The 55065-nt window shown below is 71.6% G+C and carries 47 protein-coding genes, 3 pseudogenes and 1 riboswitch (1 of these 51 only partly in view); of the genes and pseudogenes, 18 read left to right on the top strand and 32 right to left on the bottom strand.

Annotated features, from left to right (window positions below; translation table 11 throughout):
* The 7 genes from egtD to VJ693_RS21745 form a co-directional block, all read right to left on the bottom strand.
* Window positions 1-445: the start of an L-histidine N(alpha)-methyltransferase gene (gene egtD, locus VJ693_RS21775; RefSeq protein WP_324157667.1), read on the bottom strand. The gene continues 500 nt to the left of window position 1, outside the view; only the first 445 of its 945 coding nucleotides appear in the window; its start codon is at window positions 443-445; its stop codon lies beyond the left edge, outside the window.
* Window positions 446-454: 9 nt separating this feature from the next.
* Entirely contained in the window at window positions 455-1744 is a 1290-nt protein-coding gene (egtB, locus tag VJ693_RS21770; RefSeq protein WP_324157665.1) for an ergothioneine biosynthesis protein EgtB, read from the bottom strand.
* A gap of 119 nt (window positions 1745-1863) precedes the next feature.
* Complete coding sequence (locus VJ693_RS21765; protein WP_324157663.1) at window positions 1864-2586, bottom strand: alanyl-tRNA editing protein; 723 nt, start codon at window positions 2584-2586, stop codon at window positions 1864-1866.
* Between the two features lie 13 nt (window positions 2587-2599).
* On the bottom strand, window positions 2600-3184 hold the full coding sequence (locus tag VJ693_RS21760; protein ID WP_324157661.1) for a superoxide dismutase family protein: 585 nt from the start codon (window positions 3182-3184) through the stop codon (window positions 2600-2602).
* Window positions 3185-3263: 79 nt separating this feature from the next.
* Window positions 3264-4109, bottom strand: a complete 846-nt coding sequence (locus tag VJ693_RS21755) for a PhzF family phenazine biosynthesis protein (protein WP_324157659.1) — start codon at window positions 4107-4109, stop codon at window positions 3264-3266.
* Window positions 4109-5344, bottom strand: coding sequence for a PLP-dependent aminotransferase family protein (locus VJ693_RS21750; RefSeq protein WP_324157658.1), 1236 nt, complete (start codon window positions 5342-5344; stop codon window positions 4109-4111). Before VJ693_RS21750 ends, VJ693_RS21755 begins: the two co-directional genes overlap by 1 nt.
* Window positions 5341-6303, bottom strand: coding sequence for a DMT family transporter (locus VJ693_RS21745; protein ID WP_324157656.1), 963 nt, complete (start codon window positions 6301-6303; stop codon window positions 5341-5343). The genes VJ693_RS21750 and VJ693_RS21745 overlap by 4 nt, the downstream gene beginning before the upstream one ends.
* A gap of 91 nt (window positions 6304-6394) precedes the next feature.
* Here VJ693_RS21745 and VJ693_RS21740 point away from each other — a divergent pair, with 91 nt between their 5' ends.
* Entirely contained in the window at window positions 6395-7822 is a 1428-nt protein-coding gene (locus tag VJ693_RS21740; protein ID WP_324157654.1) for a PLP-dependent aminotransferase family protein, read from the top strand.
* Window positions 7823-7910: 88 nt separating this feature from the next.
* Window positions 7911-8702: a hypothetical protein gene (locus VJ693_RS21735; RefSeq protein ID WP_324157652.1), complete on the top strand. Its 792-nt coding sequence runs from the start codon at window positions 7911-7913 to the stop codon at window positions 8700-8702.
* Between the two features lie 15 nt (window positions 8703-8717).
* Here the strand turns inward: VJ693_RS21735 and VJ693_RS21730 are convergent, their stop codons facing one another.
* Window positions 8718-10679, bottom strand: coding sequence for an aminotransferase class I/II-fold pyridoxal phosphate-dependent enzyme (locus tag VJ693_RS21730; protein WP_324157650.1), 1962 nt, complete (start codon window positions 10677-10679; stop codon window positions 8718-8720).
* 121 nt (window positions 10680-10800) lie between these two features.
* Window positions 10801-11964: a benzoate/H(+) symporter BenE family transporter gene (locus VJ693_RS21725; RefSeq protein ID WP_324157648.1), complete on the bottom strand. Its 1164-nt coding sequence runs from the start codon at window positions 11962-11964 to the stop codon at window positions 10801-10803.
* 63 nt (window positions 11965-12027) lie between these two features.
* Here VJ693_RS21725 and VJ693_RS21720 point away from each other — a divergent pair, with 63 nt between their 5' ends.
* On the top strand, window positions 12028-13296 hold the full coding sequence (locus tag VJ693_RS21720) for a pitrilysin family protein (protein WP_324157647.1): 1269 nt from the start codon (window positions 12028-12030) through the stop codon (window positions 13294-13296).
* On the opposite strand, the gene VJ693_RS21715 is transcribed toward VJ693_RS21720, so the two are convergent.
* Window positions 13293-15149, bottom strand: coding sequence for a potassium transporter Kup (locus VJ693_RS21715; protein ID WP_324157645.1), 1857 nt, complete (start codon window positions 15147-15149; stop codon window positions 13293-13295). The genes VJ693_RS21720 and VJ693_RS21715 overlap by 4 nt on opposite strands.
* A 176-nt stretch (window positions 15150-15325) precedes the next feature.
* Here VJ693_RS21715 and VJ693_RS21710 point away from each other — a divergent pair, with 176 nt between their 5' ends.
* Window positions 15326-19036, top strand: coding sequence for a glycosyltransferase (locus VJ693_RS21710; protein WP_324157643.1), 3711 nt, complete (start codon window positions 15326-15328; stop codon window positions 19034-19036).
* Here VJ693_RS21710 and glmU read toward each other — a convergent pair.
* The 6 genes and pseudogenes from glmU to VJ693_RS21680 form a co-directional block, all read right to left on the bottom strand.
* Entirely contained in the window at window positions 18993-20390 is a 1398-nt protein-coding gene (gene glmU, locus VJ693_RS21705) for a bifunctional UDP-N-acetylglucosamine diphosphorylase/glucosamine-1-phosphate N-acetyltransferase GlmU (RefSeq protein WP_324157641.1), read from the bottom strand. The two genes, VJ693_RS21710 and glmU, sit on opposite strands and share 44 nt — an antisense overlap.
* 62 nt (window positions 20391-20452) lie before the next feature.
* On the bottom strand, window positions 20453-21952 hold the full coding sequence (locus VJ693_RS21700) for a cytochrome ubiquinol oxidase subunit I (protein WP_324157639.1): 1500 nt from the start codon (window positions 21950-21952) through the stop codon (window positions 20453-20455).
* Window positions 21953-22110: 158 nt separating this feature from the next.
* Window positions 22111-22752 (bottom strand): DUF4136 domain-containing protein, encoded by a 642-nt coding sequence (locus VJ693_RS21695; RefSeq protein WP_324157637.1) that lies wholly within the window; start codon window positions 22750-22752, stop codon window positions 22111-22113.
* A gap of 4 nt (window positions 22753-22756) precedes the next feature.
* The gene (ttcA, locus tag VJ693_RS21690; protein ID WP_324157635.1) at window positions 22757-23725 is read right to left on the bottom strand and encodes a tRNA 2-thiocytidine(32) synthetase TtcA; all 969 of its coding nucleotides are present in this window, start codon (window positions 23723-23725) and stop codon (window positions 22757-22759) included.
* 26 nt (window positions 23726-23751) lie between these two features.
* Complete coding sequence (locus VJ693_RS21685; protein WP_324157754.1) at window positions 23752-24114, bottom strand: dihydroneopterin aldolase; 363 nt, start codon at window positions 24112-24114, stop codon at window positions 23752-23754.
* A gap of 435 nt (window positions 24115-24549) precedes the next feature.
* Window positions 24550-25086, bottom strand: a pseudogene (locus tag VJ693_RS21680) (FAD-dependent oxidoreductase); the annotation flags it as partial.
* Window positions 25087-25136: 50 nt separating this feature from the next.
* Here VJ693_RS21680 and VJ693_RS21675 point away from each other — a divergent pair.
* Window positions 25137-26267 (top strand): class I SAM-dependent methyltransferase, encoded by a 1131-nt coding sequence (locus tag VJ693_RS21675; RefSeq protein ID WP_324157633.1) that lies wholly within the window; start codon window positions 25137-25139, stop codon window positions 26265-26267.
* 19 nt (window positions 26268-26286) lie between these two features.
* Here the strand turns inward: VJ693_RS21675 and VJ693_RS21670 are convergent, their stop codons facing one another.
* The 5 genes from VJ693_RS21670 to VJ693_RS21650 form a co-directional block, all read right to left on the bottom strand.
* Window positions 26287-27525: a multifunctional CCA addition/repair protein gene (locus VJ693_RS21670; RefSeq protein ID WP_324157631.1), complete on the bottom strand. Its 1239-nt coding sequence runs from the start codon at window positions 27523-27525 to the stop codon at window positions 26287-26289.
* Complete coding sequence (locus tag VJ693_RS21665) at window positions 27522-28523, bottom strand: complex I NDUFA9 subunit family protein (RefSeq protein ID WP_324157630.1); 1002 nt, start codon at window positions 28521-28523, stop codon at window positions 27522-27524. The genes VJ693_RS21670 and VJ693_RS21665 overlap by 4 nt, the downstream gene beginning before the upstream one ends.
* 19 nt (window positions 28524-28542) lie before the next feature.
* Window positions 28543-30630, bottom strand: coding sequence for a lytic transglycosylase domain-containing protein (locus VJ693_RS21660; RefSeq protein ID WP_324157628.1), 2088 nt, complete (start codon window positions 30628-30630; stop codon window positions 28543-28545).
* Window positions 30631-30643: 13 nt separating this feature from the next.
* Entirely contained in the window at window positions 30644-31330 is a 687-nt protein-coding gene (locus tag VJ693_RS21655; RefSeq protein ID WP_324157626.1) for a glutathione S-transferase family protein, read from the bottom strand.
* A gap of 94 nt (window positions 31331-31424) precedes the next feature.
* Entirely contained in the window at window positions 31425-32402 is a 978-nt protein-coding gene (locus VJ693_RS21650; protein WP_324157625.1) for a LysR family transcriptional regulator, read from the bottom strand.
* A 105-nt stretch (window positions 32403-32507) separates the two neighbouring features.
* Here VJ693_RS21650 and VJ693_RS21645 point away from each other — a divergent pair.
* Window positions 32508-32726, top strand: a pseudogene (locus VJ693_RS21645) (DUF2917 domain-containing protein); the annotation flags it as partial.
* A gap of 53 nt (window positions 32727-32779) precedes the next feature.
* Here VJ693_RS21645 and VJ693_RS21640 read toward each other — a convergent pair.
* Both VJ693_RS21640 and VJ693_RS21635 read right to left on the bottom strand, forming a co-directional pair.
* Entirely contained in the window at window positions 32780-33130 is a 351-nt protein-coding gene (locus VJ693_RS21640) for a TfoX/Sxy family protein (protein WP_324157752.1), read from the bottom strand.
* A 202-nt stretch (window positions 33131-33332) separates the two neighbouring features.
* Window positions 33333-34298 carry a porin gene (locus VJ693_RS21635; protein WP_324157623.1) on the bottom strand — a complete coding sequence of 322 codons (966 nt, stop codon included), beginning with the start codon at window positions 34296-34298 and terminating at the stop codon, window positions 33333-33335.
* Between the two features lie 232 nt (window positions 34299-34530).
* On the opposite strand from VJ693_RS21635, the gene VJ693_RS21630 reads away from it, so the two are divergent.
* From VJ693_RS21630 to VJ693_RS21605, 6 genes are all read left to right on the top strand, one after another.
* Window positions 34531-35124: a 5-formyltetrahydrofolate cyclo-ligase gene (locus VJ693_RS21630; protein WP_324157621.1), complete on the top strand. Its 594-nt coding sequence runs from the start codon at window positions 34531-34533 to the stop codon at window positions 35122-35124.
* 117 nt (window positions 35125-35241) lie between these two features.
* A complete protein-coding gene (gene dgoD, locus VJ693_RS21625) occupies window positions 35242-36390 on the top strand; it encodes a galactonate dehydratase (protein WP_324157619.1) in 1149 nt (382 codons plus the stop codon).
* A complete protein-coding gene (locus tag VJ693_RS21620; protein ID WP_324157617.1) occupies window positions 36390-37331 on the top strand; it encodes a 2-dehydro-3-deoxygalactonokinase in 942 nt (313 codons plus the stop codon). The genes dgoD and VJ693_RS21620 overlap by 1 nt, the downstream gene beginning before the upstream one ends.
* 19 nt (window positions 37332-37350) lie before the next feature.
* Window positions 37351-38007: a 2-dehydro-3-deoxy-6-phosphogalactonate aldolase gene (locus VJ693_RS21615; RefSeq protein WP_324157616.1), complete on the top strand. Its 657-nt coding sequence runs from the start codon at window positions 37351-37353 to the stop codon at window positions 38005-38007.
* Between the two features lie 61 nt (window positions 38008-38068).
* Window positions 38069-38971 (top strand): SMP-30/gluconolactonase/LRE family protein, encoded by a 903-nt coding sequence (locus tag VJ693_RS21610; RefSeq protein WP_324157614.1) that lies wholly within the window; start codon window positions 38069-38071, stop codon window positions 38969-38971.
* A 93-nt stretch (window positions 38972-39064) separates the two neighbouring features.
* Complete coding sequence (locus VJ693_RS21605) at window positions 39065-40009, top strand: LysR substrate-binding domain-containing protein (protein ID WP_324157612.1); 945 nt, start codon at window positions 39065-39067, stop codon at window positions 40007-40009.
* 105 nt (window positions 40010-40114) lie between these two features.
* On the opposite strand, the gene VJ693_RS21600 is transcribed toward VJ693_RS21605, so the two are convergent.
* The 5 genes from VJ693_RS21600 to VJ693_RS21580 form a co-directional block, all read right to left on the bottom strand.
* Window positions 40115-40720 carry an OmpW/AlkL family protein gene (locus VJ693_RS21600; RefSeq protein WP_324157610.1) on the bottom strand — a complete coding sequence of 202 codons (606 nt, stop codon included), beginning with the start codon at window positions 40718-40720 and terminating at the stop codon, window positions 40115-40117.
* Window positions 40721-40950: 230 nt separating this feature from the next.
* Window positions 40951-41805: a methylenetetrahydrofolate reductase [NAD(P)H] gene (metF, locus tag VJ693_RS21595; protein ID WP_324157608.1), complete on the bottom strand. Its 855-nt coding sequence runs from the start codon at window positions 41803-41805 to the stop codon at window positions 40951-40953.
* Window positions 41802-42590 carry a TlyA family RNA methyltransferase gene (locus VJ693_RS21590; protein ID WP_324157606.1) on the bottom strand — a complete coding sequence of 263 codons (789 nt, stop codon included), beginning with the start codon at window positions 42588-42590 and terminating at the stop codon, window positions 41802-41804. Before VJ693_RS21590 ends, metF begins: the two co-directional genes overlap by 4 nt.
* Window positions 42591-42600: 10 nt before the next feature.
* Window positions 42601-44031 carry an adenosylhomocysteinase gene (ahcY, locus tag VJ693_RS21585; protein WP_324157604.1) on the bottom strand — a complete coding sequence of 477 codons (1431 nt, stop codon included), beginning with the start codon at window positions 44029-44031 and terminating at the stop codon, window positions 42601-42603.
* Window positions 44032-44126: 95 nt separating this feature from the next.
* Window positions 44127-44204, bottom strand: a riboswitch (S-adenosyl-L-homocysteine riboswitch).
* An 11-nt stretch (window positions 44205-44215) separates the two neighbouring features.
* Complete coding sequence (locus VJ693_RS21580) at window positions 44216-45442, bottom strand: aminotransferase class V-fold PLP-dependent enzyme (RefSeq protein ID WP_324157602.1); 1227 nt, start codon at window positions 45440-45442, stop codon at window positions 44216-44218.
* Between the two features lie 34 nt (window positions 45443-45476).
* On the opposite strand from VJ693_RS21580, the gene VJ693_RS21575 reads away from it, so the two are divergent.
* Window positions 45477-46298: an HAD-IIB family hydrolase gene (locus VJ693_RS21575; RefSeq protein ID WP_324157600.1), complete on the top strand. Its 822-nt coding sequence runs from the start codon at window positions 45477-45479 to the stop codon at window positions 46296-46298.
* A gap of 7 nt (window positions 46299-46305) precedes the next feature.
* Here VJ693_RS21575 and VJ693_RS21570 read toward each other — a convergent pair whose 3' ends face one another.
* Together VJ693_RS21570 and VJ693_RS21565 are read right to left on the bottom strand one after the other, a co-directional pair.
* Window positions 46306-47418 carry a DNA glycosylase AlkZ-like family protein gene (locus VJ693_RS21570; RefSeq protein ID WP_324157598.1) on the bottom strand — a complete coding sequence of 371 codons (1113 nt, stop codon included), beginning with the start codon at window positions 47416-47418 and terminating at the stop codon, window positions 46306-46308.
* Window positions 47419-47526: 108 nt separating this feature from the next.
* A complete protein-coding gene (locus tag VJ693_RS21565) occupies window positions 47527-47922 on the bottom strand; it encodes a hypothetical protein (RefSeq protein WP_324157596.1) in 396 nt (131 codons plus the stop codon).
* Between the two features lie 214 nt (window positions 47923-48136).
* Between VJ693_RS21565 and purT the strand changes: the two genes are divergently transcribed.
* On the top strand, window positions 48137-49354 hold the full coding sequence (gene purT / locus VJ693_RS21560; RefSeq protein WP_324157594.1) for a formate-dependent phosphoribosylglycinamide formyltransferase: 1218 nt from the start codon (window positions 48137-48139) through the stop codon (window positions 49352-49354).
* Window positions 49355-49387: 33 nt separating this feature from the next.
* On the opposite strand, the gene VJ693_RS21555 is transcribed toward purT, so the two are convergent.
* Complete coding sequence (locus tag VJ693_RS21555; RefSeq protein WP_324157592.1) at window positions 49388-49936, bottom strand: c-type cytochrome; 549 nt, start codon at window positions 49934-49936, stop codon at window positions 49388-49390.
* A 354-nt stretch (window positions 49937-50290) separates the two neighbouring features.
* Here VJ693_RS21555 and VJ693_RS21550 point away from each other — a divergent pair, with 354 nt between their 5' ends.
* The gene (locus tag VJ693_RS21550) at window positions 50291-51574 is read left to right on the top strand and encodes a hypothetical protein (protein ID WP_324157590.1); all 1284 of its coding nucleotides are present in this window, start codon (window positions 50291-50293) and stop codon (window positions 51572-51574) included.
* Window positions 51575-51580: 6 nt separating this feature from the next.
* On the opposite strand, the gene metK is transcribed toward VJ693_RS21550, so the two are convergent.
* Window positions 51581-52759 (bottom strand): methionine adenosyltransferase, encoded by a 1179-nt coding sequence (gene metK, locus VJ693_RS21545; protein WP_324157588.1) that lies wholly within the window; start codon window positions 52757-52759, stop codon window positions 51581-51583.
* A 224-nt stretch (window positions 52760-52983) separates the two neighbouring features.
* Between metK and VJ693_RS21540 the strand changes: the two genes are divergently transcribed.
* The 3 genes and pseudogenes from VJ693_RS21540 to VJ693_RS21530 form a co-directional block, all read left to right on the top strand.
* A complete protein-coding gene (locus VJ693_RS21540; RefSeq protein ID WP_324157586.1) occupies window positions 52984-53829 on the top strand; it encodes a lysophospholipid acyltransferase family protein in 846 nt (281 codons plus the stop codon).
* A gap of 18 nt (window positions 53830-53847) precedes the next feature.
* Window positions 53848-54744, top strand: a complete 897-nt coding sequence (locus VJ693_RS21535; protein ID WP_324157584.1) for a lipid A biosynthesis acyltransferase — start codon at window positions 53848-53850, stop codon at window positions 54742-54744.
* 213 nt (window positions 54745-54957) lie between these two features.
* A pseudogene (locus tag VJ693_RS21530) lies at window positions 54958-55065 on the top strand (diaminopimelate epimerase); the annotation flags it as partial.

The raw sequence follows: 55065 nt of genomic DNA, 5'->3' as shown, positions 1-55065 counted from the left end.
CGACACGCGGCCCGTGGGCCGGCGGCAGCACGAACTCGCGCGTGAAGTCGACCGCCAGCGGGTGCACCGCGAGCCCCGGCCGCTCACGCCGCAACTCGGCCGCGCTGGCCCACAGGTGCTCGGCCGAGATGTCGATCGGCAGCAGGCTCGCCGGCCGCTCCAGCGCGTCCAGCAGCAGGCGCACCTTGCGCAGGCTGCCGGCGCCGAATTCGACCAGCTCGGCGCCCGGACCGATGTGGCGCGCGATCTCGGGCCCGTGCCGATCCAGCAGTGCGAGCTCGGTGCGGGTCGGGTAGTACTCGGGCAGCTCGCAGATCGCGTCGAACAGGCGTGAGCCCTCGGCGTCGTAGAACCACTTCGGCGCGATGTGGTGCGGGCGCTGCGCGAAGGCCTGCTGCATCGCATGGGCGAACTCGCTGGCGCAGGTGTCGGGCGATGGTTTCATGGCCTCCCTCTACAGATCCAGATCGCGGGCCAGGCGCAGACCGCTGAACTGCCAGCGCGCCGATGGCGGGAAGAAGTTGCGGTAGCTCGCGCGGCCGTGGCCCGGCGGCGTGGCGCAGCTGCTGCCGCGCAGCACCAGCTGGCCGACCATGAACTTGCCGTTGTACTCCGATGTGGTGCCGGGCCAGGGCTTGAAGCGCGGATACGGGTCGTAGGACGAGCGTGTCCATTGCCAGGCCGCGCCGAAGCACTGCAGGTCGCCGCTGCTGCGCCGCGCCGGCGGCTCCAGCGGCCCCGGCGGCGAGGCGCCAGCGGGTGCCGCGACACCCCAGGCGCGCGCCGCAGCCTCCCACTCGAACTCGGTCGGCAGCCGCGCGCCGGCCCAGGCGGCGAAGGCGGCGGCCTCGTAGAAGCTGAGGTGGCACACCGGCGCCTCGGGCCGGCGCGGCTGCTCGCCGTGCAGCGTGAACGCCTGGCCGCCTTCGCGCCAGTACAGCGGTGCCTGCCAGCCCTGGGCCTGCACCGTCGCCCAGCCGTCGGACAGCCACAGCTCCGGCCGGCGGTAGCCGCCATCGTCGATGAAGGCCTGCCAGTCGCGGTTGGTCACCAGCGCGCGCGCCAGCGCGAAGGGCGCCAGCCGCACGAGGTGGCGCGGGCCCTCGTTGTCGAAGCCGAAGCCCTCGCGCGCGTCGTGGCCGATCTCGACCTCGCCGCCACCGCATTCCCACCAGCCGGCATCGCCGTGTGCGGCCTCGTGGGGCATGGGGGCGGTCGGCGGGCGGTAGGCGGGCGCGAGCGGGTTCTGCGACAGCAGATGCAGGATGTCGGTGAGGATCAGCTCCTGGTGCTGCTGCTCGTGCTGCAGGCCGATCTCGACCAGCGGCGCGGCCCGCAGCCAGGTGTCGGCATCGGCATCCCGGACGAGCGCCTGAAGCGCCGCATCGACATGGGCCCGGTAGGCCAGCACCTCGGGCAGCGCCGGGCGCGTCAGCAGGCCGCGCTGCGGCCGCGGGTGGCGCGCGCCGAGGCTCTCGTAGTAGGAGTTGAACAGCCGGCCGAAGCGGGCGTCGAAGGGCCCGTAGCCGGGCTGGAAAGCCTGCAGCACGACCGCCTCGAAGAACCAGCTGGTGTGCGCCAGGTGCCATTTGGTCGGGCTGGCATCGGGCATCGACTGTGCGCCCTGGTCTTCCGGCGACAGCGGCTCGGCCAGCGCCAGGCTGTGGGCGCGCACCGCCCGCAGCCGCTGGGCCAGCGCGGCACGTGAAGCGAAGCGTCGATCATCGGGCGGCAGCTGTTGCATGGGGCGCGATGCGTGGCGGCGGAAAACGCAATGTACGGTGGGACGGCCACGGCGTCGACCACCGCGTGTGTCATGCTGTCACCACGCTGTCAGGAGCAGGGCACGTGCCCGGCCCTGCTTCAGGCGAACCCGAGCACCACGCGGCGCGTCCGGGCCGACTTCTTCTCGATCTTGGTCACCACCACCGCGCCGATGTCCGCGGTGTTGTCGACGTGCGTGCCACCGCAGGGTTGCAGGTCGACGCCCTGGACCTCGACCAGGCGCACCCGGCCGGAGCCGCGCGGGGGCTGCACGCTCATGCTGCGCACGAGCTGCGGGCTGGCGTCGAGCTCGGCATCGCTGATCCAGCGCGTCGTCACCGGATGCGCCGCGGCCACGAGGCGGGCGATGCCCTCGGTCAGGTCCTGCTTGTCGAGCGGATCGGTCATGTGGAAGTCGAGTCGCGCGTATTGCGCGGTGATCGAGCAGCCGTCCACCGGGTGCGGCACCAGCGCGCACAACAGGTGCGTCGCGGTGTGGAAGCGCCGGTGGGCTTGGCGCCGCGCGCTGTCGATGCGGGCGGTCACCGCCTGACCCGGCACCAGCGTGGTGGCGTCGTCCGGGTCGGCCAGAACATGCACGATCTGCCCCGGCTCGGTGCCCTTGCGCGTATCGGCCACCGCCAGCATGCGCCCGTCGGCCAGCCGCAGCACGCCGGCATCACCCGCCTGGCCGCCCCCTTGCGGATAGAACACCGTGCGGTCGAGCTGGACCGCGCCACCGTCGACCGCCGTCACCACCGCAGTGCACTCGACGAGGTTGGCATCGTCACGGAACAGTTCTTCGGTCGGTGGTGGGCTCATCGGCGGGGCGTCGTCAATATCCTGCGATCACGCCGCAGGCGATGCGCGCACCTGAGTTGCCGGTGGGTTGGGTGGCGTAGTCGTCGGGGTTGGCGTGCACGATCACTGCGCGCCCGACCAGGCTGGCCGGGCCGGCGGTGACGGTGGGCCCGGTCAGCGTCGTCTTCAGGTCGACCACGCCGTTCGCATCGGCTTTCAGCGCGGGCATGTCGCCCGCATGGTGGGCGGCACTCTGCGGCCCGTGCGGCTTGCCATCGGGGTTGAAGTGGCCGCCGGCGCTGGTGCCGTCGGTGCTCGCGCAATCGCCCTTCTCGTGCACGTGGAAGCCGTGTTCGGCGCCGGGCTTCAGGCCGGTGATCTGCGCGTGCATCATCAGGCTGCCATCGCCCATCTGGTGGTACACGACCAGGCCGCGCACATTGTTGCCCTGGGTCGGCGTCAGCGTGGCGACCGCCACGCGGCCCTTCATCATCCCCATGCCACCGTCGCCACCCATCATTCCGCCCGGGCCGTGGTCGTGGCCCTTGTCGGGCGAGGCACAGGCCGCCAGCAGCAGGGCGAGCACGGCAGGCGCGGTCGAGGTCAGGAATCGCGGCATGGCAGGGTCTTTCGGTGGTTAGGGTGGACGTCGACTGTAGGCGCGATGCGCGGCGGCGTGAAGCCGGCCCGACGTCGCGTCACAGCAGCACCTGGCCGCTGATGCACGGCGCCACGTCGCCACCGACCCAGACGGTGTCGCCGTCGCGCTGCACATGCACGCGTCCGGCGCGCCCCATGGCCGTGCCCTGCGCGGCGGTGTAGGCCGGCGGCGCGACGCCTTCACCGATCAGCCACTGCGCCAGGCTGGCGTTCAGGCTGCCGGTGACCGGGTCTTCCTCGACGCCGATCGGTGCGGCAAAACCGCGCACCTCGAACTGGGTGCCGGCCGCGCCGTCGACATCCTGCGCGGCAACCAGGCCGACCTTGGCAAGCGCCTTCAAGCGGCCATGGTCAGGGGCCAGCGCGCGGACGCGCGAGGCATTCGCCACGCGCAGCCCGAGCCACTTCGGGCCGTTGTCGAGCCAGCAGGCGGCCAGCAGGTCGGCCGGCGGCAGGCCGAGCGCATCGACCACCTGGGCCAGCAGCCCATCGTCGACCGGCTCGCGCTTCAGCGGCGGCGCGGCGAAGGCCAGCCGCGTGCCGTCACGCCGTACCGTCACCAGCCCGACACCGCACTGCTGCACGATCTGGCCCGCCTGCTTCGGTACACCGCCCGCGGCCAGCCACGCGTGGCAGCTGCCGAGCGTCGGGTGGCCGGCAAACGGCAGTTCGCCGCCGGGTGTGAAGATGCGCACCCGGTAGTCGGCGCGCGCGTCGGTGGGCGGCAGCAGGAAGGTCGTCTCGCTCAGGTTCGTCCAGCGCGCGAAGGCGGCCATCTCGGCGTCGGACAGGCCGTCGGCGTCGTGCACGACAGCCAGCGGGTTGCCCTTGAGCGGCGTGGCGGTGAAGACATCGAGCTGGCTGAACCGGCGCGTCGTGCTCATCAGGGCGTGACCTCTTCCAGTTCTTCGTTGAGATGGCGCTTGAGCACGCCGCCGAGCGCCGCGACCGCGGTGCGGATTTCGTCGGGCGACAGCGTCACGAAGGACAGGCGCATCGTGCGCACGTCCGGCGAGTGGGCGTAGAAAGCCTCGCCGGGCACGTAGGCCACACCCGCGGCCACCGCTTGCTCGAGCAGCGCCATCGCATGGCAGCCCTCGGGCAGGCGGACCCAGAAGAACATGCCACCCTGCGGCGCCGCCCACTCGCTGCCGGCCGGCAGGTGCTGCTCGAGCGCCGCGGCCATCGCATCGCGCTGGGCCTTGTAGCGGGCGCGGATCGTCGGCACATGCTGGTCGAGGAAGCCGCCCTTGATGACCTCGTACACGATGCGCTGGTTGAAGCCCGGCGTGTGCAGGTCGGCCGCCTGCTTGGCCTGCAGCAGCTTGGGGTAGAGCTCGCTCGGCGCGACCAGGTAGCCCAGGCGCAGCCCCGGCGCGAGCACCTTCGAGAACGAGCCGAGGTAGACCACACCTTCGGGCCAGCGCGCGGCCAGTGGTGCCGGCGGGGCCTCGTCGAACCACAGGTCGCCGTAGGGGTTGTCCTCGACCAGCGGCACGCGCGCCTTCTGCGCCGCGGCGATGACGGCGACGCGGCGCGCTTCGGGGATCACGCGGCCGGTCGGGTTCTGGAAGTTCGGCAGCACGTAGGCGAAGCGGGTGCCCGGCGCGTCGTGCGGCAGCCGCTCGATCGCCTCGGGCAGCGGGCCGTGCATGTCGCTGGCCAAGCTGCGGAAGATCGGCTCGTACGGCGCGAAGGCCTGCAGCGCGCCCAGGTAGGTCGGCGTCTCGACGGCCACCGGCGCGCCGGCATCGACCAGCACCTTGCCGACCAGATCGAGGCCCTGCTGCGAGCCGGTGGTGATCAGCACCTGGCCCGGCGCGACGCGCTGGCCCTGGCGGCCGAGTGCCTCGGCGACCCATTCGCGCAAGGGGCCGAAGCCTTCGCTCGCGGCGTACTGCAGCGCTTCCTTCGGCGTGTCGGCGAGCACCTTGGCAGTGGCCTCGCGCATCGCCTCGACCGGGAAGGTCTCGGGCGAGGGCAGGCCGCCAGCCAGCGACAGCACGCCGGGCTGCTCGGTGACCTTCAGGATCTCGCGGATGATCGACGGGTTCATGCGGGCGGCGCGTTGCGCCAGGTGCCATGCACTGGTCGGCTGGGTGTGGCCGGGTGGCGTCATGGGGTGGTCTCCTTCGTGGGGATGGAACGGGTCGGGGGATTGTGCGCCGGCAGGCGGCGGCCGATGGCCACGGTGGCCAGCACCGCGAGCGCGAAGACGAGGGTCGAGGGCTCGAGCGCTTCGCCGAGCAGCGGCACCGCGAACAGCAGCGCGAGAAACGGCTGCAGCAGCTGCACCTGGCTGACGCGCAGCGTGCCGCCCAGGGCGAGCGCGCGGTACCAGGCGAAGAAGCCGAGCCACATCGAGAACACGGTGACGTAGGCGAAGCCGCCCCAGGCCGAGGCCGAGGCCGGCGCGGCGGGCCACCAGGCCCAGGCCAGCGGGGCCGTGAGCGGCAGGCTCAGCACCAGCACCCACGAGATCACCTGCTCGGCCGGCCACTCGGTGGCCAGGCGCGCGCCGGCGACATAACCGCCGGCGGCGCTGGCGACAGCCAACAGCAGCCAGCCGTCCGCAACGCTCAACGCGCCGCCGCCTTCATGCGCGGCAAAGCCCAGCACCAGCGCGCAGCCCAGCACCGCGCAGGCCCAGAAGCCGGCCGACGCCCGCTGGCGCAGGGCGACCGCCGCGACCGCGGCCGTGGCCAGGGGCAGGATGCCGGTGACGACCGCGGCATGCATCGCCGGCACCTCGCGCAGCGCGAGCGCGATGCCGAGCGGAAAGCCGATCACCGTGCCGAGCGCGCTCAGCGCCAGGGTCGGCAGGTGGCGCCGCTGCGGCCACGGCGCGCGGGTGGCGAGCAGGTAGGCCAGGCTCAACAGCCCGGCGCCGGCCGCGCGGCCGGCGGTGACGAAGCCCGGCGGCAACTGCGGCGCCTCGGCCGGACCGACCGCGAGCCTCGTCATCGGAAAGGTCAGCGCGAAGATCGCGACTCCCAGCGCGCCCAGCCACAGGCCGCGCTGCGCCGCCGAGGCGTCGGCGGCCCGCGGCGGGATGGCGGGGCGGGTGAGGCTGGTCATGTGGACAGTCTAGGGCCGTGACCAGTACAGTACCGGTACAGAAATGCGGCGCAGCCCGCCGATCTGTATCGTTCACCTTGCCGACACAGCCATGAACGCCCCCGATGCCTTTGCGCTCACGCGCGCCGCCGGCGCCACGCTGACCGAGCAGCTCGCCGCGCAGTTCGGCGAGCGCATCCGCCAGCGCCTGCTGGCGCCAGGCGCGCGCCTGCCTTCGGTGCGCGAATGCGCGCGGCGGCACGGCGTCAGCCCGCACACCGTCGTCGCGGCCTACGACCAGCTGCTGGCGCAAGGCCTGGTCGAGGCGCGCCGGCAGCGCGGCTTCTTCGTGCGCGAGGCCGCGCGCGGGCTGCCGACGGTCGCCGGTGCCGAGGGGCCGTCCGCCAAGGCGGCGCCGCAGCGGGTGGCGCCGGTGGACGCCACCGCACTGATCCGCGGCATGTTCCACGGCCCGAGCGACCGGCCCGCGCCGGGGCTGGGCACGCTGCCGCCCGACTGGCTGGACCTGCCGCTGCTGGCCAGCGCGCTGCGCCGCGTGCTGGCCCACGGCGACGCCGCGCTCGCGCTGCAATACGGCCAGCCGGCCGGCGACATGCGGCTGCGCGAGGCGCTGGCCAGCAGGCTGGAAGACTTCGGCGTGCGCGCCCGGGCGGCGCAGATCGTCACCGCCACCGGCGCGACGCACGCGCTGGACATCGTCTCGCGGGCGCTGCTCAGCCCGGGCGACGCGGTGTTGGTCGACGAGCCGGGCTGGGCGGTCGAGTACGCGCGCCTGACGCAGCTCGGCATGCGCCTGCTGCCCGTGCCGCGCGGCACCGACGGGCCGGACCTGGACGTCATGGCCACGCTGGCGCGCGAGCACCGGCCGCGGCTGTACGTAACCGTCTCGGTGCTGCACAACCCGACCGGCCATTCGCTGACGCTCGCGCAGGCGCACCAGGTGCTCAAGCTTGCCGAGGCGCACGACTTCCGCATCGTCGAGGACGACACCTATGCCCACCTCGCGCCGGCCCACCTGCCTCGGCTGGCCGCGCTGGACGGGCTGCAGCGCACGCTGTACGTCAGCGGCTTCTCGAAGATCCTCACGCCGAGCTGGCGTGTGGGCTACGTGGCCGCGCCGCCTGCGCTCGTCGAGCGGCTGATCGACGTGAAGCTGTTGTCGACGCTGACCACGCCGGCAGTGCTCGAGCAGGCCGTCGCGCACTGCCTCGAGCAGGGCAGCCTGCGCCGCCATGCCGAGCGCGTGGTCACGCGGCTCGACGCGGCGCGCCACCGCAGCGTGCAGCTCGCCCAGGCGCACGGCTGCCGCTTCGTCACGCCGCCGCAGGGCCTGTTCGGCTGGGTCGACACCGGCGTCGACACCGAGCCGCTCGCGCAAGCCCTGCTCGACCAGGGCTGGCTGCTCGCGCCCGGCCACCTGTTCCATGCGACGCGGCGGCCGAGCACGCTGATGCGCATCAACTTCGCGACTTCGCAGGACGCGCGCTTCTGGCGATTGCTCGACCAGGCGCGCGGCTGACGGCCATCAAACGCCGCGCATGTCGCGCGGCACGAGGCGGCATTCGCTTGGCTAGAGTGGTTCCAGCCAACCACGACGGGAGTTGATGATGAGGGTGAATCGACAGGCGCAGTCCCGGGTGGACCTGCGCACCATGCTGGCTGCCGCGCTGCTGGCCGGCCTGCTCGCCGGCTGCGGCGGCGGGGGCGATGACGGCCCGAACACCAGCGGCCTCGTGCCCACCGCCCCGGCGCCCGGCGCGACGCTGTACGCCGACGCTGCGGTGCTGCGCCCGCTGGTGCCCGGCGCGAGCTGGCAGTACGCCGGCACGGACCCCGGCAACGTGGCCTACATCAACACCGTGACGCACGCCTCCGCGTCGCCGGGTGTCCTCGAGGCGGCCACCAACACCTTCAATGGTGGCGCCGCCAGTGTCCACGTCGCCATCGTCAACGGCAACGTCGTCCAACCCGATCCGGAGGATCTCGACGGCGACGGGGTGGCCGACATCTCCAACGCCATCGAGCTGCGATCGCCGGTGCGCGTGAACGACCAGGTGGTGGTCTTCGACCGGCGCATGCCCGGTGCGCTGGACGACATCGATGGCGACGGTCGCGGCGAGACCTTCGATCTCGCGGCGTACAGCCGCGTGATCGGCGCCGAGGACGTGGCGCTGGACGGGTTGCCGACGCAGCACGCGGTGCGCGTCGACCACGTCGTCGCCGGCCGCGTCATCTTGTCCAAGGATGGCCAGGCCACGCCGGCCATCACCGCGACGCAGTCGGTCTGGTATGCCGAGGGGCTGGGCATCGTGCGCCGCCGGCTCGACGCCCCGGCGCTCGACGGCGTCAGCCGCGACATCACCGACGAGCGGCTGACCGGCTGGGACGGCCTGCCCTGACAGGCCGCGCTTGGCTCAGCGCGCCGGCAACGCCGCGCGCTCCGCCTCGCTGAGCACCCGCAGGTGCATCTCGCCGTCGACCAGCGCGAGCCCGTGCAGGTCGATGGATTTCTGCGTCTGCAGCAGCCGCGCCAGGTAGGCCACGATGCCGGCGTCGATGACTTGCCCCGGCACCAGCACGGGAATGCCCGGCGGGTAGGGCACGATCTGGTCGCAGCAGACGCGGCCGGTCAGTGCGGCGTTCGGCTGGCCCTGCTCGTTCAACAGCGGCAGCCGCTCGCCGGCCTCGTAGAACGCGTCGCGCGGCAGGCAGGCGAGTTCGGTGAAACGCGGCGCCTCGGGCACGCGCACATAGGCGCGCGGGGCGCGCTTCTCCTTGGCCAGGCGCAGCATCGCGTCGAACAGGCGCGAGACCTTGCTGCGCGTGGTGCCGATTGTCAGCAGCAGCGTCAGCGTGTTGTGCGTGTTCTTCTCGACCTGGATGTTGTAGCGGCCGATCAGCTCGTCGCGCAGTTCGTCGGCCGAGTAGCCGCTTTGCGAGATGTCGATCGTCAGCTTGGTCGGGTCGAGCCGGATGCCGTCGTGCTGGACCTCCTCGGGCAGCAGGTCGACCAGCTCCAGCACGCGGAACGCGCCGGTGGCGTTGATCTTCTCGCGCAGTTCGTGGGCGAACTTCAGCGAGCGGTCGAGCAGCCGGTAGCCTTCCATCACCGCCTGCTTGCGCGCGACGTCCAGGCTCGCGATCAGGTTGTACTGCGGGCTGGTCGACGCGTGCATGTTGAAGTTTTCGCGGAACAGGTGCTCGTCGAAGGCCGGGTCGTTCACGTGGATCATGCTGGCCTGCGAGAAGGCCGACAGCACCTTGTGCGTGCTCTGCGTCGCGTAGTCGGCGCCGCACTCCAGCGCGGTCGGCCGCAGTTCGGGGTGGAAGCGCGCATGGCCGTACCAGGCCTCGTCGACGATGACCTTGATGCCGGCCGCGTGCGCCATCTCGATGATGGGTTGGAGGTCGTAGCGCAGGCCATCGTAGGTGCAGCTCGTGAGGATCAGCACCTTGGCATCGGGGTGGGCCTCGATGGCGCGTTGCAGCGTGGCTTTCGGCACCGGGCCGAAGATGCCGTACTGCCGGTTGACCGACGAATCCAGGTACACCGGCCGCGCGCCCGAGAGGATCACGCCGTGGTGGACCGACTTGTGGCAGTTGCGGTCCAGCAGCAGCTTGTCGCCGGGGGCCAGCAGGGTCTGGAAGATGACCTTGTTCGAGGTCGAGGTGCCGTTGGTCGCGAAGTAGGTCTTCTTCGCGCCGAAGGCCTTGGCGGCGAGCTTCTGCGACTGGGCGATCACGCCGGTCGGGTGCAGCAGCGAGTCGAGCATCGGCACGCTGACCGAGAGGTCGGCGCGCAGCATCTGCTCGCCGACGAAATCGTAGAAGTCGCCGACCCAGGGGCTGCCCTTGAACGAGTCGCCGCCGGCATGGCCCGGGGTGTGCCAGCTGTCCTTGGCCTGTGCGACGTAGGCCTTGAGCGCGTCGTAGAACGGCGTCTCGGCCTTCTCGGCGACCTCGGCCGCGACGATGCGGAACCAGCCATTGAAATCGTGCTCGCCGCGGAAGAAGTAGCCGTCGACCGCATCGCTCGCGAGCTGCTCGACCAGCAGCTTGTCGGTATCGTCTTCCAGCACCATGTACAACGACAGCTCGGGCCGCGCCTCGATGATGCGCTGGGCCGTGTTGACCGCCGGGGCGCCCGTCGACTTGGCGCCGCGCGGGCCGTGGTCGATCAGCACGACCTGCAGGTCGGCCTGCGTCGGCCCGGCGGCCAGCACCGCCTCGAGCGCGCTGCCGTCGCACGGGCAGGCGACGGCGATCAGCCCGAAGGGGTTGGGCAGGCGCGCCGCGGCGCCGTTCAAGCCCTGCACGACCTGCGCGCGCCATTCCTCGTCGGCGCTGACGACGAGCACGTGGGTGGCTGGGTTCATGCGGGGTCTCCTCGGCAACTCGCGCCCGGGCGGCGCGGAACCAGACAGTGTAGGGACCGCCCTGCGGAGGAATATTCGGTTTGACCCGCCGGCGACCGAGCAAGAACCCGGCCTCGGCGCGTCAGCGGTGGCGCCGCTGGAAGGCCATCGCGACGCCCCCGGCGACCACGCCCCAGAACGCCGAGCCGATGCCGGCCAGCGTCAGCCCCGACAGCGTGACCACGAAGGTCAGCAGCGCGGCGTCGCGGTGGTGTTCGTCCTTCAGCGCCGCGGCCAGCCCGCCGGCGATCGTGCCGAGCAGCGCCAGGCCCGCGACCGCGTCGACCAGCTCGCGCGGGAACGCCGCCATCAGCCCGGCGACCGCGCCGCCGGCCAGGCCGAGCGCGATGTAGAACACGCCGGCCATGGCGGCCGCGGTGTAGCGCCGGGCCGGGTCTTCGTGTGCTTCGCGGCCCATGCAGATCGCGGCGGTGATCGCCGCCAGGTTCAGCGCGTAGCCGCCGAAGGGGGCGAGCAGCAGGCTGGCCACGCCGGTGGCGCCGACCACCGGCGAGACGGGGGTGTCGTAGCCCGAGGCGCGCTGCGCGGCCACGCCAGGCAGGTTCTGCGAGGCCATCGTGACGACGAACAGCGGCAAGCCGATGCCGACCAGCGCGCCCAGGCTGAAGGCCGGCATCGTCAGCACCGGCCGGGTCCAGGCGACGCTGACCCCGTCGAGGTGGATGTGGCCCTGCGCCGCCGCCACCGCGATGCCGGCCATCAGCACGCCGGGCACCGCGTAGCGCGGCCACCAGCGCCGCCCGGCGAGGTAGGCCAGCGCCATCGCGATCACCAGCACCGGCGCGGTCTGCGCGGCGGTGACCGCGTTGAGCGCGAATCGGGCCAGCACGCCGGCCAGCAGGGCCGCGGCGATGGCCATCGGGATGCGGCCCATCACCCGCTCGAACAGCCCCGAGTAGCCGGCTGCGGTGATCAGCAGCGCACAGACCACGAAGGCGCCGGTCGCCTCGGGCAGCGCGATGCCCTGCGTTGCCGCGATCAGCGCCGCGCCGGGCGTCGACCAGGCGGTCAGCACCGGTTGGCGGTAATACAGCGACAGGCCGAGGCTGGTGATGCCCATGCCCAGGCCGAGCGCCCAGATCCACGACGCGGTTTCGGCCGCGTTCGCGCCCAGCGCCTGCGCGGCGGCGAAGACGATGGCCACCGAGCTGGTGAAGCCGACGAGCACGGCGACGAAGCCGGCCACGACGGCGGACAAGGACAGGTCACGTAATGGGTTGCGCATGGGGGCGTGCATGGGCGGCGAGCATAGCGGGGCGGGCGCACAGGCTAAGCTGCGCGGTTCAACATGACCGACAACGACACCACCATCATTTCGCTGCCCAACGGCGTGCGCGTGCTGCTGATCGACCTGCCGCAGCTCGACAGCGCCAGCGTCAGCGTCTTCGTGCGCACCGGCAGCCGCAACGAGAGCCGTCGCCTGAACGGCATCAGCCACGTCGCCGAGCACATGGCCTTCAAGGGCACCAGCGAGCGCAACTGCCAGCAGATCAACCTGGACGCCGAACGGCTCGGCGCCGAGGTCAATGCTCACACCGACAAGGACCACACGGCTTACCACATGCGCGGCCTGGCCGAGCACGCGCCGCTGTTCGTGCGCATGCTGGGCGAGATCGTGCGCGACTCGAGCTTCCCGGCGGACGAGCTGGAGCGTGAGCGCCAGGTCATCCTGCAGGAGCTGGCCGAGTCCGAGGACGATGCCTTCGACACGGCGTTCCAGCTGTTCGACAAGGCCTGCTGGGGCACGCACCCGTTGGCCCAGCCGGTGATCGGCCGGCGGCGCAACATCGAGGCCTTCACGCGCGAGCAGCTGCAAGCCTACGTGGCCCAGCAGTACAGCGGCGTCAACACGGTGGTCGCCGCCGCCGGCCGGATCGACCGCGACACGCTCGTGCGCGAGGCCGAGGCCGCGCTCGGCAGCATGCCGCGCGGCACGCCCAACCTCGTGGCGCCGCCCACGTTCGAAGGCGGGCTGGGCCTGCGCCGCATCGCCGGCAACCAGCAGACCCACGTCGTGCTCGGGTTCGCGGCGCCGCCGGTCACCGACGCCGCGCACACCGCGCACCAGCTGGCCGCCGCCGTGCTCGGCGAAGGCATGAGCTCGCCGCTGATGGATACGCTGCGCGAGCGGCTCGGCCTGGTCTACTACGCGGCCTGCTCGGCCGACCTCGACGACCTCGCGGGCCAGTTCGTCATCGAAGCCTCGATGACACCCACGCACCTGCCGGCCTTTGCCGACGAGGTGCAGCGCCTGCTGCGCGCGCACGCCGCGGAGATCGCCCCGCTGCACCTGGAGCGGGCCCGCAACCAGATCGCCGTGCGGCGGCTGCAGACCTGGGAGCGCCCGTCACGCCGGTTGGAAGACGCGGTGCTGGACCTGTTCGCCTTCGGCCGTGTGCGCTCACGCGCCGAGCGTCGCGCGGCGCTGGAGGCGGTGAGCCGCGACGAGGTGCGGCAGGTGTTTGAGGCGATCCTCGCCGGCCCGGTGGCGGTGGGCGCGGCCGGCAAACTGCCCAAGGCCGCGGCAGACCGGCTGCACGCGCTTGCCGGCGTCTAGATCTCCACCTTGGCGCCGAGCTCGACGATGCGGTTCGACGGCAGCGAGAGGAAGTCGGCCATGTCGGCCGCGTTGCGGTGCATGCTGGCGAAGAGCTTCTCGCGCCACATCGCCATGCCGTCGCCGAAGGTCGGGATCACCGTGTCGCGGCTGAGGAAGTAGCTGGTCTCCATCTCTTCCATCGGCACGCCGCGGCCTTCGAGCAGGCGCAGTGCCTCGGGCACGTCCGGGTCGTTCTTGAAGCCGAAGTTCAGCGTGATCTGCCAGCAGTCGTGGCCGAGCGATTCCATCGTCAGGCGCTTGTCGAAACCGATCCACGGCACCTCGTGGTGCCGCACGTGGACGAACAGGTTGTGCTCGTGCAGCACCTTGTTGTGCTTCAGGTTGTGCATCAGCGCGTTCGGCGCCAGGCCCTCTTCGGCGACCAGGAACACCGCGGTGCCCGACACGCGCACCGGCGGGCTGACGAACACCGCCTCGAGAAAGCCCTTGAGCTCGATCGCCTCGTTGCGCACCCGCTCGTGCATGATCGCGCGGCCCTGCTTCCAGGTCAGCATCAGCACGAACATGCCGGCGCCGATGACCAGCGGGAACCAGCCGCCGGCCAGCAGTTTCAGCGTGTTCGACAGGAAGAAGGTCACGTCGATCACGAAGAAGAAGCCGGTCGCCAGCAGGCACAGCGCGAGCGGGTACTTCCAGCCGTAGCGCACGACGTAGAAGGTCATCACCGTGGTGATGGTCATGTCCATCGTCACCGCGATGCCATAGGCCGAGGCCAGGTTCGACGAGCTCTTGAACAGCGCCACCGCCAGCACGATGAAGGTGAACAGGCTCCAGTTGATGAACGGCACGTAGATCTGGCCGGTGTCGCGCACTGAGGTGTGGCGCACCGTCATGCGCGGCAGGATGCCGAGCTGGATCGCCTGCTTGGTGACCGAGAAGGCCGCCGAGATCAGCGCCTGCGAGGCGATCACCGTCGCGCCCGTGGCCAGGAAGACCAGCGGCAGCCGCAGGCCTTCCGGCGCCATCAGGTAGAACGGGTTCTCGACCGCGTCGGGGCTGGACAGCAGCAGCGCGCCCTGGCCGAAGTAGTTGACCACCAGCGCCGGCATCACCAGGCCGTACCAGGCGATGCGGATGGGCCGTCGGCCGAAGTGGCCCATGTCGGCATACAGCGCTTCGCCGCCGGTCACGCACAGCACGACGGCGCCGAGCGCGATGAAGGCGACCAGCGGCTGGGTGATGAAGAAGCTCAGCGCATAGGCCGGGTTCAGCGCGATCAGCACGCCGGGGTTGGCCCACACGTGCGGCAGCCCGAGCGCGATCAGCGCGAAGAACCAGACCAGCGTGATGGGCCCGAAGAACTTGCCGATGCCGCCGGTGCCGAAGCGCTGCACCGCGAACAGCGCCGTCAGCACGACCAGCGTGATCGGGATCACCCACTCGTGCATGCCCGGCGCGACGACCTGCAGGCCCTCGACCGCCGACAGCACCGAGATCGCCGGCGTGATGACGCCGTCGCCGTAGAAGATCGCGGTGCCGAACAGGCCGACGACCATCAGCGTGCGGCGCAGCGTCGGGCGCTGCTTCACGGCGGTCGTCGCCAGCGCCAGCATCGCGATCAGGCCGCCTTCGCCGTTGTTGTCGGCGCGCAGGATCAGCAGCACGTACTTCAGCGAGACGATGATCGTCATCGTCCAGAAGATCAGGCTCAGGACCCCGAGGATGTTGACCGGTGTCGTCGCGACGTGGCCGGCGTGGAACACCTCTTTCAGCGCATAGAGCGGGCTGGTGCCGATGTCGCCGTAGACGACGCCGAGGGCCGCCAGGGTCAGCGTTGCAAGCGCTGGCAACGAGCGGTTGGCAGAAGTCGTGGGACTCAAATGGCTTGGGCGTAGCGCGGGCAGGCCGCGGGAGGGACGTATTGTGCGCGTTGTGCGGGCGCGGCCTGCGTACAGAAATCGCCGAGAATCGATCAGGCACGCCGCGGCCGTCGCCGCAGCGCTACTTCCAGGTCACGCCGCGAGCCATGCCCGCCGACGCTTCCACGCCCGCTCCTGTTTCGACCGACCACACCCTCGCGCCTGCTGCCACACGATCCACCCGCCTGGTGATCGAGAAGATGGCCGGCACGACGGTGACCGGCTGGGCCTTCGATCCGCAGGCGCCCGGCCAGGAGCGCATCGAGCTGGTCTGCGGCGGCCAGCGTTTCGCGCTGGCGCCGCGGCGCATCTCGCGGGCCGATGTGCTGCGGGCGCTCGGCCTGCCGCCGCCGGCGGCGAACCTGGGCTTCGAATTCGAGCTGCCGCTGGCCATCTGGGCCGCGCTGGCGGAGCCGGGCGCCGAGATGGCGCTGCGCATCGGCGACACGGGCCCGCTGGTCAGGTCACCCTGGCAGCCCACGGCGGCCGGCCTGCGCGCCCTGATGGCCGAGTTGGCGCAGGCACCGGACACGGTGCGCGCGCAGGCCGCGCTGGCGGCCCTGCACCCCCATCTCGACGAGGCGCAGAAGTGGACCGAGCGGGCCGCGCCGGCCGACGCGCCGGCGCTGCCCGTTCCGGGCCATGTCGAAGGCTGGCGCGGCCTGGTGCTGACGGGCTGGCTCGCCGACCGCCCCGATGCACGCGAGGCCTTGCGCCTTCGCTGCGGCGAGCGGCGCTACGAGGTGGCGCTGCGGCGCGTGTCGCGCGGCGACGTCGCCGCGGCGCTGAACCTGGCCAGCGACGAGGTCGGCTTCGAGCTCGAGGTGCCCGGCGTGCTGTGGCGCGACGCACCGGGGGCCGAGGCACTCATGCTGCAGGTCGAGGGCCGAGGCGGCCCGATCGGGCCGGAATGGGCCTTGCCGCGCGCGGCACTGCCGCTGCGCCTGGACGAAGCGCTCGCGCTGGACGACGGGCCGCAGCGCAGCCAGCAGGCCTTGCTGGCGATGGAACACCTGGCCTGGGCCGGCGAGCTGGGGCGCATCGACGATGCCGCGCGCCAGGCGCTGGCGGTGGTGGCCGAGGCGGCGGGGGTGGCGCTCTGGCTGCGGGCGGACCCGCAAGCCGTGGTGGGCGGCGCCGAGCGCTCGCGCAAGCCCTTTCGCATCGTGCCGCACGGGCGCCTGGGCTCGTGGCTGCAGCAGCCGGCCAACGCCGCGCGGGCACTGGCCTGGCTGGTCTGGCTGCGCCGGCAGTCCCGCCTGGCGGGCCTGGCCACCCGCTGGGAGATCATGCTGACGCGTACCACCGGCCTGTTCGACAAGGCCTGTTACGACCAGCAGATCAGCCCGGCCGAGCGCGCCGGCGGGCCGGCGCTGCGCCACTATGTCGAGCAGGGCGACGCGCGCTCGCTGGTGCCGATGATCCTGTTCGACGCGCGCCACTACGGCAGCCAGCTCGAAGGCCGTCGTCACCCGGGCATCAACCGGCTGCTGCACTACGCGCTGGTCGGCCGGGCCCGCGGGCTGTCGCCTTGCGCCTGGTTCGATCCGGCGCACTATCTCGCGACGAACGCCGACGTTCGCGACAGCGGCATCGACCCGCTGACCCACTTCGTCAACTGGGGCTGGCAGGAGCGCCGCCGACCGGCGCCGCGCTTCGAGCCGACCGGCGGAACGCGGCAGGGCCTGCTGCAGCGGCTCGCGGCCGGGCGCGCGGGCGAGGCCGGCGCGCCGCCGATCGACCCCCTGCAGCGCTTCCTGCTCGACGGGCTGCCCGCCGAGGCGCAACCGCTCGAGCCCGGCGCGCTGCCCTGGTCGGTGCCGGCGCGGCTGGACGGTCGCGACTACCTCGACCTGGCGCCCTGGCGCACGCTGCCGAAGCCGGCGGCCGCGCCGACGCTCGACGTGATCGTGCCGGTCTACGCCGGCGCGCAGGAAACGCTGCGCTGCCTGTGGAGCGTGCTCGCGTCGCCGGTCGACACGCCGTTCGAGCTGGTCGTGATCGACGATTGCAGCCCCGAGCCGGCGCTGTCGGCCTTCCTGCGCGAGCTGGCGGCGCTCGGGCTCGTCCGCCTGCTGGTCAACGAGCGCAACCGCGGCTTCGTCGCGACCGTCAACGTCGGCCTCGCGCTGCACGGCGACCGCGATGCGGTGATCCTCAACGCCGACACGCGTGTGCACCCCGGCTGGCTCGACCGGCTCGTGGCCCATGCGCAGGCCGTGCCGCGCGCGGCGTCGATCACGCCGCTGTCGAACAACGCCACCGTCTGCAGCTACCCGCGGCCCTTGCACAGCAACTGGGAACGGCTCGAAGTCGACGACGCCGCCCTCGACGCGCTGGCCGCCGAGGCCAACCGGGGCCGGCACGTCGAGGTGCCGACCGGCGTGGGCTTCTGCATGTGGATGCGCCGCGCGGCACTGGACGCGATCGGCGTGCTCGACGTCGAGCGTTTCGGCCGTGGCTATGGCGAAGAGAACGACTGGTGCCTGCGCGCGCACGCCGTCGGCTGGCGGCACCTGGTGGCCAGTGATGTGTACGTGCTGCACCAGGGCTCGGTGAGCTTTGCCGCCGAGGCCAGCGAGCGCACGCGCGCCGGCATTGCGGTGCTGCTGCAGCACCACCCCGATTACCAGCAGCGCATCGACGCTTGGATCGCGCAGGATCCGCTGGCGCCGGAGCGCGCCCGCCTCGATGCGGGGCGGCTGAGGCGCGCGGCCGAAGCGGCCCCCGGCGGCGGCGTCGTGCTGATGATCAACCACGCCCGCGGCGGCGGGACCGCGCGCCACGAGGCGGAGGCCGCCGCGCGGCTGCGCGCCGAACGCGGCCTCGGCGCGGTGGCGCTGCGGCCCTCGCGCCGCCGTGGCTGCGTCGCGCTCGGCATGCTCGATGGCACGCTCGACCTGCCGGCGCTGCAGGCGCTGCCGATCGCGCCGCTGCTGGCCGACCTGCTGCGCCTGCTCGGCGTGCGCGAGGTGCAGTTGCACCACCTGGTCGACCACCCGCGGCTGCTGCGAGAGCAGTTGGTGGCCTTGTGCGAGGCGATCGGCGCACCGCTGCAGGTCACGCTGCACGACTACCACGCGATCTGCCCGCGCATCAACCTGGTCGACGCGAGCGGCCGCTACTGCGGCGAGCCGGACCGCGACACCTGCAACCGCTGCCTGCAGCGCGACGAGCTCGGCCGCGCCGCCGGCCGCATCGGGCCCTGGCGGGCGGCGAACGCCGAGTTGCTCAAGCGCGCCCAGCGGGTGATCGTGCCGGATCAGGACGTCGCGGGCCGGCTGTCCAACTACTTCCCCGCGGTGCAACTGCAGGTCGAGCCGCACGAGCCGATCCACCTGCCGGCCAGCCCGCCGGTGCGCACCCCGGTGCACGAGGTGCTGGTGATCGGCGCGCTCAGCGTGATCAAGGGCTTCGACGTGCTGCGGGGCCTGGCCAGGAGCCGCGCCGCGGCCGACGCCAGGCTGCACTTCACACTGCTGGGTTACTCGCCCGACGACGCCGCGCTGCGTGCCGCCGGCGTGACGGTGCTGGGCCGCTACGACGATGCGACGCTGGCCGCGCGCATCGCCGAGCTGGCGCCGGACCTGATCCTGCTGCCTTCGGTCTGGCCCGAGACCTTCTGCTATGTGCTGACGCCAGCGGCCGAATCGGGCCGGCCAGTTGCGGTGTTCGACCTCGGCGCCCAGGCACGGCGGCTGAAGGAGGCTGGTGCCGACGCGGTCTACCTGCCGATCGAGCTGGCGGGGCAGCCGGAGGTGCTCGCCAGGTTGCTTATTTCGGAGACTTCTTCGGGCGCTGCCAGCCCGCCAAGCTGACCTGCTTCGCGCGGGCCACGGTGAGCTGGCCCGCCGGCGCGTCCTTGGCGATCGTCGAGCCGCCGCCGATCGTCGCGCCGTCGCCGATCGTGATCGGCGCGACCAGCACGCAGTTGCTGCCCACGTGCACGTCGTTGCCGATCACCGTGCGGTGCTTGTTCGCACCGTCGTAGTTCGCAGTGATCGAGCCGGCGCCGTAGTTGACGCGCGCGCCGACCGTGGCGTCGCCGAGGTAGGCGAGGTGGTTGGCTTTCGCACCGCGGGCCAGCGTCGAGTTCTTGACCTCGACGAAGTTGCCGATGTGCACCTCGTCGCCCAGCACCGCGCCGGGCCGCAGCCGCGCGAACGGGCCGACCAGTGCGCTGGCGCCGACCTGCACGCTCTTGTCGCCCGGCCCGTCGCCCTCGATGTGGGTGAAAGGGTGGATCACCGCGCCGGCGGCGATGCGCGCGTTGCGGATCACGCAGTTTGCCCCGACGCGCACCTCGTCGCCGAGCTCGACCTGGCCTTCGAAGATGCAGTTGACGTCGATCTCGACGTCGCGCCCGTGCCGCAGCGTGCCGCGCAGGTCGAAGCGCGCCGGGTCCATCAGGCGCAGGCCGGCGTTCATCAGCGCCTCGGCCTGGCGGCGCTGCAGCCGGCGCTCGAGATCGGCCAGCTGCGCCGGGCTGTTGACGCCCAGCACCTCGGTCTCGTCGTGCGCCGCGGTGGCCACGACGGGCACGCCATCGGCCACGGCCATCGCGACGATGTCGGTCAGGTAGAACTCGCGCTGCGCGTTGTCGTTCGTCAGCGCCATCACCCAGCGTTTCAGCAGCGCGGTCGGCGCGGCCATCATGCCGGTGTAGACCTCGCGGATCGTGCGCTGCTCGGGTGTCGCGTCCTTGTGCTCGACGATCGCGCGCACGGATTCACCGTCGCGCACGATGCGGCCGTAGCCGGTCGCGTCGGCCAGCGTCACCGTCAGCAGCGCGAGGCGTTGGCTGCCCGCGGCCGCGGCGAGCGCGGCGGCGGTGTCGCTGCCGATCAGCGGCACGTCGCCGTTGAGGATCAGCGTGGTTTCGGCCGCATCGTCCAGCGCCGGCACGGTCTGCTGCACCGCGTGGCCGGTGCCGAGCTGCGGCTCCTGGCGCACGCACACGCCCGCCCCCCCGACGACCTTCTCGACGAGCTGCTCGACGCGTTCGGCGCCGTGGCCGGTGACCACCACGCAGCGCACCGGCGCCAACGGCGCGACCCGGTCCAGCACGTGCTGCAGCAGCGGCCGGCCGGCCAGCTTGTGCAGGACCTTCGGCGTGGCCGAGTGCATGCGGGTGCCCTTGCCCGCGGCCATGATGACGACGTTCAACGCCATGGAAATCTCCGTCCGGAAAAACGCCGAACCGGCGACCGAAGCGCCGGCTCGATACGCCCGGATTATCGGAGGCTCGGGCGCAGCGCCGCGAAGCCGGGCCAGGGCAACGGCCCCGGCCCGCGGCGCCACAGCCATGCCGCGGTGAACGCGAACGCGCCGCCCAGCAGCGCCAGGGCGGCCAGCCGGGCCGCAAGCGCTGCCGCGCCGCCGGCCGCTGCCGGCACCCCGGCCTCGGCCGTCAACAACTGCCCGTACACGACCCAGGGCTGCCGCCCCGCCTCGGCGACCAGCCAGCCGCTGAGCGTGGCCAGCCACGGCAAGGGCAGGGCCGCCATCAGCCAGACCATGACGCGGCGCCCGTCGGGGCCGGCTTCGAACGTGAACCGTTGGCGCCAGGCCAGGGCCAGCAGCACCAGCAGCAGGGCGCCGATGCCGGCCATGACGCGAAAGGCCGTGAACAACACCGGCACGTTCGGGCAGCTCTGGCGTGCCGCCAGGTCGAGGCGGGCTTCGTCCGACAGGCCGGGCCACGCGGCGGCGTGCCGGCGGGCCGCCTGTTGGTAAAGCGTGCGCCACATGGCCAGCTCGGCCGGCGCATCGGGCGCGAGTGCGCGGCGGATCTGCGCTTTCGACCCGGCCAGCAGGTCGCTCACGCCGGGTGGTGACGCGTCGCCCACCAGCAGGCCCATCGCGTGCGGCAGTTCGAGCGACCAGCGGTTGGCCTGCGCTTCGAGGTCCGGCGCGCCCCATACCACGAGCGGCGCGCCGTCCTCGTCGGCCTTCCAGTGTGCCTCCATCGCCGCGAACTTCATCGGCTGGAAGCGCGCGACGTCGAGCGCGCTGTCGTGCCCGGTGTACAGGGTGGCGGCCAGGCCGACGACCCCCATGGGCAGGGCCAGTCGCATCGACACGCGCGCCACCGGCAGATGGCGCTGCCGCAGCAAGTAGCCGCCTGCCGCGGCGAGCATGAAGAAGGCCCCGGTCACCACACTGGCGGCGAGCGTGTGGGCGATCTTGGTATGGGCATACGGATTGGCGAACACATCCCACAGCGAGACGAGCTGCGCCCCGCTGGCCGTGAAGGCCACGCCCACCGGGTGCTGCATCCAGGCGTTCATCGTCAGGATGCCGGCGGCCTGTGTGGCCATGGCCAGCAGCAGCAGCACGCTCGAGGCCAGGCGGGTGCGCGGCCCGAGCCGACTGCCGGCCAGGCTGAGCACGGCCACCAGCGACAGCATCAGCGGTGCGATCCAGGCCTCGAGCGCCATGACGGCGGCCAGCACCTCGTGAACGGCCTCCGAATAGCCCGGCCAGTGCGACTGCAGCTGCCAGCGCAACGGGTAGCCGGTGACCATGCCCACCACCCAGGCCAGCAGGAAGAAGCGCCGCCAGAAGTCCGCCGCCTCGGCCCACACGCTGCGGCCGGTGCGCACATGCGCCGCCTCCATCAGGCACAGCGCCAGCGCCAGGCCCAGGGTCAAGGGGACGAAGAGATAGTGGAAGCTGGCCGTCACGCCGAATTCCAGGCGGGGCAGGGCCAGCTCGAGGGCATCGGCGTTCATCGGTTCGCGGGCTCGAGTGGGACCGCGGCAGTCTGGAACTGCCAGGCCTCGCCCACTCGGACGATGAACGGCGGCCCGCGCCGTCAGATCGGGGCAACGATCAACACGCTGTTACGCGCCGGCCTCTTGAATGAACCAGCTGCCCGCCGCCGCGCCAACTACGGCAGCTGGATGTCCACGTCGTGCGGCTCGTTCTGGACCTTCGGAAAGTCCTTCAGCGCGGCCGAGAACATCGCGGCGATGACTTGCGGCCCGCCGGCAGTGATGCCATCGGTGCGGGCGCGGGCCTCGTACAGCGGCTGGCCCGAGGCCTTGTCGCGGATCAGCAGGCCGACCTCGCGCTGGTACTCGCTCGATTCGGTGCGCCAGCGCCACGGGCCGTACGGGCCCCAGACGCCGGGCCAGCCGGGGCCCATCCAGCGCGAGCCATAGGGCCGCCACCACAGCGGGTCGTCCCAGGGCGAGCGGTCGTAGCGGGTGACGCGCGCGCCGATCTGCACGACGACATCGGGCTGCGCGCCGGGGGCGGCCGGGGCGAAGCCCGCCGTCTGCAAGGCCTGGTGCGCGCCCTGTTCCACGTCCGCCTGCAAACCGCCGGGCGCGGCCTGCTGCGAGGGCAGGCGCTCGATCACGTAGCTGCCGGCCGGCCGGCCGGCGGGCCAGTTGCCGAAGGTGCTGACCTCGCTGGTCAAGGTCTTGAGCGAGGCGCAGCCGGCGAGCGAGGCCGCCATCAGGACCGCGCCGACGGCGCAACTCCAGCGGGCAGCGTCGCGGCCGGCGGGGCGGACAGTGGTGTTCATCGGCTCACTCCTGTGGTTCCACCGGCAAGGCCGGTACCTGCTGCGTCAGACCCCATTGAACGACCTGCGGTTCAGCCGAGTTGACGCCGCCGGCCGGCGTGGCGCAGCTTTCGTCGTCCTCATCGAAGGCCTTGTCGCCGGCGGGGTCGGGCCGGCCCGTCGCGCGGATCGTCTGGAACGGATAGAGCGAGCGGTCCATCATGTGCGACAGCGTGATGTTGCCCATCGCGCTGAACATGTTGTCGATGCGGCCGGGGTAGGCCTTGTCCCACTCGCGGATCATCTTCTTGGTCTGCACGCGCTGCAGGTTCTCCTGGCTGCCGCACAGGCTGCACGGGATGATCGGGAACCGGCGGTGCGCGGCCCAACGCTCGAGGTCGGTCTCGGCCACGTAGGCCAGTGGCCGGATCACGACGTGCTCGCCGTTGTCGCTGACGAGCTTCGGCGGCATGCCCTTGATGCGCGAGCCGAAGAACATGTTCATCAGCAGCGTGACCACCATGTCGTCGCGGTGGTGGCCCAGCGCGATCTTGGTCGCGCCCAGCTCCTTGGCGACGCGGTAGAGGATGCCCCGGCGCAGCCGCGAGCACAGGCTGCACATCGTCTGCCCCTCGGGGACGAGCTTCTTGACGATCGAGTAGGTGTCCTGCGTCTCGATGTGGAAGGGCACGCCGCGCGAGCGCAGGTAGTTCGGCAGCACCTCGGCCGGGAAGCCCGGCTGCTTCTGGTCGAGGTTGACGGCGACGAGCTCGAAGCGGATCGGGGCGCGCTGCTGCAGGTTCAGCAGGATGTCGAGCAGCGCGTAGCTGTCCTTGCCGCCCGACAGGCAGACCATGACCTTGTCGCCGTCCTCGATCATGTTGAAGTCGGCGATCGCCTGGCCGACCTGGCGGTGCAGGCGCTTGCTCAGCTTGTTGATCTCGAAGGCGGCCTTCTTCTCGGCGGCCGTGGTGGAGGCCGTTGCCTCGGTCATCGTCGTGCTTGTATCCATGGTCGTCGTCACCACACGCCTGCTTCACAGCGGATGGCGACCTCGCAGTCATCAAAAATCTTCAGCTTGGCCACGCGGATGCGCACGCCCAGCACACCGGGCAGGCGCATCAGCCGCACGCACAGCTTGGCCAGCAGCGATTCGAGCAGGTCAGTGTGCTCGGCGGTGCACTCGTCGATGATGATCTGGCGCACCTTGCGGTAGTCCAGCACGTGCGCAATTTCCGCGTCGCGCGGCAGGGCGGGCTGCTCGCCGAGGTTCAGCTCGGCGTCGACCTGGATCGGCTGCGGCCCGTCGCGCTCGTGCGCCAGCACGCCGAGGTTGGCCCCGAAGCGCAGCCCGGTGAGCTGCAGGATCTGGCTGTTCAGCATCGACAGCGGGGCCTTGGACGTGGCCGCCGCGCGCGCCCCGGTGTCGGGGTGCACGAACGCCGCCACCTGCCGCGCCGCGACGACGCCGTCGGCCAGGGCCGTCTGCACGCACGGGTGCCAGCGGCCCGCGGCATCGCCGGCCACGTAGACACCCAGCGCCTCGCTCGGCTGGCCCGGGCGCAGCGGCGCATGCGTTTCGTCGGCCGAGGCCAGGGCCTGGTTCAACCAGTCCCACGGCGCGGGCTCGGGCTCGTAGCCGAACAGCACGGCCACGGCGTCGAAGGCCTCGGTGCCGAAGGCCTCGGAGCGGGTCTCGAACCCACCGCCCGGCAGCGGGCGCAGCGTGCCGGGCACGGGGGTGTGCCGCCGTTGCACGATGGCCGGGTAGCGCGCCAGCGCGGCGACGAGCCCCGCCTGGCCCTGCCAGTCGCCGCGCGTCCACAGCGTGACGGCATGGCCGCGCTCGGCCAGGTAGCTGGCGTTTTCCAGCGCGTTGTCGCCGCCGCCCAGCAGCAGCACGCGCCCTGGCGGCAGTGTCGCGCGCCGGGCCGTCAAGGCCAGGGCGTCCATCGGCACCGCGTCGCCGGCGAAATAGGCCGCGGGGCGCAGCGGCCGCACGCCGGTCGCGACGATCAGCGCGGCCGCGTGCAGGGCCTGGCCATCGGCCAGGGCGACCTCCCAGCCGCCCGCGCGCCGCACGAGCCCGTTCACCGTGGTCCCGAGCTGCCAGGCGATGCCGGGCCGCTGGCGCACATGGGAGGCCAGGCGGGTGCCGATCGAGCGCAGCGGCTCCTGCGGGTGGCCGAGCACCCAGTCCTGCGCGAAGTCGAGCGCGGCCAGCGTGGCGCAGGGCGCGGCGGCGCGGTCGACGACGGCCACGCGCAGGCCCATCTGGTCGGCCCAGGACGCGGCGCTGCAACCGGCCGGGCCGGCGCCGATCACCACGCAGTCCAGCGGCGGAGCGTCGATCATGGGGGTGGTTGGAAAGGGTGAGGGCAGGGCGCGCTTCCTACAATCGGCCGATGCCAGCACGCGAAGCCTTCAGTGTATCGGGCGCCCCCCACGGCGGCGGTGACGCCTTGCTGGCGCGCATTCGCACGGCCATCGCCGAGGCGGGCGGCTGGCTGCCCTTCGACCGCTACATGGCGCTCGCGCTGTACGAGCCGGGCCTGGGCTACTACGCCAATGCGCGGGTCAAGCTCGGCCGCATGCCGGCCGACGGCAGCGATTTCGTCACCGCGCCGGAGCTCTCGCCGCTGTTCGGCCGCGCGCTGGCCGCGCAGGTGGCCCAGGTGCTCGAGCGGGCCGATGCCGACGAGGTGTTCGAGTTCGGCGCCGGCTCGGGGGCACTGGCCGAATCGGTGCTCGATGGCCTGGCGGCGATGGGCCACGCCTTTGCCCGCTACACCATCATCGAGGTCTCGGCCGAGCTGCGCGCGCGCCAGCAGGCGCGGCTGGCGAGGTTCGGCGAGCGCGTGCAATGGGCCGAGCGCTGGCCCGAGCAGATGCGCGGCGTGGTGCTCGGCAACGAAGTGCTCGATGCGATGCCCGTGCAGCTGCTGCACTTCGACGGCGCGCAGTGGCAAGAGCGCGGCGTCGCATGCCGTGGCGATGGCCTCGCCTTCGAAGACCGGCCGACCGGGCTGCGGCCGCCGCACGAGGGGCCGTTCCTGCCCGGCACGGTGACCGAGATCCACGCCCAGGCCGAGGCCTTCGTCGCCAGCCTGGCCGGCCACCTCGCCGAGGGCGCGGCCTTCTTCATCGACTACGGCTTTCCCGAAGCCGAGTACTACCACCCGCAGCGCGTGGGCGGCACGCTGATGTGCCACCGGGCCCACCTGTCCGATGCCGACCCCCTCGAAGACCCCGGCCAGAAGGACATCACCGCCCACGTCAACTTCACGGGCATCGCGATCGCCGCCCAGGACGCCGGCCTCGACGTGATCGGCTACACCAGCCAGGCGCGCTTCCTGATCAACTGCGGCATCGCGCCGCTGCTCGAGGCGGCCGACCTGCGCGAGCGGGCGATGGCGCAGAAGCTCATCACCGAGCATGAGATGGGAGAGCTCTTCAAGGTGATCGGCTTCGCGACGCCGGGGCTGGCCTTCGAGCCGATTGGCTTCGCCGAGGGGGACCGGCTGCATCGTCTGTGATGGCCCTCACCGACGCGGCTCACGCGCCGGATTCGCACGCCAGCGCCGCGGCGATGGCCTGCGCCCGCGCCTGGTGGATCGCCTTCGCGATCGCCTCGCCTTGCGCGCCGCGGGCCATCGCGGCGGCGGCGACGTCGGCGGTCGGCAGGGCGGCGGCCGCTTCGAAGGCGCGGGTCAGCAGCGGGCGGCTCGGGTAGTCGCGCTGCTCCAGCCCGAGCCGGCCGCGCGCATCGATCTCGCAGGCGAGCAGGGCCTGGGCGAAGCGCTCCGGGCGGCGGAAGGCATCGCAGCGCTCGATCAGCCGCAGCAGCGCGGCCGGGCCGAGTTCGGTGGCGCGGTGGATGTTGGTGTGCTCGCGGGCCACCACCGCCGCCAGCTCGGTCGCCTCGGTCGGCGCCTTCAGCCGCGCGGCCAGCGCACGCGCGAGCCGTTCGCTGCGGCCCTCGTGGCCGATGTGGCGCGGCCACTCGTCAGGCCGCGTCGTGCCCTTGCCCAGGTCGTGGCACAGGCAGGCGAAGCGCACAGTCAAGGGGGCGTCCATCGCCGCGGCCTGGTCCAGCACCAGCTCGAGGTGGTGGCCGGTGTCGACCTCGGGGTGGTGCGCCTCGGGCTGCGGCACGCCGTACAGCCGTTCGACCTCGGGCAGCAGGCGCGCCAGCGCGCCGCCCTCGCGCAGCACCTGCAGCATGCGGCTGGGCTTGGGCTCCATCAGGCCGGTGGCCAGCTCCTGCCAGACGCGCTCGGGCACCAGCGCGTCGACCTCGCCGGCCTCGACCATCTCCCGCACCAGCGCCATCGTCTCTGGCGCGACGCTGAAATCGTGAAAGCGGGCGGCGAAGCGCGCCAGCCGCAGGATGCGCACCGGGTCTTCGGCGAAGGCCTCGCTGACGTGGCGCAGCACCTTGGCCTCCAGGTCGCGCCGGCCATCGTAGGGGTCGATCAGCGCGCCGTGCTCGTCCTGGGCGATGGCATTGATCGTCAGGTCACGGCGGCGCAGGTCGTCTTCCAGTGTCACCGCCGGGTCGGCATGCACGACGAAGCCGCGGTAGCCCGGCGCGGTCTTGCGCTCGGTGCGCGCCAGCGCGTGCTCCTCGTGCGTCTGCGGGTGCAGGAAGACCGGGAAATCCTTGCCGACGGGGGTGTAGCCGGCGGCCACCATGGCCTCGGGCGTGCTGCCGACGACGACCCAGTCACGGTCGTTGACCGGGCGGCCCAGCAGCGCGTCGCGCACTGCGCCGCCGACGATGTAACGCTTCATTCGTGGTGGGCGCGGTAGCTGCCCAGGCGTGCGCTGCCGGCGCCACCGCCCAGCACCCCGGGCGCCACCGCGGCCAGCGGCGTCGGCTGGATGCCCAGGGCCGCGAGCCCCGGCATGCCGGGGTGGGCGACGCTCGGCACCTGCATCGAGGCCAGGTTGTCGCGCGTCATCAGCGGCTCGCCGGGCAGCCATTCCATCAGCAGCGCTTGCAGCTTCGCCACCGCCGGCGGCAGCGCCACCACCGGGCGCGGGTGGCCGCTGAATTCGCCGGCCGCGTGCACCAGCTCGGCCAGCGTCATCACCTCGGGGCCGGTGCATTCGTAGGTCTGGCCGATGGTCTCGGGCCGCGCGAGGCAGCGCGCCAGGGCCTCGGCCACATCGTCCACCCAGACCGGCTGGAAGCGCGCATCGGCCGCGGCCAGCGGCACGATCGGCGCGAGCCGCTGCACGGCGGCGAACAGGTTCAGCAAATGATCGCCCGCGCCGAAGATCAGCGAGGGGCGCAGGATCGTCAGGTCGAGGCCGGCCTCTCGCAAGGCGGCCTCGCCGGCGGCCTTGCTGCGCAGGTAGCGCGAAGGCGCGTCGGCCGTGGCGCCCAGCGCGCTGATGTGGACCACCCGCCGCACGCCGGCGGTGTGGCAGGCGGCGGCCAGGCGGCGCGGCAGCGCGACATGCACCTGCTCAAAGTCATCGTCGCTGCCGTGCAGGATGCCAATCAGGTTGACGACCGCCGCGGCGCCGGCGACCAGCCGCGCGAGCGCCACGTCGTCGTACAGGTCGGCCTCGATCACGTCGACCCGCGGCAAGGCGCCGAGCGCGGCCAGGCCATGCCCCATGTGTCGGGTCGGCGCGAGCAGCCAGGGGCCCTCGTCGTGCCCGGGCCGGCACAGCATCTCGGCCAGCGTGCGGCCGACGAAGCCGGTGCCGCCGAGCAGCAGCCAGTAGCCGGGCGGTGCGCCGTGCCCGCTGGCAAATCGGATCTCTGCAGGTTCCGCCATGGCAGCCTCCTGCGCGCTTTCAGGGCAATTCCGGGTCCAGTGGCGGCGCGCTCGCCGTGCGGGGCCCGATCGGTGCGCCCAGCCGCGCCTTCAGCGAGGCCGGCTTGCCGCTCATCAGGCTCGCGTAGACCGTGGCGTTGGTCAAGACCTTTTTGACGTAGTCGCGTGTTTCGTTGAACGGAATGTTCTCGGCCCAGATCGCCGGCTCGAGCACCGGCCCCTCGCGCCAGCGGCGCGGCCGGTTCGGCCCGGCGTTGTAGGCCGCGGCGGCCATCGGCTGCGAGCCGCCGGCATCGTCCAGCACCAGCTTCAGGTAGGCGGTGCCGAGCTTCAGGTTGGTGTCGCGGTCCGACAGCATCGCGGGCTTGAAATCCAGCCCCAGCTTCCTGGCGGTCCACCTCGCCGTGGCCGGCATGATCTGCATCAGGCCCGATGCGCCGACGGCCGAGCGAGCGCTCATCACGAAGCGCGACTCCTGCCGGATCAGGCCGTAGACGTAGGCCGGGTCGAGGTCGATGTCCTTCGCCTTGGCCAGCACGTCGCTGCGCATCGGCAGCGGGAAGCGCTGGTCGATGTCGACCTCGGCCTTGGTGCGCTCGCTGGTGTTGATGCAGCGGTCCCAGACCTCGCGCTCGCAGGCGATCTGCGCGGCGGCAAGCAGCTCGCGATCGCTCATGCCGATCAGCGTGAAGTTCCATTCGCGCACGCCTTCGCTGCGCAGGCCGGCGTCGATCATCGCCAGCGCACGCTGCAGCCCGGGCAGGGCGCGGGCGGCCACGCGCTCGGGCTCGCTCGGCGGGGTGCCGCGCGCCGGCAGCGCCTGGGGGCTGCCCAGGTCCTCGGCGGCGAGCAGGCCGTAGAAGTGGAGTTGGTCGGACAGGCCCAGCAGCGCCTGGCGCGCTTCGGCGCGCGCCGCGTCGCCGGCCTCCCCCGGCTTGGCCAGCGCCTGCAGCGCGCGGGCGCGCCAGTACTGCCAGGCCGGGTCGTTGCGCTCGGTGGCGCTCATGGCGTCGATCGCGCGCTGGGCGAGGCGCCATCGTTCGGCCCCGTCGCGCTGGCTGCGCAGGGCGGCGCGGGCCATCCAGCCGAGCGTCTCGTCGCTCCAGTCGGGCTGCGCGCGATCCCTCTTCGCCAGGGCATCCCAGGCCTTGCGGCTGTAGTCGACCGCCTCGGGCTTGAGCGCCATCGCGGCCTGCTTGGCCAGCTGGGCCCAGGCCCAGCCGCCGTGTTCGGCGCCGAGCTCGGCGGCCCAGCGGTCATCGAGCAGCCGGGCGGTGGTGTCGGTGTCGTTCGCGGCCATGCGCGCCAGCGCCAGCGAGGCCAGCTCCATGCGCAGGTGGCCGATGTTGCTGGCCTTGGCCGCGAGGTAGCGGGCCGGGTTGTCGAACAGCTCGCCGACCGCCTTGGCCGCCGGCTCGCCGAGCAGCGCTGCGGTCTGGCGTGCGAGCTTCACCCGGTTGTGCTCGGTCGCGTGGCGCAGCTTGCGCAGCACCTCGTCGCCGGTGATCAGCCTGGCGTCGTAGAAGGTCTGCGCGAGCAGCTGGCAACCCTCGTCGGGCAGGGTCTGGGCCATCCAGGCGCGCTTGCCGGCATCGCGCAACTCCGGCGAGGGCAGCACCAGCGCGCCCGCGGCCTGGGAGGCGGCCGCCTGCGGGCCGGCGTTCGGCGCCAGGAATTCGGCGACCCGGGCGTAACAGGCGACCTCGCGGTCGTCGTTCATCCTGAATCGCGGCAGGTCGCGGCTGAAGTTCTCCCAGTCGCGCCGGTGGCCAAGCTCGAGCAGCCAGTCGTTGCGAAGCCGGTCTTCGACATAACTGCCGGGCCAGCGCCGGTAGAAGGCCTCGACCTCGTCGACACGCGCCTCGGTCAGGCGGGTGTTCAGCTCCCAGTAGTCGACCCAGGGTGCGAGCGGGTGCTTGGCCTCGAGCACCTGGGCGCGCAGTGTGGCCAGGCGCAGCTTGTCCTTCTTGCCGAAGGCCTCGCGCGCGGCGCGGATCGGGTCATCGCGGTCTTGCGCGGCCAGCGGTGCCAGGGCACAGGCCAGCACCGCGCCGACGAGCGCGGCGCGGCAGACGGCAGCAGCGCGCGCCAGGGGAGAACGGAGCATGCGGGCACTGTACTCAATCGGCGCGGGAGCGGCGGTAAGGCTCGTCGAAGTCGACGAAATCCTGCTCGGCCAGGGCCTCGGCGACCCAGGCGGAAACGCCGTCGGACGCCCACACACGCTCGGCCCAGGCCGCCGCGTCGGCAGGCAGCGGCAGGCCGTAGGTGCGGATGCGGCTGACCACGGGCGCGAAGTAGGCATCGGCCATGCTGAAGGCACCGAACAGGAACGGGCCGCCGGACGCGGCGAGCGCGTCTTCCCAGGCCGAGACGAGCCGCGCGAGGTCGTCGCGCACGGCGGCCTGCTCGGCCCAGATGCGCTGCCCGATCGCCGGCAGCGAGGCCTCGATGTTCATCGAGCAGGCCGAGCGCAGCGCGCGAAAGCCGCCGTGCATCTCGGCGCACAGGCTGCGCGCGCGGGCACGGGCCTTCACGTCGCGCGGCCACAGCGCGTGCGCGGGGAACTTCTCGGCCAGGTACTCGGCGATCGCCAGCGTGTCCCAGACGGCGAAGCCGTCGTCGACCAGCACCGGCACCGTGCCTGCCGGCGAGACCTTGGCGAGCGATTGCTTGAAGCGCGACTCCGGGCCGAGGCCGTCGAAGCGCAGCATCACTTCCTTGAAGGGAATGCCGAACTGGCGCAGTGCGACCCAGGGGCGCATGGACCAGGACGAGTAGTTCTTGTTGCCGATGTAGAGCTGCATGGCGCGGTCGAGGTGTTGAGAGGGCCCGCCATGCTAGACGCCGACACGGGCGCCGGTGATGCCGAGTTGTGATGGCGGCGATGACGCCCGCGCATCACTGACCGACTTCCCCCTCGCCGATCGCCCGCCGGGTGACGGCCGCATGCTGGCGCACGAAATCGAGCAGCGCGGCCAGTTCGGGCCGGGGCGCGCGGCTGCCCGCGTGATCCAGCGGGACCAGCCAGTAGGCGTAGGGCGAGCGCAGCCGCAGCCGGGTGCCGAAGGGCTCGACGAGCTCGCCGCGGGCCAGCGCGTCGTGCACCATCGGCAGCCAGGCCAGGCCTACGCCCTGGCCGGCCACCACGGCCTGGATCTGCTGGTGGTTGAAGTTGACGCTGTACCAGCGGCGCGGCTCGAGGTGCGCCACGCCCTGCGCCGCCAGCCACACCGGCCAGGCCAGCGTCGGCGCGCTCGGCGTGTGGTCCTCGACCTCGACCAGGGTGTGCTCGGCCAGGTCGGCTGGCTGCCTCAGCGGCGGCGCGTCGCCGCGCGCGATGGCATCGGCCATGCGGGCGCCGACGACGGGGGTCAGCACCTCGCCGAACATGCGCTCGGCGCCGGGCGGGGCCTGCTCGGGGCGGCAGTGGCGCAGCAGCAGGTCGAGATCGGGGTCGTCGGTGTCGGCCAGGCGGTCGGTGGCCGACAGGCGGATGTCGATGCCCGGGTGGCGGCGCTCGAAGTCGGTCAGGCGCGGCATCAGCCACAGCGTGGCGAACGACGGGAAGGTCGACAGGCTGATCTGCGCCCGCCCTTGCGCGATGCGGATCTGCCGCACCGTGGCGTCGAGCCGGCCGAGCATCGGCTCGACGGCACGCAGCAGGCTGTGGCCCGCGCTGGTGAGCTCGACGCGGCGCGTGCCGCGGTTGAACAGCGAGGTGCCGAGTTCCTCCTCCAGGCTCTTGATCTGGCGGCTGATCGCCGGCTGGGTCAGGTGCAGGTCTTCGGCCGCGGCGCTGAACGACAGGCGGCGGGCGACGGCTTCGAAGCTGCGCAGGAAATCCAGCGAAAGTGGCCGGTGGCTCGGTTTATTCATGACTCAGTGTGATCAATCGATGCCCTCGAAAGCATTGGTGCAAACCCCTGCCGTCGCGCATGATGCAGGCCATCGGGGAGGTCCTCCCCGTAGCAAAGGAGATTGATGATGAGCACGCATTCCTTCGCTGGCCTGGCCCTGCCCTCGCTGGACGAGCCCACCAGCCTCGCGCTGCCGGGGGCGCGCCGCTGGGTGGCGCGCGATGCGGGCTGGATCACCGTCCAGGCGGGCCAGACCTGGATCACCCGTGATGGCGACCCCGACGACCATGTGCTGGCCACCGGCCAGCAGCTGCGCTTGGCGCGCGGCGACGTCGTCACCGCCGAAGCCTGGCGCCTGGGCGAGCCGGCCTGGCTGGTCTGGCGCCCGGAGCCTGCTCAGCGCTGGCCGTTGGCTTTGGCGGGCGCCCTGGTGGCGCCCTTGGCGGCCGGCTTGGCGCGTGGCGCGCGCGGTCTGGCCGGCGGCTTGCTGGCCCTGGCGCGCAGCGCCGAAGCCAGCGCCCGCCGCGCCCAGGGCAGCATCTGCGCGGGCGACTCCATCGCGTCGGCCGGCGCGCTCCAGTAGCCCAGCGCGACCTGTCGGCCCTCGGCCGACCGGTACTCGAACGCCCGGCAGCCGGCGGCCTCGAAGGCCGGCCGGCTCTCGGCGTCGGTCTTCAGGAACAGGTCGTCGCCGACGATGATCGCGATGAAGACCTCGTCCAGATAGACACCGTGCCCACCGAACATGCGCTTGGCACGCACGGCTCCCAGCGGGCTGAGCAGCTCGCAGCACCAGGCGACGATCTCGGGCACAGGGGCGGCCATGGCGCGAGTGTAGGAAGAAAAAAGGGGCCGCCCGAACAGGGTGGCCCCAACATCTCGGCCCGTGCGGATGCCGCGTCCCCACGCGGCGGCACGACGGAGATCTCTGAACTCGGGTGTTCGGCAATCAGAAGTTGTGCTTGATGCCGATGTCGTAACCGGTTGTCTTCAGGTTGTCGGCCATGTTGTCGCGGCCCTCGTGGACAACATCGGCATACACGGTCGTGCGCTTGGACAGCGCGTAGTGGTAGCCGAGCGCGAACTGGCGGTCGCGGATCACGTCGGTGTCGCGGTTCTTCAGCTCGCCCCAGCTGGCGCGCAGTTGGCCGTTGCCGATCGGCGCGGTGGCCGAGACGAGGTAGGCGCGCTGCTTCTGGTCGTTGCCGTCGCGGCCGGTGCCGAAGAAGGCGCCGAGCTTGACGATGCCGAAGTCGTAGCTGCCGTTCACCGTGGCCCAGTGGTCGTTCTCGTCGGCCGGGTTCTCGAAGCCGACGCCGAGCACGATCGGGCCGCCGGCCCAGGCGCCGCCCAGGCTGTACGGCCGGTCGGTCGCGGTGCCGGTGGCGGGCGCATTGCCGTCCATCTCGGCGATCTGCGCCGCGGCGGTGAAGCCCGCCGCCGAGAAGCGGTAATTCACCGAGTTGCTGTAGCGGGTCGTGCCGATGCGGCCGCTGATGATCGAACCGTTGGAGGCGACCGTGTCGGTGGCCCATGGATCGGCCGGGGACTGGCTGTAGGTGTAGGCCGGGTTCTCCTCGCGGCCGAGCGTCACGCGGCCGAAGGCGCCTTCGAGGCCGACGATGGCCTTGCCGTCCCAGAAGGCCGACTTGGTCTGCGTGCCGTCGTCGGCGTTGAAGCGGTGCTCGATTTGGAACACGGCCTTCAGGCCGTCGCCCAGGTCTTCCGTGCCGCGAAAGCCGAGCCGGCTGCCCGAGCCGTTGCGCACTTCCTTGTTATCGACGGCGTCGGCCTGCTGGGCCAGCGACAGATCGACGCGGCCGTAGACGGTGACCGCGGATTGGGCCTGCGCGGCGCCGGCGAGCGAGGCCAGGGCGAGGGCGATCGGAGCGAGGGTGCGGGTGTGCAGGGTCATGGTGATAGGTGGGCGAAAGCCGCCGGTCGTGGGAAGCCGCGACTCTAGGTAGTTACCCCCAATCCACCAAGCCAAAGCGGCGCAACGCAGCATTGACGAAACCGAAATGACCGTTCATTCAACTGTCACGTCCATCGCCGCGACGGCTGCAAAATCGGGTCATGAGCACGAAGAGCCGCCTCAAGGGCGAATTCCCCCGCGGGGGGACGGCGCGCAGCGCCAAGGGGGCCGCATGACGCTGCCGTTCAAACTGAACCTCGAGCCCTCGCGCGACAAGGCGAGCCTGCGCAAGCAACTGCAGGCCGAGCGCATGGCCTTGCTGGACCGGCACCAGCGCGCCGCGCACCTGCAGGAGGTGCTGCAGGTCTGGCTGATCAGCCGCCACGAGAAGACGATCGGCGCCTACTGGCCGATCAAGGGCGAGTTCGACGCGCTGCCGGCGCTGTACCGCTGGAGCGAAGGCCACGAGGAACGCCGCATCGGCCTGCCGGTGATGGACCGCGAGACCCGGCAACTGCGCTTTCACGTCTGGTACCCCGGCTGCCCGATGGAGGAGGACGCCTACGGCATCCCCAAGCCCAAGGACACCGAGGAGTTCCACCCCGAGCTGCTGCTGGTGCCGTGTGTTGGCTACGGGCCGGGCGGCGTGCGGCTGGGGTATGGCGGCGGCTTCTACGATCGCACGCTGGCGGCGCTGCAGCCGCGGCCGGTCACCGCAGGGCTGGGGTACGCACACGGCTACGTGCCCTGGCTCGAGGCCGAGCCGCACGATGTGCCGTTGGATGCGCTGCTGACCGAAGACGGGGTGGCCTGGCAGCGCGGCTGAGCGTGCTGCACGTGCCGGGGCGGGCGCGCGAGGCGTGCCCTGGCATATCGATTTCACATAGGTGGCGCGCAAATCCGCAGTTCCGCCGCAGGCCGGGGCGGCCTACGCTCGTCATCCATGAAGATCACCAAGCTCACGACCTACCGCGTGCCGCCGCGGTGGATGTTCCTGAAGATCGAGACCGACGCCGGCCTGGTGGGCTGGGGCGAGCCGGTCATCGAGGGCCGAGCACGCACCGTCGAAGCCGCCGTCCATGAACTGTCCGATTACCTGGTCGGACAGGACCCGCGCCGCATCAACGACCTGTGGCAGGTGATGTACCGCGGCGGCTTCTACCGCGGCGGCCCGATCCTGATGAGCGCGATCGCCGGCATCGACCAGGCGCTGTGGGACATCCTCGGCCACTCGCAGGGCGTGCCGGTGTACCAGCTGCTCGGCGGCCGCGTGCGTGACCGCATGAAGACCTACTGCTGGGTGGGTGGCGATCGGCCGGCCGAAGTGGTCGAGGGCATCCGCCGCGCCCGCGAGCTCGGCTTCGATACCTTCAAGATGAACGGCACCGAAGAATTCGGCATGGTCGCGAGCCACGCGGCCGTCGATGCTGCGGTCGAGAAATTTGCGCAGATCCGCGCGACCTTCGGCAACACCGTGGACTTCGGCATCGATTTCCACGGCCGCGTGGCGATGCCGATGGCCAAGGTGCTGCTGCGCGAGCTCGAGCCGCTGCGCCCGCTGTTCGTCGAAGAGCCGGTGCTGGCGGAACAGGCCGAGGTCTATCCCCGGCTGGCCGAGGCCACGGCGATCCCGCTGGCCGCCGGCGAGCGCATGTTCTCGCGCTTCGATTTCAAGCGCGTCTTCGCCCACGGCGGCATTGCGATCATCCAGCCCGACCTGTCGCATGCCGGCGGCATCACCGAATGCGTGAAGATCGCCGCGATGGCGGAGGCGCATGACGTGGCGCTGGCGCCGCACTGCCCGCTGGGCCCGGTGGCGCTGGCCGCCTGCCTGCAGGTCGACCTCGTGTCGCACAACGCGGTCTACCAGGAGCAGAGCATGGGCATCCACTACAACAGCGATGCCGAGCTGCTCGACTACGTGAAGAACCGCGAGGACTTCGCGGTGCGCGACGGCTATGTGGCGGCCAGCGAGCGGCCGGGCCTGGGCGTGGTGATCGACGAAGAGCGGGTCATCGAGGCCAGCCGCCGCGCGACGGACTGGCGCAACCCCGTCTGGCGCCATGCCGACGGCAGCGTGGCGGAGTGGTGATGAGCGCATTGCCGGGCCGCCTGGTGGCGATCGACTGGGGCAGCACGAGCCTGCGCGCCTTCCTGCTCGGCGACGGCGGCCAGGTGCTGGCCGAGCGCCGCAGCGATGCCGGCGCCTCGACGCTCGACGCGAGCGCGCCGCGTTTCGAGACTGCGCTGCGCGAACTGGTCGGCGAGTGGCTGCGCCGCCAGCCGGGCCTGCCGATGCTGGCCTGCGGCATGGTGGGCAGCGCCCACGGCTGGCGCGAGGCGCCCTATGCCGAGTGCCCGGCAGACATCGCTGGCCTGCACGCGCAGGCGGTGACGGTGCCGTTCGACGGCGCCGAGCTGAAGATCCTGCCGGGCCTGCGCTGCCGCGGCGCCGACGGTGCGCCCGACGTGATGCGCGGCGAGGAAACCCAGCTCGCCGGCGCGCTCGCCACGCGGCCGGATCTGGCGCCGCGCTCGACCCTCGTGCTGCCCGGCACGCACTCGAAATGGGTGCGGCTGCGCGGCGGCCAGGTGGTCGATTTCGCGACGCGCATGACGGGCGAGTTGTATGCCGTGCTGCGCCAGCACTCGGTGCTGGGCCGGTTGATGGCCCCCGCGCCCGCGGCGCAGCTGCAGGGCGAGGACTTCGACCGTGGGCTCGATGCCGCACGCCAGGCTGGCGGGCGCGACCTGGGGCGCCAGTTGTTCTCGGTGCGCACGCTGGGCCTGTTCGGCGCCTGCCCACCCGAGGGGCTGGGCGACTATCTCTCCGGCCTGTTGATCGGGCACGAGCTGCTCGCCGGGCTCGACGCAGCCGAGCCGGGCCAGCCGCTGGTGCTGATCGGCGAGTCCACGTTGTGCGAACGCTACCGCCGCGGGCTGCAGCGCTACGGTGTCGACGGCGCCGCGACCATCGGCAACACCGCGCCGGCGGGGCTGTGGCAACAGGCCGCGGCCGCCGGCTGGCTTTGACGACACGACAGGACTCACGATGAACCCAAGCCCGACCGGCAATATTCCGCTGCGCGCGCGCCGTTTCCAGGACGCGATGGCCCGCCTGCCGCTGGTGGCCATCCTGCGCGGCCTGACGCCCGAGGAGGCGCCGGCGATCGGTCAGGCGCTGGTCGACGAGGGCTTCGTGCTGATCGAGGTGCCGCTGAATTCGCCGCGGCCCTTCGAATCGATCGCGGCCCTGCGCGCTGCACTGCCGCCCGAGGTGGTGCTGGGTGCCGGCACCGTGATGACCCATGACGACGTGGTGTGCCTGCGCGCGGCCGGCGGCGAACTGGTGGTGAGCCCGCACGCCGACACACGGCTGATCGCGGCGGCCAAGGCCGAGGGCCTGCTGTGCCTGCCCGGCGTGGCCACGCCGACCGAGGCCTTTGCCGCGCTGGCCGCCGGGGCCGATGCACTCAAGCTCTTTCCCGCCGAGGCCTCGGCGCCTGCGGCACTGAAGGCTTGGCGCGCGGTGCTGCCGCGCGAGGTCGCGGTGCTGCCGGTGGGCGGCATCACTCCCGAGGCGATGGCTCTCTGGCGCAGCGCCGGTGCCAGCGGCTTCGGCCTCGGCTCGGCGCTGTATGCGCCGGGCCGAGGGGTCGAACAGGTCCGTGCGCAGGCACAGGCCTTCGTGCGCGCCTGGCGGGCCTGAAGGCGCGCGTTCGGCCCAGCAGCCGCAAGCCGGCCGGGCAGACACTTGGAAGATGCAGACGATGAACCTGGCGACATCCACCACGGCCACCCTCGCGCTGGACCAGCGCTGCACGCTTGGCGAGGGCGTCTTGTGGGACGCGGCGGGCGCGCGCTGGCTCTGGACCGACATCGAGGGCAGCTGCCTGCATGCGTGGGCCGGGCCGGGCAGCGCCGCGCGCCGCTGGGCGCTGCCGGACCGGCTGGGCTCGTTCGCGCTGTGCCGCTCGGGCCGGCTGCTGCTGGGCCTGGCCAAGGGTCTGGCCTGGGGGCGCGAGAACGGCGACCGGTTCGAGACGTCGCCGTTGATGCCGGTCGAGGCCGCCGAACCGCGCACGCGCATCAACGACGGCCGAACCGACCGCAGCGGCAATTTCGTGTTCGGCACCTTCAATGGGGCGCCCGAGCGCCGCCCGATCTGCGGTTTCTACCAGTACTCGCGCCGCGCGGGCCTGCGGCGCCTGGCGCTGCCGGCGGTGAGCATCGCCAACAGCATCTGCTTCAGCCCGGATGGCGGCACCATGTACTTCGCCGACACCGCCCAGGGCAGCATCCTGCAGTGCGACTACGACGCCGAGCGGGCCCGGGTCGCGAACCTGCGGGAGTTCGCCTGCGTCGACCCGGCCGAAGGCGGGCCGGATGGCTCGGTGGTCGACAGTGACGGCTGCTTGTGGAACGCCCAGTGGGGCGCCGGCCGCGTCGTGCGCTACTCGCCGCAGGGCGAGCGCCTGATGAGCGTCGCGCTGGCGGCGCCGCATGTCACCTGCCCGGCGTTCGGCGGCCCGGGGCTGCACGACTTGATGGTGGCCAGCGCGCGGGCCGAGATGAGCGCGGGACAACTCGCGCAGGCGCCGGCGTCCGGCGGGCTCTTCCACCTGCACCTGCCCGGCATCACTGGCCTGGCCGATGCCTTGTTCGACGACTGAGATCGCCGCCCCAGAGGCAGCCCACGGGCACCGCCGCTTGCCTATACTGACTGCTTCTGGCACGCGACGAAGCGCTCCTCCGTGCACGGCACCATGACCGATCCGCGCTCCGACCGCTTCATCCGCTCGCGTCTGAAGACCCGGCACCTGGTGCTGCTGAAGGAACTCGGCCAGCACCAGTCCATCCTGCGCGCCGCGGAGGCTGCGAACCTGACCCAGCCGGCCGCTTCGAAGCTGCTGTCCGAGCTCGAGGAAACGCTGGGCGTGACCCTGTTCGAGCGCTTGCCGCGCGGCGTCTCGCCGACCTGGTACGGCGAGGTCATGATCCGCCGCGCCAGCGCTGCGCTGGCCGAGATGAGTCTCGCGCACCAGGAGGTGATGGAGCTGTTGTCGGGCATGAGCGGCCGGGTTTCGATCGGTACCGTGCTGACGCCGGCAACCTCGCTGCTGCCGCAGGCGGTGCGCATGCTCAAGGCGCGGCACGAGCGGGTGCACGTCGCCATCGAGGTCGATGCGAGCAAGCCGCTGGTCGAGCGCCTGCGCGCAGGCCAGCTCGATTTCGTCGTCGGCCGCATCCTCGACCACGAAGCGGTCGGCGAGTTGTCGTTCGAGCCGCTGGCCGACGAGCCGCACCGGCTGATCGCGCGCGCCGGGCACCCGCTGTGCGGGCGCGAGGGCCTGGCCGTGGTGGATCTGGCAGACGAGGGCTGGATCCTGCCGCCGGCCGGCAGCATCCTGCGCGACCGGATCACCGCGATGTTCGTCTCGCACGGCTTGGACCTGCCGCACAAGACGGTCGAGACCACGGCCCTGCCGCTGACCTTGGCCCTGCTGGTGCAGAGCGACATGATCGTCGCGCTGCCCGAGGCGGTGGTGCGGGCGCAGCTCGATGCCGGCACGCTGGCCGTGCTGCCGATCGACCCCGGCCTGCGGCTGGATGCCTACGGCATCGTCACGCGGCGGCAGCACACGCTGTCGCCCGGCGCGCAGGCGATGCTCGACGTGCTGCGGGAAGTCGCCTCAGGCCGGCAGGATTGACGACGCTCTCCAATGAAACGGGCGACCCGAAGGTCGCCCGCCGGCCCGCACCCCCATGCACCACGGGCCAGGCCGCCGATCGACGGCCCCAAGGGTGGCTTCCGATCAGAAGCGCTTACCGAAACCGACGCTGACCAGCCAGGGGTCGACCTTGAAGTCGCCGACCTTGGCGCCGAAGGACGAGACCTCGGTGCCGATCTGCACCTTCTTCACGTCCACGTTCAGCAGCCAGCCGCCGCCCACGGGCACGTCGGCGCCGATCTGTGCGGCCAGGCCGAAGCTGTCCTTCTTCAGCGACGGCTGCAGCGCGGCTTCGACGGCCGGGTCCCAGTTCACGTCGGAGATGTGGGTGTAGTTCAGGCCCAGGCCGACGTAGGGGCGCCAGCCCATGCCGGTGAAGTGATACTGCGCCGTCAGCGTCGGCGGCAGGTGCTTGAAGGTGCCGATCTTCGCGCCGGCCGACTTCACGTCGTGCTTCTGCGGATAGGTCAGGATCAGCTCGAGCGCGAAGTTCGGGCTGAGGAAGTAGCTGATATCGACTTCGGGGATGACCTTGTCGTTGATCGACAGGTCCAGGCCGGTGTCGTCGTTGTTCTCCGAGCTCAGGCTGACCGCGCGGGCGCGGACGATCCAGTCGCCCGTATCCTGCGCCTGCGCGGCCAGGGGGCTGAGGGCGGCGATGGCGGCGAGCGCGACGAGTTGACGCTTCATGGCGGGAACACTCCTTCTTGGTTGCAGATGGCGGACAAATCACGGCCGGTGGGCCATGCAGCCATTGCACCCAAGGAGGGCCTGCTGTCTATTGCCGTGTCGCAATAGGCACCGGGCAAAGGCCCTTGCCTCGGTGCCGTTTTGACCTGGGTCAGCAAGCGTTCGCGCGCTGCGATGCGTGCGCACCACAGGTGCCCGAGCAAAGCACTCGGGCTGTGCTCAGGACGACATCAGAGCCCCAGGCGGCGGCAGATCTCGAGCGTCAGCGCGCTCTGGTTCAGCGTGTAGAAGTGCAGGCCCGGGGCGCCGCCTCCGATCAGGCGTTCGCACAACCGCGTCACCACGTCGAGCCCGAAGGCGCGGATGGAGGCGGTGTCGTCCATGAAGCCTTCCATCTTCAGCGCCGCCCAGCGCGGGATCTCGATGCCGTCGCGCGCCGCGAACTGCGCGATGCGTGCGTAGTTGTGGATGGGCATGATGCCCGGCACGATGGGCACGTCCACGCCCATCGCGCGCACCTCGTCGACGAAGTGGAAGTAGGCGTCGGGGTTGAAGAAGAACTGCGTGATCGCCGACGTGGCGCCGGCGCGCACCTTGTCGGCGAAGAACTGCAGGTCGCGCCGGGCATAGCGCTGCTGCGGGTGGTACTCGGGGTAGGCGGCGACCTCGATGTGCCAGTCGGGCCCCTGCGTCTCACGGATGAACGCGACGAGCTCGCTGGCATAGCGGAACTCGCCGGCGGTCGCGGTGCCGCTGGGCAGGTCGCCGCGCAGCGCGACGATGCGGTGGATGCCTTGCGCGCGGTAGGTCGCCAGGATCTCGGCGATGCCGGCGCGCGTCGAGCCGACGCAGGAAAGGTGCGGCGCGGCCTCGAAGCCGGCCGCGGCGATGTCGCGCACGGTGGCCAGGGTCTTCTCGCGCGTCGAGCCGCCGGCGCCGTAGGTGACGCTGAAGAACTCGGGCCCGACGGTGGCCAGCTCCTGCACCACGGTCTTGAGCTTCTCGCTGCCCACGGGGGTGTTGGGCGGGAAGAACTCGAAGCTGATCGGCACGCGCGGCGGCGTGCGTGGGGTGGGTTCGGTCATGAAGTGGTCTGGGGAGTTTGGGCCAGGCGGGCCTCGATGAAGAACTCGCGGTTGCCGTCGCCGCCGGTGGTGGGGCTGTCGCGCCAGGCCACGACCTGCAGGCCGCAGCGACCGCAGGCCTTGCGCAAGCGGGCCTCGACATGGCCGTAGGCGGCCGGGCTCTTGACGAGGCCGCCCTTGCCGATGTCGACCGGCTGCAGCTCGAACTGCGGCTTGACCAGCAACAGCAGCGTTCCGGTGGGCGCCAGCAGGGGCACCAGGGCCGGCAGCACCAGGGTCAGCGAGATGAAGGACAGGTCGCCGGTGATCAGGTCGAAGCCGGCCGGCGGCATCGCGGCGCCGATCTGCTCGCGGGTCAGCGAACGGGCATTGACGCCTTCGAGCGCCGTGACCCGCGGGTCGGCGGCCAGCCGCGGGTGCAGCTGGCCGTGGCCCACGTCGACACCCACCACGTGCGCCGCACCGGCGGCCAGCAGCACATCGGTGAAGCCGCCGGTGCTCTGGCCGATGTCGAGCACCACTGCGCCGGCGAGTTGCAGGCCGCTCTGACTGGACACATCACGCAGCACGCCCTCGAGCTTCAGGCCGCCGCGCGAGGCCCAGCGCAGTTCGGCGTCGTCGGTCAGCTCGATGGTGCAGCCCTCGGGCAGGTCGTCGCCCGCCTTCTTCGGCACCGTCCAGCCGCGCGGCCCCAGCCAGCGCACGGCGCCGCGCTCGATCAGCCGCTGCGCGGCCGACCGGGTGGGCGCGAGGCCCTGGGCAACGAGCAGATGATCGGCACGCATCGCGGTGCGATCAGTACCGGTACGTGTCCGGCTTGTACGGGCCGGTCTTGCTGACGCCGATGTAGGCCGCCTGCTCGTCGGTCAGCTCGGTCAGCTTGGCGTTGAGCTTCTTCAGCTGCAGCCGCGCGACCTTCTCGTCCAGGTGCTTGGGCAGCACGTAGACCTTGCCGACCTCGTAGGCCGCGGGCTTGGTGAACAGCTCGATCTGCGCGATCGTCTGGTTGGCGAACGAGCTCGACATCACGTAGCTCGGGTGGCCGGTCGCGCAGCCCAGGTTCACCAGGCGCCCCTTGGCCAGCATGATGATGCGCTTCCCATCGGGAAAGATCACATGGTCGACCTGCGGCTTGATCTCTTCCCACTCGTACTTCTCGAGCGAGGCAATGTCGATCTCGTTGTCGAAGTGGCCGATGTTGCAGACGATGGCCTGGTCCTTCATCTTCGCCATGTGCTCGTGCGTGATGACGGCCTTGTTGCCGGTGCAGGTGACGAAGATGTCCGCCTGGCTGCAGGCGTCGTCCATGGTCACGACCCGGTAGCCTTCCATCGCGGCCTGCAGCGCGTTGATCGGGTCGATCTCGGTCACCCAGACCTGGGCCGACAGCGCGCGCAGCGCCTGCGCCGAGCCCTTGCCCACGTCGCCGTAGCCGGCCACCACGGCCACCTTGCCGGCGATCATCACGTCGGTCGCGCGCTTGATGCCGTCGACCAGGCTCTCGCGGCAGCCGTACAGGTTGTCGAACTTGCTCTTGGTGACCGAGTCGTTGACGTTGATCGCGCGGAACAGCAGCGTGCCCTTGGCGCTCATTTCGGCCAGGCGGTGCACGCCGGTCGTCGTCTCTTCGGTCACGCCGATGATCTGCGCGCTCTTGCGGCTGTACCAGGTCTTGTCGGTGGCGAGCTTGGCCTTGATCGCGGCGAAGAGTTCGCGCTCCTCCTCGCTGCCGGGGTTGGCGAGCACCGAGGCATTCTTCTCGGCGCGCTGGCCCAGGTGCATCAGCAGCGTCGCGTCGCCGCCATCGTCGAGGATCATGTTCGGGCCTTCACCGTCGCTGCCGGCCGGGCCGAAATCGAAGATGCGGTGGGTGTAGTCCCAGTAATCCTTCAGCGTCTCGCCCTTGTAGGCGAAGACGGGCGTGCCTTGGGCCACCAGCGCAGCGGCGGCGTGGTCCTGCGTCGAGAAGATGTTGCACGAGGCCCAGCGCACCTGCGCGCCCAGGGCCTGCAGCGTCTCGACCAGCACGGCGGTCTGGATCGTCATGTGCAGGCTGCCGGTGATGCGCGCGCCCTTCAGCGGCTGGCTGGTGGCGAACTCTTCGCGGATCGCCATCAGGCCGGGCATCTCGGTCTCGGCGATCCTGATTTCCTTGCGGCCCCAGTCGGCGAGCTTGGGGTCGGCAATGGCGTGGTCGGTGGCGGGTTTCAGAACGGCAGCGTTCATGTCGGGGTCTCCGGTCGGACAAAAGGTTCGACCCGCATCGACGCGCGGCGTGCTGAGCTGACTCTGGTGGATAAGCTCACCCACGACACCATCGGTGCGGGTGAGCGCCGTTGCAAATGAAGGGTTCCGAGCCTGGGGCCGGTAGGGTCGGCCTTGCAACGCTCCTCGGAACGAGGCCGCCATTCTAGCGGCTGGCGATGCGCTCGTCGATGGCGGCGGCCAGGCGCTCGATGTCCTCGTCGTCGACATAGGCCTGCGCCGAGATGCGCAGCCACAGCCCGTCGTCGATCGCCAGGATCTGCGCCTCGATCGCGCGCTCGTACAGCAGCCAGTCCTTCAGCGCGGCAGCCGCCTCGGCGCCGCGGCCCAGCGCCGCCGGCAGCGGCAGGCTGACCATGCTGCCGACCATCGCCCGCGGCGTGGTCCACGCCAAGCCCCAGCGGGCCGTCAGGCGCTCGCCCGATCGCCAGGCGAGCGCGTGGTTGTGGGCCCACAGCGCGTCGCGCCCGCCCAGCGCGTCATCGATGAAGGCCAGGCCGGCCGGCGCGCAGAGGAAGGGCGTGGGGTCGTGCGTGCCGACCCAGTCGAACTCGGCGTGCCAGCCCAGGCCCAGGCCCCACGAGATCACCGGCGGGTGCAGCCGTTCGCGCCACGCGGGCGCGGCCCACAGGATCGCGCTGCTGCGCGGCGCGAAGGCCCACTTGTGCAGGTTGGCGGTGTAGAAATCGACGCCGAGCGACGGGATGTCGACAGGGATCGCCGCCGGCGCGTGGGCCCCATCGGCCAGCACCGCGACGCCGCGCGCGTGGCAGGCCGCGGCCATCTCGGCCAGCGGCATCATCAGGGCCGTCTCGGGGCTCACGTGGTCGAGCACGGCCAGGCGGGTGCGTGGCGTCAGCGCCTGCCGCAGCGCGTCGACCAGCACGGCCGGGTCGCTGACCGGGAACGGCAGCGCGGCGCTGCGGGTGAGCGCGCCGGACCGCGCCGCATGGTGCGCGGCGGCACGGGCCACCGCGCCATAGGTGCGGTTGGTGACCAGCACCTCGTCGCCGGGTGCCAGCGGGAACGAGGCCAGCACCGCGTTGGCGCCGCTGGTCGCGTTGCCGACGAAGACCAGGTCGTCGCCGGTCACGCCCAGCCAGGGGGCCACCGCCGCTGCGGCGGCGCGCATGCGGTGGTGCGGCGTGCCGGGTGGCCCGTCGCCGCCGGCGCGGCCCTGCACGCCGATGGGGGTCAGCTCGCGCAACAGGAAGCGGGCCGGCTGGCGCTCGATCTCGTCGCGCAGCGACGCTTGCGCGGCCAGCACCGCGCGCGGCGTGGCGCCGACGGTGCCGTGGTTGAGGTAGGTGATGGCCGGGTCCAGCGCCCACAGCGGCAGCAGGCTCCGGCCGAAGCGCGGCGGTGGGTTCATCGTGGGCGGATTTCAGCATGGGACACTGACGCCCATGCCCGACCTGAACCCGGACCTGCCCGGCGCCACACCCTGGCCGCCGGCGAGTGCCGAGCGACTGGCCCATCTGGCCGGCGTCGCCGGTGTGTTGACCGACATCGACGACACGCTGACACGCGACGGCGCGATCGAGCCGGCGGCGATGTCGGCGCTGCACGCGCTGGCGCGCGCCCGCCTGCCCGTCATCGCGATCACCGGCCGCCCGGCCGGCTGGAGCGAGCCCTTCGCGCTGGCCTGGCCGGTGGCGGGCATCGTGGCCGAGAACGGTGGCGTGATGCTGCGCCGCGCGGCCGACGGCACGCTGCAGCGCGACTTCGCGCAGGGTCCGGCCGAGCGCGCCGCGAACTGGCAGCGGCTGCAGGCCTGCGCAGCCGCCGTGCTGCGCGAGGTGCCGGGCGCCACGCTGGCGCACGACAGCGCCGGCCGGCTGACCGACATCGCGGTCGACCACAGCGAGTTCGCCCACCTGAATCCGGCGCAGATCGACGCGGTGTGCGAGGTCATGCGCTCGCACGGGCTGACCGCGACGGTCAGCTCGATCCACGTCAACGGCTGGATCGGCACGCACAGCAAGTGGTCGGCCGCCGAATGGGCGGTGGCCGCGCTCACCGGCCGACCGTTCGTGCCGGCCGACTGGCTCTACGTCGGCGACTCCACCAACGACCAGATGATGTTCGAGCGGCTACCGCTGTCGGTGGGCGTGGCCAACATCGCGCGCTTCTGGCGCGAGTTGCGTGTCAAGCCGGCCTGGGTCACCCGCGGCGAGCGGGGCGAAGGCTTTGCCGAGGTGGCCGCCGCGCTGCTGGCGGCGCGCTGAATCGAGCTCAGGCCCTGATGCCGAGAAAGTCGGCCAGGCGCTGGCGCTCCTCGTCCAGCGCGCGGCGGAACAGCGGGTCGCTTGGCGCGCGGCCGGCGACGTAGCCGCAGTCCAGCCGCAGCCGGCCCGCGCCGACGCCCGCGTTGGCCCAGCCGATCACCTCGTCGCGCCACAGCAGCGGCAGCGCGTAATAGCCGAGCTGGCGCTTCGGCGCCGGCGTGTAGGCCTCGAAGCGGTAGGCCCAGCCCCAGAAGAGCTCGAAGCGGCGCCGGTCCCACACCACCGGGTCGAAGGGCGCCAGCAGGTGCACCCGCTCGGGCGCGCCTTTCTCACCCGCGTAGCGGCGCGAGGCGGGGTTCTCGCCTTCCGGCCAGTACCAGTCGACACCGTCGATGCGTGCATGCGGCAGCCGCGCCTTGGCCCGGGCGAGCGTGCCGGCCCGCTCGCCGCGCCACTGCGGCGCACCACCGCGCAGCAGGCTGAGCAGGTGGCCCAGGCTGGCGGCGGGCAGCGGCGCGTACTTCGCGACCGCCAGGTCGACCAGCGCATCGAGCCGGGCGTGGATGTCGGCCGGGTCGGTCACCGGGGCGGGCGTGTCGCGCGCCGCGTAGACGCGCACGCCGCCGTCGCGCCGCGCGACGCGAAGCAGGCCGCGGTAATGCATGCCATCCAGCAGCTGCGTGCTGGCGTTCGACGAGCCGCCGAACCAGTTGCGGGTCTTGCCGTGGGCGAAGTGCGCGTCGACCTCGCGCGGGTGCACGGCGCCGTGCTCGCGCACGAAGGCAAGCACCTCGTGCGCCTGCTTCCAGCGCGAAGCCGGCCAGACAGTGCGCGGCGTGCGCGGGTGCATCAGCGCGAGGTGGCGCCGGGGCAGGAAGCCGTAGTTGACGAAATAGTCTTCCTCGATCGTCAGGCGCGGGTAACGCTGCTCGAGCTCCCCGGCGGTGTAGCCGGCCACACGGTGGCGCAAGGTCAGGTCCTGTGCACGCGCCGGGGCGCGGATCGGGTCGGCCTGCACGAAGCCCAGGCGCTCGATCGCGCGCGGCAGCGTGGTCGGGGAGAACAGGCTGCGGGCGATCGCGTGGTGGCGCAGCTCGTCGAGGGTCAGCGGGCGTGGCATGGCCGCGATGATGCCTCGGGCCGCGCCACCTCCAACGAAAACGCCCGGCCTGTGGGCCGGGCGCCTGCATCACTGGCACGGGCCAGGGCCCGTGCGCTGCGCGCGTGCCTACTGCTGCGGGTTGGCCTTGCCGCCCTGCGGGGCCAGCGCCGGGGGATCGCACACGGCCTTCACGAAGGTCAGCGTCACCGGGCTGAGCACCGTCTGGAACGACAGGTCGTCGCGCCATTCGGTCCACGAGCCGGTGTTGGTCTTCTTCCTGATCACCATCGAGTCGTTGCCGGCGCCGCCGGAGTAGTTGCCGTAGATGTGATAGTTCTTGGCCACCGGAGTGGGCGTCCAGGCGCCACCCCAACCGGAGAAGGTGGTGCCATACCACGTGCCGCCGCCGGTCAGGCAGATCTGCTGGATGCCGCCGACGCTCCATTGGCCCGGGCTCAGAGCGGCCATCGCGAACATCGGGCTCATCGCTGCCACGGCGATGCAGGTGCGAACAAACTTCATGCTGGACTCCTTTGTTGCTTGATCATCAAGGTGTCACATGGCATGGGCAGGTGCCGCCGGTGACATCGACAGCTGTCGCCGTGGCCCAGCCGCGTCGACCCCATGGCGCGCACTGTAGAAATGTGATCGGGGCGGTCACATCCCTAGCAAAGGGGGTCTGCGGCCCCGCTTCGTGGGGGGTGACAATGTCGGCTTCTCGATTGCCGGGCCTGCCATGAAACCACTGGGAACACCTCTGTCGACCGCCGCCTTGCGCGTGATGCTGCTGGGCGCCGGCGAATTGGGCAAGGAAGTGCTGATCGCCTTGCAGCGCCTGGGCGTGGAGACGATCGCTGTCGACCGCTACGACAACGCACCGGGCCATCAGGTGGCCCACCATGCCCGCACGATCGCGATGAGCGACCCGGCGGCACTGCGCACGCTGATCGAGGCCGAGCGGCCGGACCTGGTCGTGCCCGAGATCGAGGCCATCGCGACGCCGGTGCTGCAGGCGCTGGAGTCCGAGGGCGTGGTGCGCGTGATCCCGACCGCGCGCGCCGCGCGGCTGACGATGGACCGCGAGGGCATCCGCCGCCTGGCCGCGGAAGAGCTCGGCCTGCCGACCAGCCCGTACCGCTTCTGCGATTCGCTGGCCGAGCTGCAGGCGGCGATCGATGGTGCGAACGGGCAGCCGGGAGTCGGCTATCCCTGCGTCGTCAAGCCGGTGATGAGCAGTTCGGGCAAGGGCCAGAGCAAGATCGACTCGGCCGACGACATCGCCAAGGCCTGGGATTACGCGATGGCCGGCGGCCGCGTCAGCCATGGCCGCGTGATCGTCGAGGGCTTCATCGACTTCGACTACGAGATCACGCTGTTGACGGTGCGCGCCGTCGGCGCCGACGGCCACGTGCAGACGCACTTCTGCGCGCCGATCGGCCACCTGCAGGTCAGCGGCGACTACGTCGAGAGCTGGCAGCCTCAGCCGATGTCGCCCACCGCGCTGCAGCGCGCGCAGCAGATCGCCGCCGCCGTCACCGGCAACCTCGGCGGGCAGGGCCTGTTCGGTGTCGAGCTCTTCGTCAAGGGCGACCAGGTCTGGTTCAGCGAGGTCAGCCCACGTCCGCACGACACCGGCATGGTCACGATGGCCACGCAGTGGCAAAGCGAGTTCGAACTGCACGCCCGAGCGATCCTCGGCCTGCCGGTCGACACGCGGCTGAAGAGCCCGGGCGCGAGCGCGGTGATCTACGGCGGCGTCGATGCGAAGGCGGTGGTGTTCGACGGCGTGGCCGAGGCGCTGGCGGTACCGAACGCCGACCTGCGCCTGTTCGGCAAGCCCGAGAGCTTCGTCAAGCGGCGCATGGGCGTGGCGCTGGTGCACGACGCCGACGTCGACACCGCGCGCGTGCAGGCCCGGAAGGTCGCCGCGCTGGTTCGCCCGCGCGCGGCCTGACGCCGCCAGCGCGGGCGCTCCGGTTCGACCGGCCTACAGCGACTGCAGGTACGCGGCGACCGCCTTCATCTGCACCGGGCTCATGTTGGCCGTCTCCGCCTTCATCAACACGCCGTGCGGGCGCAGGCGGGTGCCGAAGACCTTGAGCTGGTTGAACAGGTAGTCGGCGTGCTGGCCCGCCAGGCGGGGGAAGCCGGCAGCGCCCTCGGCGCGCTCGCCATGGCAACTGGCGCAGGCGCGCACGCCCTTGGCGGGCATCCCGTTCTCGAAGATGTCGCGCCCGGCGCGCAGCACCGCGGCGCTCGCCCGGCTGCGCCCGGCCAGCGGCGTCTGGCCGGCGTAGTAGTCGGCCAGCGACTGGATCGTCTCGTCGTCCAGCAGCGCCGAGACGCCCCACATGTAGGCCCTGTTGTCGGTCTCGGCCCGTTGCTGCGCCCGGAAGTCCTTCAGCTGGCGGGCGGTGTACATCGGCGCCTGCCCGGCCAGCGCCGGGATCACGGCGGTCTGGCTGCGGCCGCCTTCGCCGTGGCAGGCGGCACAGACGTGGATGGCACGGCGCGCCAGATCGCTGCCGTTGGGCATGTCTTGCGCGTGCGCGGGTGCCGCGAGCGCCGAAAAGGCTGCCAAGGCGATGGCAGCGAAGCGGGCCGGCACTGACGCCGGCGCGGGAACGCCTGGGTGCATGTCTCCTCCGTGGGCAATGCGGCAACAGTTCCGCGCCGAGCATGCAAGCAAGAAGCGCAGCCGGCCCTTGCGGCGTGGGCAGCGATGCTGCAGCCGCTTGATTTGCGTCGCGGGGATGACAGTGTGTACCGACACTGCGCCGTGCGCATCGTCACGGCCCATGCGGTTTGACCTAGGGAAAGACGGCGGGCCCATGTCACTGGTAGCGTGGCCGTGACCAGCCGGGCGGGCCGGCGATGGAGGAGGGATGACATGCGTGCCGTGTACCTGACACCGGTGGCCCTGGCGCTGTTCGCGGCCGGCCACCTCACCCCGGTCGAGGCTGCCCAAGTGGTCCAGCCACCCCAGTCCCAGGCCTGGATCGATGTGGCCACCTTCAGTGGTTTCGGCATGCCCGGCATGGGCATGGGCGGCGAGGGCCGCACCGGCGGCCGCCCGATGGAGATGCTCGGTGGCCTGTTCGGCGGCGGCGGCGCGCAGAAGAACAGCTTCGGCCGCACGCAGGCGGGCCAGGCCGGCCGCTGGGTCGACGTGACGCTGTACACCCGCGCCAACCCGAACCTCGCCGAGGCCAGCCAGAGCGTGCCGGCGGGCTTCATGGCACCGGCCTTGAAGCTGCAGTCGCCGCGCGCGGCCACCGGGGGCCCGCCGCCCGAACCCGGCGACGAGCGCGTCGAAGAGCGCGAGGTCGAGCGCCCCAAGGGCCGCCTGCTGATGTACTGGGGCTGCGGTGCCACCGTGCGCCCCGGCCAGCCGAAGGTGCTCGACATGGCCACGCTGAGCCCCGCCGACCTGCAGAAGTTCTTCGTCACCCGGCGGGCCACGCAGCGCGGTACGCACAGCACGCCGGGGCGCCCGGTCTGGCCACAGCCGGACGACGCGCGCATGGTCCCCGCGCCAGCCTCGCTCGTGGGTGAGCACCAGTTCAGCGGGCAGGGCGTGCCGGCGGACTTCCGCTTCCAGATCCCTGCCCAGCAGGACCTGATGCCGCCCTTGAAGCTGCAGCAGCAGCCCGACGGCAATGGCGCCACCGAGCTGAGCTGGGCCACGCTGCCGACCGCGCGCGCCTACTTCATCGCCGGCATGGGCGGCGCCGGAGGCGGCGGCAGCAATGACGCCGTCTTCTGGACGTCGAGCGAGCAGCCCGACACGGGCTTCGGGCTGGTGGATTACCAGACCAACCCGGCGGTGGATCGCTGGTTGAAGGAGAAGGTGCTGCTGGCCCCCGACGTCTCGCACTGCACCGTGCCCAAGGGGGTGTTCCCCGGCGAGGGCGCGATGCTGCGCATGATCGCCTACGGCTCGGAGCTGAACCTGGCCCACCCGCCACGGCCGAGCGACCCGAAGGTGGCCTGGGAGCCGGTGTGGGCGGTCAAGCTGCGCGTGAAGTCGGTGACCGGCGCGATGCTGGGCATGGCCGACATGCCCGGCATGGGCGGCGGGGCAGCCGAAGAGCCGGCGCCCGAGGCCTCGGCGCCGGCGAAGGAAAAGAAGCCCAAGGCGCTGGATCTGTTGAAGGGGATCCTGGGGCGCTGACGGTGCTTACAGCCCCGCTGCGGCGCGCAGCGCGGCGGCCTTGTCGGTCCGCTCCCAGCTGAACTCCGGCTCCTCGCGCCCGAAGTGGCCGTAAGCGGCGGTCTTGCTGTAGATCGGGCGCAGCAGGTCCAGCATCTGGATGATGCCCTTGGGCCGCAGGTCGAACAGGTCGTTGATCAGGTGGGCGATCTGCTCGTCAGGGATCACGCCGGTGCCCTCGGTGTAGACCGTCACGTTCATCGGCCGCGCGACGCCGATCGCGTAGGCGACCTGGATCTGGCACTGGCGCGCCAAGCCGGCGGCGACGATGTTCTTGGCCACGTAGCGCGCGGCGTAGGCGGCCGAGCGGTCGACCTTGGTCGGGTCCTTGCCGCTGAACGCGCCACCGCCGTGCGGGCAGGCGCCGCCGTAGGTGTCGACGATGATCTTGCGGCCGGTCAGGCCGCAGTCGCCCTGCGGGCCGCCGGTGACGAAGCGGCCGGTCGGGTTGATCAGGTACTTCGTATCCTTCAGCCATTCCTTCGGCAGCACCGGCTTGATGATCTCCTCGATCACCGCCTCGGTGAAGGCCGGCTTCATCTTGGCGCCGTCGCTCATCTCGGGCGCGTGCTGGCTCGACAGCACGACCGTGTCGACCGAGTGCGGCTTGCCGTCGACATAACGCATGGTGACCTGGCTCTTCGCGTCGGGCCGCAGGAAGGGCAGGCGGCCGTCCTTGCGCAACTGGGCCTGGCGCTCGACCAGGCGGTGCGCGTAGTAGATCGGCGCGGGCATCAGCTCGGGCGTCTCGTCGCAGGCGTAGCCGAACATCAGGCCCTGGTCGCCGGCACCGATGTTCAGGTAGTCGTCGCTCGCGCGGTCGACGCCCTGGGCGATGTCGTTCGACTGCTTGTCGTAGGCCACGAGCACCGCGCAGCCCTTGTAGTCGATGCCGTACTCGGTGTTGTCGTAGCCGATGCGCTTGATGGTATCGCGCGCGACCTGGATGTAGTCGATGTTGGCCTGGGTCGTGATCTCGCCGGCCAGCACCACCAGGCCGGTGTTGCACAGCGTTTCGGCGGCGACGCGCGACAGCGGGTCCTGCTCGAAGATCGCGTCGAGGATCGCGTCGGAAATTTGGTCAGCGACCTTGTCGGGATGGCCTTCCGAGACCGACTCGGAGGTAAAGAGATAATCGTTCGCCACGTTCAATTGCTTTCAGGTTGCTGGTTCGAGACTGGGCCCCACGAATCGGGCTTGGCGTCGTCCCACTTGGCAACCTGGCAAGAGCGGCGAACGCTTTAGCGGCATTTGGCAGGCCATTCTGGAAGGTTTGGCCCGGCGGGTTCGGTCGAAAACCACCCGCGTCGCCCCGCAAGTTGTCCTCTTAACTCGGCGACAGCGCCAATTATAGAGACCCGAGCCATTTGATGACCCTGCTGTTGCGCTGGCTGTCGCGCTGGCCGCTCGCCTGGCTGCATGCGCTGGGCGCGGCGCTGGGCTGGGCCACCTGGGCGCTGTCGCCCAGCTACCGCCGTCGCCTGGCCGCCAATGCGGCGCTGGCCGGCATCGGCGATGCCGAGCGCCGGCGCTCGGTGGCCGAGGCCGGCCGCATGGCGGCCGAGGCGCCCTGGCTGTGGTTCATGCCGCCGGGCGAGCGCCTGGGCGACCGCGTCCGCTGGCAGGGCCAGGCGGTGATCGAGGACGGGCTCGCGGCCGGCCGCGGCGTGCTGCTGCTGACGCCGCACCTGGGCAGCTTCGAGGTCGCCGCGCGGGCGGCCGCCGAGCGCTATGAGGTGCCGATCACCGTGCTGTACCGGCCGGCCCGGAAGCCCTGGCTGCGCCGCCTCGAGGAAACGGCACGCGCCCGGCCCAACATGGCCACTGCCCCGGCCACGCTGTCCGGCGTGCGGCAGATGCTGCGGGCGCTCAAGCGCGGCGAGATGGTCGGCCTGCTGCCCGACCAGGTGCCGCCCGAGGGGCAGGGCGTCTGGGCGCCGTTCTTCGGCCGGCCGGCCTACACGATGACCTTGGCCGCACGGCTGGCACAGCAGACCGGCGCGGCGATCGGCCTGGCGTGGTGCGAGCGGCTGCCCCGCGGCGCGGGCTACTCGATCCACCTGGCGCCGGTCGATGGCCCGCTGCCGGACGACGACATGGCCGCCGCCAGCCTGATCAACGCCGCGATGGAGCGCGCGATCCGCGCGCTGCCATCGCAGTACCTGTGGGGCTACAACCGCTACAAGTCGCCGCGCAAGCCGCGTCCGGGCGACTGAAGAACGAGGAGTACCGAAATGGCATGGTGGGAACAGGCGGCGGCACGCGTGGTGCTGGCGCTGTTGTGGCTGGTGCACTGGCTGCCGCTGGGCGTGCAGGCAGCCTTGGGGCGCGGGATCGGTGCGCTGCTGCATGCGCTGGCGCGTCGGCGCCGGCGCATCGCGCTGCGCAACCTCGAGCTGTGCTTTCCGGACTGGCCGGCCGAGCGCCGCACCGCGCTCGTGCGCGAGCACTTCGGCTGGCTGGGGCGCAGCCTGGTCGAGCGCGGGTTGCTGTGGTGGGCGCCGGCCGAACGGCTGAAAAAGCTGATCCACGTCGAGGGCGAGGTCGATTTCGCCGAGAAGCATGCCGGACCGGTGATGTGGCTGGTGCCGCATTTCATGGGGCTGGACGTGGCCGGCATGGCGACGCAGCTCTACCAGCCGCGCCAGGTCGCCTCGATCTACCAGCGCCAGAGCAACCCGGTGTTCGACGCCCGCATGCGCGCCGGCCGGCTGCGTTTTGGGCGGGCCGAGATCTTCTCGCGCCACGAAAAGGCCTTGCCGCTGGTGCGCGCGATCAAGCGCGGCGCGGTCTTCTTCAACCTGCCGGACATGGATTTCGGCGCCAAGGATGCAGCTTTCGTGCCCTTTTTCGGCGTCCCGGCCGCCACGCTGCTGGCGCCGGCGCGCATGGCCGCCGGCATGGGCCTGGCGGTGCAGCCCATCATTGCCGAGATGCTGCCGGGCGGGCAGGGCTACCGCGTGCGTTTCCTGCCGCCCTGGGTGGATTTCCCCGGCGCGGACGACGAGGTGGCGGCCACGCGGCGCATCAACGCCTTCATCGAAAGCGAGATCACCCGCCTGCCGGCGCAGTACCTGTGGGTGCACCGGCGCTTCAAGACGCGGCCGGCGGGCGAGGCCAAGCTCTATTGACCGGCCCGGTTGACCGGCCCGGGAACCCGGACCGGCACTGGAAATGAAACCGGCCGGTACGGTGTTGAAACCGCCCGGCCGGCTGCGATGACAGCGCTTTGGGGTCATTGTTCTCCGAGGAACGCGCCGCCGACACTGTCAGGTCTGACAGGGTGCCTCCGCAGTTTGTGCAATTCGCGTGGGGGAGCGCCCCTGCGCCGATAATCCGGCCCCATGCGTGTTCGCTTCACCAAGATGCAGGGCGCGGGCAACGACTTTGTCGTGCTCGACGCCACCCACGCGCCACTGGCCCTGAGCACGGCCCAGTTGCGCCAGCTGGGT

It is taken from the genome of Ideonella sp. (assembly GCF_035254525.1).
In the GTDB taxonomy this organism is placed as follows: domain Bacteria; phylum Pseudomonadota; class Gammaproteobacteria; order Burkholderiales; family Burkholderiaceae_C; genus Ideonella.
This window is presented reverse-complemented; position numbering and strand designations above follow the sequence as displayed.

Bases quoted from the DNA above. Each gene is read 5' to 3' on its own strand.
- VJ693_RS21535 (WP_324157584.1), top strand. From the start codon at position 53,848: ATGGCATGGTGGGAACAGGCGGCGGCACGCGTGGTGCTGGCGCTGTTG.
- dgoD (WP_324157619.1), top strand. From the start codon at position 35,242: ATGAAGATCACCAAGCTCACGACCTACCGCGTGCCGCCGCGGTGGATG.
- VJ693_RS21685 (WP_324157754.1), bottom strand. From the start codon at position 24,114: ATGCTGAACAGCCAGATCCTGCAGCTCACCGGGCTGCGCTTCGGGGCC.
- VJ693_RS21600 (WP_324157610.1), bottom strand. From the start codon at position 40,720: ATGAAGCGTCAACTCGTCGCGCTCGCCGCCATCGCCGCCCTCAGCCCC.
- egtB (WP_324157665.1), bottom strand. From the start codon at position 1,744: ATGCAACAGCTGCCGCCCGATGATCGACGCTTCGCTTCACGTGCCGCG.
- ahcY (WP_324157604.1), bottom strand. From the start codon at position 44,031: ATGAACGCTGCCGTTCTGAAACCCGCCACCGACCACGCCATTGCCGAC.
- VJ693_RS21745 (WP_324157656.1), bottom strand. From the start codon at position 6,303: ATGACCAGCCTCACCCGCCCCGCCATCCCGCCGCGGGCCGCCGACGCC.
- glmU (WP_324157641.1), bottom strand. From the start codon at position 20,390: ATGGCGTTGAACGTCGTCATCATGGCCGCGGGCAAGGGCACCCGCATG.
- VJ693_RS21720 (WP_324157647.1), top strand. From the start codon at position 12,028: ATGACCGACAACGACACCACCATCATTTCGCTGCCCAACGGCGTGCGC.
- VJ693_RS21675 (WP_324157633.1), top strand. From the start codon at position 25,137: ATGCCAGCACGCGAAGCCTTCAGTGTATCGGGCGCCCCCCACGGCGGC.
- VJ693_RS21695 (WP_324157637.1), bottom strand. From the start codon at position 22,752: ATGAACACCACTGTCCGCCCCGCCGGCCGCGACGCTGCCCGCTGGAGT.
- VJ693_RS21570 (WP_324157598.1), bottom strand. From the start codon at position 47,418: ATGCCACGCCCGCTGACCCTCGACGAGCTGCGCCACCACGCGATCGCC.
- ttcA (WP_324157635.1), bottom strand. From the start codon at position 23,725: ATGACCGAGGCAACGGCCTCCACCACGGCCGCCGAGAAGAAGGCCGCC.
- VJ693_RS21635 (WP_324157623.1), bottom strand. From the start codon at position 34,298: ATGACCCTGCACACCCGCACCCTCGCTCCGATCGCCCTCGCCCTGGCC.
- VJ693_RS21550 (WP_324157590.1), top strand. From the start codon at position 50,291: ATGCGTGCCGTGTACCTGACACCGGTGGCCCTGGCGCTGTTCGCGGCC.
- VJ693_RS21640 (WP_324157752.1), bottom strand. From the start codon at position 33,130: ATGTTCGGTGGGCACGGTGTCTATCTGGACGAGGTCTTCATCGCGATC.
- VJ693_RS21670 (WP_324157631.1), bottom strand. From the start codon at position 27,525: ATGAAGCGTTACATCGTCGGCGGCGCAGTGCGCGACGCGCTGCTGGGC.
- VJ693_RS21565 (WP_324157596.1), bottom strand. From the start codon at position 47,922: ATGAAGTTTGTTCGCACCTGCATCGCCGTGGCAGCGATGAGCCCGATG.
- VJ693_RS21655 (WP_324157626.1), bottom strand. From the start codon at position 31,330: ATGCAGCTCTACATCGGCAACAAGAACTACTCGTCCTGGTCCATGCGC.
- VJ693_RS21710 (WP_324157643.1), top strand. From the start codon at position 15,326: ATGCCCGCCGACGCTTCCACGCCCGCTCCTGTTTCGACCGACCACACC.
- VJ693_RS21700 (WP_324157639.1), bottom strand. From the start codon at position 21,952: ATGAACGCCGATGCCCTCGAGCTGGCCCTGCCCCGCCTGGAATTCGGC.
- VJ693_RS21665 (WP_324157630.1), bottom strand. From the start codon at position 28,523: ATGGCGGAACCTGCAGAGATCCGATTTGCCAGCGGGCACGGCGCACCG.
- VJ693_RS21730 (WP_324157650.1), bottom strand. From the start codon at position 10,679: ATGAACCCAGCCACCCACGTGCTCGTCGTCAGCGCCGACGAGGAATGG.
- VJ693_RS21725 (WP_324157648.1), bottom strand. From the start codon at position 11,964: ATGCGCAACCCATTACGTGACCTGTCCTTGTCCGCCGTCGTGGCCGGC.
- VJ693_RS21760 (WP_324157661.1), bottom strand. From the start codon at position 3,184: ATGCCGCGATTCCTGACCTCGACCGCGCCTGCCGTGCTCGCCCTGCTG.
- VJ693_RS21735 (WP_324157652.1), top strand. From the start codon at position 7,911: ATGAGGGTGAATCGACAGGCGCAGTCCCGGGTGGACCTGCGCACCATG.
- VJ693_RS21580 (WP_324157602.1), bottom strand. From the start codon at position 45,442: ATGAACCCACCGCCGCGCTTCGGCCGGAGCCTGCTGCCGCTGTGGGCG.
- VJ693_RS21620 (WP_324157617.1), top strand. From the start codon at position 36,390: ATGAGCGCATTGCCGGGCCGCCTGGTGGCGATCGACTGGGGCAGCACG.
- VJ693_RS21765 (WP_324157663.1), bottom strand. From the start codon at position 2,586: ATGAGCCCACCACCGACCGAAGAACTGTTCCGTGACGATGCCAACCTC.
- VJ693_RS21630 (WP_324157621.1), top strand. From the start codon at position 34,531: ATGACGCTGCCGTTCAAACTGAACCTCGAGCCCTCGCGCGACAAGGCG.
- metF (WP_324157608.1), bottom strand. From the start codon at position 41,805: ATGACCGAACCCACCCCACGCACGCCGCCGCGCGTGCCGATCAGCTTC.
- VJ693_RS21540 (WP_324157586.1), top strand. From the start codon at position 52,984: ATGACCCTGCTGTTGCGCTGGCTGTCGCGCTGGCCGCTCGCCTGGCTG.
- purT (WP_324157594.1), top strand. From the start codon at position 48,137: ATGAAACCACTGGGAACACCTCTGTCGACCGCCGCCTTGCGCGTGATG.
- VJ693_RS21590 (WP_324157606.1), bottom strand. From the start codon at position 42,590: ATGCGTGCCGATCATCTGCTCGTTGCCCAGGGCCTCGCGCCCACCCGG.
- VJ693_RS21615 (WP_324157616.1), top strand. From the start codon at position 37,351: ATGAACCCAAGCCCGACCGGCAATATTCCGCTGCGCGCGCGCCGTTTC.
- VJ693_RS21740 (WP_324157654.1), top strand. From the start codon at position 6,395: ATGAACGCCCCCGATGCCTTTGCGCTCACGCGCGCCGCCGGCGCCACG.
- VJ693_RS21610 (WP_324157614.1), top strand. From the start codon at position 38,069: ATGAACCTGGCGACATCCACCACGGCCACCCTCGCGCTGGACCAGCGC.
- VJ693_RS21575 (WP_324157600.1), top strand. From the start codon at position 45,477: ATGCCCGACCTGAACCCGGACCTGCCCGGCGCCACACCCTGGCCGCCG.
- VJ693_RS21605 (WP_324157612.1), top strand. From the start codon at position 39,065: ATGACCGATCCGCGCTCCGACCGCTTCATCCGCTCGCGTCTGAAGACC.
- VJ693_RS21660 (WP_324157628.1), bottom strand. From the start codon at position 30,630: ATGCTCCGTTCTCCCCTGGCGCGCGCTGCTGCCGTCTGCCGCGCCGCG.
- VJ693_RS21555 (WP_324157592.1), bottom strand. From the start codon at position 49,936: ATGCCCAACGGCAGCGATCTGGCGCGCCGTGCCATCCACGTCTGTGCC.
- VJ693_RS21650 (WP_324157625.1), bottom strand. From the start codon at position 32,402: ATGAATAAACCGAGCCACCGGCCACTTTCGCTGGATTTCCTGCGCAGC.
- VJ693_RS21750 (WP_324157658.1), bottom strand. From the start codon at position 5,344: ATGACGCCACCCGGCCACACCCAGCCGACCAGTGCATGGCACCTGGCG.
- VJ693_RS21755 (WP_324157659.1), bottom strand. From the start codon at position 4,109: ATGAGCACGACGCGCCGGTTCAGCCAGCTCGATGTCTTCACCGCCACG.